The sequence below is a fragment of the Streptomyces sp. NPDC005898 genome (genome assembly GCF_040629635.1).
In the GTDB taxonomy this organism is placed as follows: domain Bacteria; phylum Actinomycetota; class Actinomycetes; order Streptomycetales; family Streptomycetaceae; genus Streptomyces.
The window spans coordinates 1-56,604 of the sequence record NZ_JBEXWC010000019.1; the positions used below are offsets into that span (position 1 = coordinate 1).

51 protein-coding genes and 1 pseudogene (1 of these 52 only partly in view) are annotated in these 56,604 nt (G+C 73.4%); 29 read left to right on the forward strand and 23 right to left on the reverse strand.

Going from position 1 to position 56,604, the window contains the following annotated elements; all coding sequences use genetic code 11:
• On the reverse strand, positions 1-951 hold a 951-nt coding region (locus ABZ385_RS23555; RefSeq protein WP_358913002.1), incomplete at its 3' end, for a serine/threonine-protein kinase.
• A gap of 220 nt (positions 952-1,171) precedes the next feature.
• The gene (locus ABZ385_RS23560) at positions 1,172-1,981 is read right to left on the reverse strand and encodes a VOC family protein (RefSeq protein ID WP_358580341.1); all 810 of its coding nucleotides are present in this window, start codon (positions 1,979-1,981) and stop codon (positions 1,172-1,174) included.
• A 156-nt stretch (positions 1,982-2,137) separates the two neighbouring features.
• Here ABZ385_RS23560 and ABZ385_RS23565 point away from each other — a divergent pair, with 156 nt between their 5' ends.
• From ABZ385_RS23565 to ABZ385_RS23620, 12 genes are all read left to right on the forward strand, one after another.
• Positions 2,138-2,785, forward strand: coding sequence for a TetR family transcriptional regulator (locus ABZ385_RS23565; RefSeq protein ID WP_358580343.1), 648 nt, complete (start codon positions 2,138-2,140; stop codon positions 2,783-2,785).
• Positions 2,786-3,003: 218 nt separating this feature from the next.
• The gene (locus ABZ385_RS23570) at positions 3,004-4,041 is read left to right on the forward strand and encodes a helix-turn-helix transcriptional regulator (RefSeq protein WP_358580346.1); all 1,038 of its coding nucleotides are present in this window, start codon (positions 3,004-3,006) and stop codon (positions 4,039-4,041) included.
• A gap of 136 nt (positions 4,042-4,177) precedes the next feature.
• Positions 4,178-4,507 (forward strand): hypothetical protein, encoded by a 330-nt coding sequence (locus tag ABZ385_RS23575; RefSeq protein ID WP_358580348.1) that lies wholly within the window; start codon positions 4,178-4,180, stop codon positions 4,505-4,507.
• A 383-nt stretch (positions 4,508-4,890) separates the two neighbouring features.
• On the forward strand, positions 4,891-5,928 hold the full coding sequence (locus ABZ385_RS23580; protein ID WP_358580350.1) for an amino acid--tRNA ligase-related protein: 1,038 nt from the start codon (positions 4,891-4,893) through the stop codon (positions 5,926-5,928).
• A gap of 69 nt (positions 5,929-5,997) precedes the next feature.
• Positions 5,998-7,611, forward strand: a complete 1,614-nt coding sequence (locus tag ABZ385_RS23585) for a radical SAM protein (protein ID WP_358580352.1) — start codon at positions 5,998-6,000, stop codon at positions 7,609-7,611.
• 18 nt (positions 7,612-7,629) lie between these two features.
• Entirely contained in the window at positions 7,630-8,970 is a 1,341-nt protein-coding gene (locus ABZ385_RS23590) for an MFS transporter (protein ID WP_358913004.1), read from the forward strand.
• Between the two features lie 67 nt (positions 8,971-9,037).
• Positions 9,038-10,297 carry an ATP-grasp domain-containing protein gene (locus ABZ385_RS23595; protein WP_358580357.1) on the forward strand — a complete coding sequence of 420 codons (1,260 nt, stop codon included), beginning with the start codon at positions 9,038-9,040 and terminating at the stop codon, positions 10,295-10,297.
• 88 nt (positions 10,298-10,385) lie between these two features.
• Positions 10,386-11,231: a class I SAM-dependent methyltransferase gene (locus ABZ385_RS23600; protein ID WP_358913006.1), complete on the forward strand. Its 846-nt coding sequence runs from the start codon at positions 10,386-10,388 to the stop codon at positions 11,229-11,231.
• Positions 11,231-12,457 carry a cytochrome P450 gene (locus tag ABZ385_RS23605; protein ID WP_358699314.1) on the forward strand — a complete coding sequence of 409 codons (1,227 nt, stop codon included), beginning with the start codon at positions 11,231-11,233 and terminating at the stop codon, positions 12,455-12,457. The genes ABZ385_RS23600 and ABZ385_RS23605 overlap by 1 nt, the downstream gene beginning before the upstream one ends.
• A gap of 22 nt (positions 12,458-12,479) precedes the next feature.
• A complete protein-coding gene (locus ABZ385_RS23610; RefSeq protein ID WP_358913008.1) occupies positions 12,480-13,430 on the forward strand; it encodes a phosphotransferase in 951 nt (316 codons plus the stop codon).
• Complete coding sequence (locus tag ABZ385_RS23615) at positions 13,427-15,592, forward strand: S66 peptidase family protein (protein WP_358580366.1); 2,166 nt, start codon at positions 13,427-13,429, stop codon at positions 15,590-15,592. Before ABZ385_RS23610 ends, ABZ385_RS23615 begins: the two co-directional genes overlap by 4 nt.
• Before the next feature lie 17 nt (positions 15,593-15,609).
• A complete protein-coding gene (locus tag ABZ385_RS23620; RefSeq protein WP_358913010.1) occupies positions 15,610-16,962 on the forward strand; it encodes an aminotransferase class I/II-fold pyridoxal phosphate-dependent enzyme in 1,353 nt (450 codons plus the stop codon).
• 206 nt (positions 16,963-17,168) lie between these two features.
• On the opposite strand, the gene ABZ385_RS23625 is transcribed toward ABZ385_RS23620, so the two are convergent.
• Positions 17,169-18,389 carry an acyl-CoA dehydrogenase family protein gene (locus tag ABZ385_RS23625; RefSeq protein WP_358913012.1) on the reverse strand — a complete coding sequence of 407 codons (1,221 nt, stop codon included), beginning with the start codon at positions 18,387-18,389 and terminating at the stop codon, positions 17,169-17,171.
• A gap of 187 nt (positions 18,390-18,576) precedes the next feature.
• Between ABZ385_RS23625 and ABZ385_RS23630 the strand changes: the two genes are divergently transcribed.
• Positions 18,577-19,761: an acetyl-CoA acetyltransferase gene (locus ABZ385_RS23630; protein WP_358700241.1), complete on the forward strand. Its 1,185-nt coding sequence runs from the start codon at positions 18,577-18,579 to the stop codon at positions 19,759-19,761.
• Between the two features lie 75 nt (positions 19,762-19,836).
• Positions 19,837-20,583 (forward strand): pyridoxal 5'-phosphate synthase, encoded by a 747-nt coding sequence (locus ABZ385_RS23635; protein ID WP_358580376.1) that lies wholly within the window; start codon positions 19,837-19,839, stop codon positions 20,581-20,583.
• A 48-nt stretch (positions 20,584-20,631) separates the two neighbouring features.
• Here ABZ385_RS23635 and ABZ385_RS23640 read toward each other — a convergent pair whose 3' ends face one another.
• From ABZ385_RS23640 to ABZ385_RS23650, 3 genes are all read right to left on the reverse strand, one after another.
• On the reverse strand, positions 20,632-21,534 hold the full coding sequence (locus ABZ385_RS23640; protein ID WP_358913013.1) for a GNAT family N-acetyltransferase: 903 nt from the start codon (positions 21,532-21,534) through the stop codon (positions 20,632-20,634).
• A gap of 126 nt (positions 21,535-21,660) precedes the next feature.
• Positions 21,661-22,170 carry a Zn-ribbon domain-containing OB-fold protein gene (locus tag ABZ385_RS23645; RefSeq protein WP_358913015.1) on the reverse strand — a complete coding sequence of 170 codons (510 nt, stop codon included), beginning with the start codon at positions 22,168-22,170 and terminating at the stop codon, positions 21,661-21,663.
• Entirely contained in the window at positions 22,167-22,619 is a 453-nt protein-coding gene (locus tag ABZ385_RS23650; RefSeq protein WP_358580383.1) for a DoxX family protein, read from the reverse strand. The genes ABZ385_RS23645 and ABZ385_RS23650 overlap by 4 nt, the downstream gene beginning before the upstream one ends.
• Before the next feature lie 145 nt (positions 22,620-22,764).
• Between ABZ385_RS23650 and ABZ385_RS23655 the strand changes: the two are divergent.
• Together ABZ385_RS23655 and ABZ385_RS23660 are read left to right on the forward strand one after the other, a co-directional pair.
• Positions 22,765-22,920, forward strand: a pseudogene (locus ABZ385_RS23655) (transcriptional regulator); the annotation flags it as partial.
• Positions 22,917-23,483: a flavoprotein gene (locus ABZ385_RS23660; RefSeq protein ID WP_358913017.1), complete on the forward strand. Its 567-nt coding sequence runs from the start codon at positions 22,917-22,919 to the stop codon at positions 23,481-23,483. The pseudogene ABZ385_RS23655 and the gene ABZ385_RS23660, both read left to right, overlap by 4 nt.
• Positions 23,484-23,553: 70 nt before the next feature.
• Here the strand turns inward: ABZ385_RS23660 and ABZ385_RS23665 are convergent, their stop codons facing one another.
• Positions 23,554-23,838, reverse strand: coding sequence for a hypothetical protein (locus ABZ385_RS23665; RefSeq protein ID WP_358913018.1), 285 nt, complete (start codon positions 23,836-23,838; stop codon positions 23,554-23,556).
• 676 nt (positions 23,839-24,514) lie between these two features.
• On the opposite strand from ABZ385_RS23665, the gene ABZ385_RS23670 reads away from it, so the two are divergent.
• From ABZ385_RS23670 to ABZ385_RS23680, 3 genes are all read left to right on the forward strand, one after another.
• A complete protein-coding gene (locus ABZ385_RS23670) occupies positions 24,515-25,699 on the forward strand; it encodes an NAD(P)/FAD-dependent oxidoreductase (protein ID WP_358913019.1) in 1,185 nt (394 codons plus the stop codon).
• A 286-nt stretch (positions 25,700-25,985) separates the two neighbouring features.
• Positions 25,986-28,214, forward strand: coding sequence for an acetate--CoA ligase family protein (locus tag ABZ385_RS23675; protein ID WP_358913021.1), 2,229 nt, complete (start codon positions 25,986-25,988; stop codon positions 28,212-28,214).
• Positions 28,215-28,386: 172 nt separating this feature from the next.
• Positions 28,387-29,262 carry an enoyl-CoA hydratase-related protein gene (locus tag ABZ385_RS23680; RefSeq protein WP_358580395.1) on the forward strand — a complete coding sequence of 292 codons (876 nt, stop codon included), beginning with the start codon at positions 28,387-28,389 and terminating at the stop codon, positions 29,260-29,262.
• A gap of 335 nt (positions 29,263-29,597) precedes the next feature.
• Here the strand turns inward: ABZ385_RS23680 and ABZ385_RS23685 are convergent, their stop codons facing one another.
• Positions 29,598-30,539: a hypothetical protein gene (locus tag ABZ385_RS23685; RefSeq protein ID WP_358913023.1), complete on the reverse strand. Its 942-nt coding sequence runs from the start codon at positions 30,537-30,539 to the stop codon at positions 29,598-29,600.
• Positions 30,540-30,640: 101 nt separating this feature from the next.
• On the opposite strand from ABZ385_RS23685, the gene ABZ385_RS23690 reads away from it, so the two are divergent.
• Positions 30,641-31,273, forward strand: coding sequence for a flavin reductase family protein (locus tag ABZ385_RS23690; RefSeq protein ID WP_358580434.1), 633 nt, complete (start codon positions 30,641-30,643; stop codon positions 31,271-31,273).
• Here ABZ385_RS23690 and ABZ385_RS23695 read toward each other — a convergent pair.
• On the reverse strand, positions 31,263-32,546 hold the full coding sequence (locus ABZ385_RS23695) for an MFS transporter (RefSeq protein WP_358580436.1): 1,284 nt from the start codon (positions 32,544-32,546) through the stop codon (positions 31,263-31,265). The genes ABZ385_RS23690 and ABZ385_RS23695 overlap by 11 nt on opposite strands.
• Before the next feature lie 257 nt (positions 32,547-32,803).
• On the opposite strand from ABZ385_RS23695, the gene ABZ385_RS23700 reads away from it, so the two are divergent.
• Positions 32,804-33,835 (forward strand): helix-turn-helix domain-containing protein, encoded by a 1,032-nt coding sequence (locus ABZ385_RS23700; RefSeq protein WP_358913025.1) that lies wholly within the window; start codon positions 32,804-32,806, stop codon positions 33,833-33,835.
• Here ABZ385_RS23700 and ABZ385_RS23705 read toward each other — a convergent pair.
• The 4 genes from ABZ385_RS23705 to ABZ385_RS23720 all read right to left on the reverse strand — a co-directional run bounded on the left by ABZ385_RS23705 (position 33,767) and on the right by ABZ385_RS23720 (position 38,280).
• Positions 33,767-35,011, reverse strand: coding sequence for an MFS transporter (locus tag ABZ385_RS23705; protein ID WP_358913027.1), 1,245 nt, complete (start codon positions 35,009-35,011; stop codon positions 33,767-33,769). The two genes, ABZ385_RS23700 and ABZ385_RS23705, sit on opposite strands and share 69 nt — an antisense overlap.
• 74 nt (positions 35,012-35,085) lie before the next feature.
• Positions 35,086-36,135, reverse strand: coding sequence for an alcohol dehydrogenase catalytic domain-containing protein (locus ABZ385_RS23710; RefSeq protein WP_358580402.1), 1,050 nt, complete (start codon positions 36,133-36,135; stop codon positions 35,086-35,088).
• Between the two features lie 10 nt (positions 36,136-36,145).
• Complete coding sequence (locus tag ABZ385_RS23715) at positions 36,146-37,351, reverse strand: acyl-CoA dehydrogenase family protein (RefSeq protein WP_358580404.1); 1,206 nt, start codon at positions 37,349-37,351, stop codon at positions 36,146-36,148.
• A 17-nt stretch (positions 37,352-37,368) separates the two neighbouring features.
• Positions 37,369-38,280 (reverse strand): SDR family oxidoreductase, encoded by a 912-nt coding sequence (locus ABZ385_RS23720; RefSeq protein ID WP_358580406.1) that lies wholly within the window; start codon positions 38,278-38,280, stop codon positions 37,369-37,371.
• An 83-nt stretch (positions 38,281-38,363) separates the two neighbouring features.
• Here ABZ385_RS23720 and ABZ385_RS23725 point away from each other — a divergent pair, with 83 nt between their 5' ends.
• Positions 38,364-39,290 (forward strand): cyclase family protein, encoded by a 927-nt coding sequence (locus ABZ385_RS23725; RefSeq protein WP_358913028.1) that lies wholly within the window; start codon positions 38,364-38,366, stop codon positions 39,288-39,290.
• A gap of 380 nt (positions 39,291-39,670) precedes the next feature.
• On the opposite strand, the gene ABZ385_RS23730 is transcribed toward ABZ385_RS23725, so the two are convergent.
• From ABZ385_RS23730 to ABZ385_RS23745, 4 genes are all read right to left on the reverse strand, one after another.
• Positions 39,671-40,153, reverse strand: coding sequence for an ATP-binding protein (locus ABZ385_RS23730; RefSeq protein ID WP_358580410.1), 483 nt, complete (start codon positions 40,151-40,153; stop codon positions 39,671-39,673).
• A gap of 388 nt (positions 40,154-40,541) precedes the next feature.
• Positions 40,542-41,417: an acyl-CoA dehydrogenase family protein gene (locus ABZ385_RS23735; protein ID WP_358913030.1), complete on the reverse strand. Its 876-nt coding sequence runs from the start codon at positions 41,415-41,417 to the stop codon at positions 40,542-40,544.
• 8 nt (positions 41,418-41,425) lie between these two features.
• Complete coding sequence (locus tag ABZ385_RS23740) at positions 41,426-42,568, reverse strand: acyl-CoA dehydrogenase family protein (protein ID WP_358700186.1); 1,143 nt, start codon at positions 42,566-42,568, stop codon at positions 41,426-41,428.
• Between the two features lie 7 nt (positions 42,569-42,575).
• Positions 42,576-43,769: an amidohydrolase family protein gene (locus ABZ385_RS23745; RefSeq protein WP_358580416.1), complete on the reverse strand. Its 1,194-nt coding sequence runs from the start codon at positions 43,767-43,769 to the stop codon at positions 42,576-42,578.
• A 187-nt stretch (positions 43,770-43,956) separates the two neighbouring features.
• On the opposite strand from ABZ385_RS23745, the gene ABZ385_RS23750 reads away from it, so the two are divergent.
• Complete coding sequence (locus ABZ385_RS23750; RefSeq protein ID WP_358913032.1) at positions 43,957-45,525, forward strand: AMP-binding protein; 1,569 nt, start codon at positions 43,957-43,959, stop codon at positions 45,523-45,525.
• Between the two features lie 56 nt (positions 45,526-45,581).
• Here the strand turns inward: ABZ385_RS23750 and ABZ385_RS23755 are convergent, their stop codons facing one another.
• Entirely contained in the window at positions 45,582-46,094 is a 513-nt protein-coding gene (locus ABZ385_RS23755; protein ID WP_358580420.1) for an EF-hand domain-containing protein, read from the reverse strand.
• A gap of 116 nt (positions 46,095-46,210) precedes the next feature.
• Between ABZ385_RS23755 and ABZ385_RS23760 the strand changes: the two genes are divergently transcribed.
• Positions 46,211-46,672 carry a hypothetical protein gene (locus ABZ385_RS23760; protein ID WP_358580422.1) on the forward strand — a complete coding sequence of 154 codons (462 nt, stop codon included), beginning with the start codon at positions 46,211-46,213 and terminating at the stop codon, positions 46,670-46,672.
• A gap of 10 nt (positions 46,673-46,682) precedes the next feature.
• Here the strand turns inward: ABZ385_RS23760 and ABZ385_RS23765 are convergent, their stop codons facing one another.
• Positions 46,683-47,057, reverse strand: a complete 375-nt coding sequence (locus tag ABZ385_RS23765; protein ID WP_358580424.1) for an STAS domain-containing protein — start codon at positions 47,055-47,057, stop codon at positions 46,683-46,685.
• Positions 47,058-47,332: 275 nt separating this feature from the next.
• On the opposite strand from ABZ385_RS23765, the gene ABZ385_RS23770 reads away from it, so the two are divergent.
• Together ABZ385_RS23770 and ABZ385_RS23775 are read left to right on the forward strand one after the other, a co-directional pair.
• A complete protein-coding gene (locus ABZ385_RS23770) occupies positions 47,333-47,929 on the forward strand; it encodes a sigma-70 family RNA polymerase sigma factor (RefSeq protein WP_358580426.1) in 597 nt (198 codons plus the stop codon).
• Between the two features lie 83 nt (positions 47,930-48,012).
• On the forward strand, positions 48,013-49,266 hold the full coding sequence (locus ABZ385_RS23775; RefSeq protein ID WP_358913096.1) for a zf-HC2 domain-containing protein: 1,254 nt from the start codon (positions 48,013-48,015) through the stop codon (positions 49,264-49,266).
• A gap of 40 nt (positions 49,267-49,306) precedes the next feature.
• Here ABZ385_RS23775 and purU read toward each other — a convergent pair whose 3' ends face one another.
• Together purU and ABZ385_RS23785 are read right to left on the reverse strand one after the other, a co-directional pair.
• Complete coding sequence (purU, locus tag ABZ385_RS23780) at positions 49,307-50,188, reverse strand: formyltetrahydrofolate deformylase (protein WP_358913034.1); 882 nt, start codon at positions 50,186-50,188, stop codon at positions 49,307-49,309.
• A 43-nt stretch (positions 50,189-50,231) separates the two neighbouring features.
• A complete protein-coding gene (locus tag ABZ385_RS23785; RefSeq protein ID WP_358699784.1) occupies positions 50,232-50,732 on the reverse strand; it encodes a hypothetical protein in 501 nt (166 codons plus the stop codon).
• A gap of 118 nt (positions 50,733-50,850) precedes the next feature.
• On the opposite strand from ABZ385_RS23785, the gene ABZ385_RS23790 reads away from it, so the two are divergent.
• Entirely contained in the window at positions 50,851-52,125 is a 1,275-nt protein-coding gene (locus ABZ385_RS23790) for an ABC transporter substrate-binding protein (RefSeq protein WP_358589793.1), read from the forward strand.
• Positions 52,126-52,143: 18 nt separating this feature from the next.
• On the opposite strand, the gene ABZ385_RS23795 is transcribed toward ABZ385_RS23790, so the two are convergent.
• Complete coding sequence (locus tag ABZ385_RS23795; protein ID WP_358913036.1) at positions 52,144-53,838, reverse strand: hypothetical protein; 1,695 nt, start codon at positions 53,836-53,838, stop codon at positions 52,144-52,146.
• Between the two features lie 149 nt (positions 53,839-53,987).
• Positions 53,988-55,376 carry a transcriptional regulator gene (locus ABZ385_RS23800; protein WP_358589797.1) on the reverse strand — a complete coding sequence of 463 codons (1,389 nt, stop codon included), beginning with the start codon at positions 55,374-55,376 and terminating at the stop codon, positions 53,988-53,990.
• Positions 55,377-55,759: 383 nt separating this feature from the next.
• Between ABZ385_RS23800 and ABZ385_RS23805 the strand changes: the two genes are divergently transcribed.
• Both ABZ385_RS23805 and ABZ385_RS23810 read left to right on the forward strand, forming a co-directional pair.
• Entirely contained in the window at positions 55,760-56,419 is a 660-nt protein-coding gene (locus ABZ385_RS23805; protein ID WP_358913038.1) for a bifunctional DNA primase/polymerase, read from the forward strand.
• Positions 56,420-56,513: 94 nt separating this feature from the next.
• Positions 56,514-56,604: the 5' end (the start) of an ABC transporter ATP-binding protein gene (locus tag ABZ385_RS23810; RefSeq protein WP_358590470.1), read on the forward strand. The gene runs 683 nt beyond the window's last position; only the first 91 of its 774 coding nucleotides appear in the window; its start codon is at positions 56,514-56,516; the stop codon falls past the right edge of the window.

Below are 56,604 nucleotides of genomic sequence, written 5' to 3' on the forward strand. Positions count from 1 at the left end.
GCCACCGCCGCTGCGGCCCGCCGTGGCCGGGACGCGGGCCGGGGGCCGGCCGCCGCGGCGCGCCTCGATGAGGGCGACGGCCCGCTCGGGCAGCCAGGCGGAGGCGGTGCCGCTGTCGTCGTTGTCGGCGCTCTCGGAGGCGAACAGGTGCGGGGCGAGCTGGGCCTGGAGATCGGCGGGGCTCGGCCGCAGCGTCGCCTCCATCTGCATGCACGACTCGATCAGCGGACGCAGCTCGTCGGGCAGCCCTTCGAGGTCCGGGCCTTCCCGCAGCAGCATGAAGACGGTCTCGACGGGGTTGGCGCCGTGGAAGGGGGCGTGCCCGGTGGCGGCGAAGACGAGGGTGGAGCCGAGCGAGAACACGTCGCTGGCGCCGGTGACGCTGCGGGAGTCCTTCGCCTGTTCGGGCGACATGTACGCGGGCGTGCCCACGGCGACGTTCGTCATGGTCAGCCGCGTGTTGGAGACGCCGGACGCGATGCCGAAGTCGATGACGCGCGGCCCGTCCTCGACGACGAGGACGTTGGACGGCTTGAGGTCACGGTGGACGAGACCCGCGCCGTGGATGGACTCCAAGGCCTCGGCCACGCCCGCCGCCAGCCAGCGCACGGCCTGGGTGGGCAGCGGACCGTGTTCATTCACTATTTCCTCGAGCGAGGGCGCGGGGACGTACGCGGTGGCCAGCCAGGGCACGGCGGCCCGCGGGTCGGCGTCCACCACCGCGGCGGTGTAGAAGCCGGACACGGCGCGGGCCGCCTCCACCTCGCGCGTGAAGCGGACGCGGAACAGCTGGTCCTCGGCGAGCTCGGTCCGTACCGTCTTGATCGCCACGCGCCGCCCCGACGCGGAACGCGCGAGATAGACCAGGCCCATGCCGCCGGCGCCCAGCCGGCCGAGGACCTCGAACGGCCCGATCCGCCTCGGATCGTGCTGCGTCAGCTGATCCACCACTTGCCCTGCCACCTCCCCGTACGCGGCCGCCGAAGAAGACAGCCCCGTGCAGCGTCTCACCACCCGAGCCGCTACGGCGGCACGCACCCCGATTCTTCCTGTCCGAGGCGGCCCTGGCGAACCCGGGGCGGGATCGGGGTGTCCCGGGGTGTCTCGGGGTTTCTCGGGGTTTCTCGGGGTTTTGCCGGACATGGGCCCACCCGTGCGCATGTCCGGCAGCTCAGTCCTGGAGGACGGCGAAGGTCGCCCCCTGGTTGTCCCGCAGGACCGCGGTCCGCCCATACGGGCTGTCGTGGGGCGGCAGCTGGACGCGTCCGCCGAGCCGGGTCACCGCCCGGGCCGTCGCGTCCGCGTCGGTGACGTCGAAGTAGAGCAGGAAGTGCGGGGGCGTCTCGGGTCTGCTGTATCCGTCGGTGGCCGGGGACATCAGGCTGCGCCCGCCGATCGCGGTGTCGGGGCCGGCCGGGGCCCCGGCGGGCGACCAGGTGCGGAAGTCGGTGCCGCCGAGGTCGAGGTCGTGGCCGCCGTAGCCGAAGACGTGCTCGTAGAAGGGGTCGACGCGCGTCTTGTCCCGCGAGTACACCTCGCACCAGCGGTACGTCCCGGGGCGCCGCCGCCTGCCGAAGCCCTGGTGGGTGCCGGCCTGCCAGAGCCCGAAGACGGCGCCCTCGGGGTCGGCGGCGAGCCCCATCGTCCCGGCGGGCCCGACGGTCATGGGCTCGGTGACCATGGAACCGCCCGCCCCCGTGATCCGCCGGGCCAGGGCGGCCACGTCGGGGGTGGCCAGATACACCGTCCACACGGTGGGCATGCGGCCGTCGGCCTTGGCCGCGAGGGCGGCGACGGGCAGCCCGTCGGCGTACGCCTGCGTGTAGTGGGCGTACCGCGGGCCCGCGCCCTCGTCGAAGGTCCATCCGAAGAGCTCACCGTAGAAGCGCTTGCCGCCCTCGACGTCCGGGAGCATCGCGTCGGCCCAGCAGGGCACGCCCTGCGCGTATCCGCCCCCTGTGTCCTGTTCTGCGTAGTCCATGCCAGTCAAGCTAACCGCCCGCCACGGCGCCCGCAGCGCATGTATTCGAACTGTCGCTCGATTCCAAAAAGGCGCGTCTCCCCCGCCCTCCCGCACCCCAACCCCATTTGCACTCGGCCGAATCGCGCTCCGATCACCCGTCGGTAAGCTGACGGCATGACAGGACAGGTACGTACCGTCGACGGCCGCGTGGCCGGCCGGCGCGGTCAGGCGACGCGTCAAAAGCTGCTCGACTGCCTCGGCGAGATGCTCAGCTCCTCGCCCTACCGGGACGTCAAAGTCATCGACGTCGCCCGCAAGGCCGGGACTTCACCCGCGACCTTCTACCAGTACTTCCCGGACGTCGAGGGCGCCGTCCTGGAGATCGCCGAGCAAATGGCCTCGGAGGGCGCCGAGTTGACCCAGCTGCTCGACGGTCGCTCGTGGGCCGGCAAGGCGGGCTGGCAGACCTCCCAGGATCTCGTCGAGGGCTTCCTGGACTTCTGGCGCAAGAACGACGCGATCCTGCGGGTGGTCGACCTCGGTGCCGCCGAGGGCGACAAGCGCTTCTACAAGCTCCGCATGAAGATCCTCAACTCGGTCAACAACTCCCTCGCGGACACCGTCAAGGAGCTGCAGGCCAAGGGCAAGGTCGACAAGGACATCAGCCCGGCGGCCATGGCGGGCTCCCTGGTCGCGATGCTCGCGGCGGTCGCCTCGCACCAGCGCGGCTTCCAGACGTGGGGCGTCAAGCAGAACGAACTGAAGCCGAATCTGGCCATGTTGGTACATTTGGGCGTCACCGGCAAGAAGCCGACGAAGTGACCGGCACGGCGGCCGGGCGGCTCCGCCCCTACATCGCCCGTTAGGGCACCCATCCCCCCAAGTCCTGTCAACCCGACGGCGGATCACCCCGGTGGTCCGCCGTCGCGGTATGCGCGCCCGCCCGCCGCCCAGAATATTTGCGATCGTCATCGGCTGAAGCCGTCGTTCGTGTGTTACAAACATTCCGGTCGACAAAGCTGCACCTGGGGGGTGGGGGCATGGGGGAACTTGCCGGCACGGAAGAGCCGCACGCCAAGACGCACGGCATCTCGCTCGCGACGCTGATCGGCGCGGACGAACTGTGCGTCGCCGTCTACCGCGCGGTGATCTCCGAACCGCAGTGGTCCGTGGCCCACGTCGCCGAGCGGCTCGGCGCCACGCAGGAGCGGGTACGGGAGTGCCTGGACCGCCTGGCGGAGCTGTCGATGCTCCATCTCCCCGAGGACGACGTGAGTCCCCTCCCCGTCCACCCCGAGGTCGGGTTCTCCGCCCACATACACCGGTGGGAGGCGCAGATCCACACCCAGCAGCTCGAACTGGCGGCGGTGCGGGCGGCCACCGCCGAACTGGCCGCCGCTTACGCGGCCCATCAGGCCAGCCGCAGCAACGCGGGCCTGGAGCGCCTCTACGGGGTCGACGAGGTGCGCGGCCGCCTCGCCGAGATGAGCCAGCTCGCGAAGGAGGAACTGCTGGCGTTCGTGCCGGGCGGTTCGATGAGCCCGGCGGCGCTGGAGGCCAGCCGGCCGCTGGACGAGCGGAGCCTGGCCGCCGGGGTGCGGCTGAAGACGATCTACCTCGACAGTGTGCGCAACGACCGGGGGACCACGGAGTACGCCCGCTGGCTCTTCGAGCGGGGCGGCGAGGTCCGGACGCTCCCCTCGCTTCCGCTGCGCATGCTGGTGGTCGACCGCACCAGCGCGGTGCTGCCCATCGACCCGGAGAACTCCCGCCTGGGCGCCGTAGTCGTGCGCTCGTCGAGCGTGGTCGCCGCCCTGCTGGCCCTGTTCGAGATGTCCTGGGACCGCGCCGTGCCGCTGGGCGGGCAGCAGGTCCCGGAGGAGACCGACGCCCCGAGCCCGCAGGAGGACGCCCTGCTCAAGCTGCTCGCCCAGGGGCACACCGACGAGGTGGCCGCGCGCAAGCTCGGGCTCTCCCTGCGGACCGTGCGGCGGATGATGGCCAATGTGGCCGGCCGGCTCGGTGCCCGCAGCCGCTTCGAGGCCGGGGTCCTCGCCTCCCGCCGCGGATGGCTCTGACCAGGGCCGCGGCGCCCGCCGGCCCCGGCGCGCGGCCCGCGCTCGGCGCCGAGGGCGCCGTCCGCTTCCTGCCACGGCCTCAAGCTGCCCGCGCGTAACGGGCACGGCCCGTGATCGTCTCTGGGATTCTCCTCCTGTGTACGCCATTCACATCGAGGTGTCTCCCCCTGGCCCCGGTCCCGCCCTCTTCGGGCTGGAGCAGCTGACCGCCGAGGCGTCCCGCGTACCCGGCTGCGTGGTGGAGCACTTCTACCAGCCGGCCCAACCCCATCGCGGACGCCTGGGCGTCCTCTTCGTGTCCGCCGCCTCCGCCGAGGTGGCGGGCAGTTGTGTTCTCGCGGCTGCCCGGACATTGCTCCGCGAGCCGCCCCACACGACACGGGCCTCGCTCCGGATTCCGCCGCCCGGAACGCCCTCCCGCATGTGCCACGGTGTCGTTTCCGTGCCCGCCGGGCACCGCGAATAGCCCTGTCCCCTTGCTGCCTCTGCACCTTGGTGCCAGCCAACTCCCTTGAACGGTCGCTTTCCGGCCAGCGAATATGGACACGTCGCCGACACCGCAGTTCGGCCGCGCTGATCCACTCATCGCATTCAAGGGCACCAAGAATTCTCGGAGGCGTATCAATGGGCCGCAGACTTCCCACCCTTATGGCCGCCTGTGCCATAGCACTCTCGGTCTTCGCCCTGGGTGGGTCCGAGCACCCCGCGCCGGCCCGCACCCTCGCCGACAGCACGACCGCGTCGCCGCTCACCTGGGGCTGGGACTGAGCGCGGGCGAGCCCCGGGCCCGACCGGCCAAGACCGTTTGTTCCAGCTGTTCCACCAGTACAGAGCGTCCAAGGAGGACACGTGAGCGCGCAAACGACGGAGAAGGTCTCCCTCTCGGCCCCCGGTACCTGGCGTGACCCGGACTCGCACTTCGAGATCGCGATGACGCACCCGTGGTACCGGATGCTGCTCCAGCTGACCGACGTCATGCAGCGGGCCACGGCGGAATTCTGGGCTCAGCGGAACGTCCGTGCGGCCTATCTCCCCGTGACGACCGGGTCCATATCCAGCCCCATGGGCCTCGGCAGCGACTCGTCGCCGGTGCGCATCGAACTGGAGGGTGTGCCCACCTATCTGGCCGATTCCATGCAGTTCCTCCTGGAGTACGGCTGCAGAATGTGGGAGGAGGGCTGCTATTACGTCATGCCCTCGTTCCGCGGCGAGGCACCCGACTCCACGCACCTGTGCCAGTTCTACCACTCGGAAGCCGAGCTTCCGGGTGATGTGGACGCGGTGATGGAGACCGTGGAGGCGTATGTACGCCACCTCGCCGGCGCCTTTCTGAAGGAAATGGGGCCGACGATCGCCGAAGTGGCGGGAGACACCGCGCACATCGAGCGGATGCTGTCCCTCGGCGCTTTCCCCCGCGTCTCCTTCTCCGACGCCGTCGCACTCCTCGGTGATTCACCGGAATACGTGACGGAATTGGCGGAAGGCGCCAGGGGCCTGACCCGCAAGGCCGAGCGCGCCCTGATGGACAAGTACGGCGAGTTCGTCTGGGTGACCCAGTTCGACCACCTCTCCGTCCCCTTCTACCAGGCCTTCGAGCCGGGCGACCCCTCCCGCGCCCGCAACGGCGACCTGCTGTTCGGCGTGGGCGAGACGGTCGGCTGCGGCGAGCGCCACACCACCGCCGAGGAGGCCCGCGAGGCGCTGGCCATGCACATGGTCCCCGAGGAGGACTACGCCTGGTACCTGCGGATGCGGGAGCTGCGTCCGATGAAGACCTCCGGCTTCGGCCTGGGCGTCGAGCGCTTCTTCCTGTGGCTGCTCAAGCACGACGAGATCCGCGACCTGCAGATGCTGCACCGGGTGAACGGCCGGCAGATCAACCCCTGACGGCGAACCGGCAGTCGCGGGCCACGGCCCGCACTCACCCCAGGAGAGTGCACCATCGACGTCGTCCTCGTGTCCGGCCTCGGGCCGACACTGAAGAATTCCGACTACCTCGCGGGCAGCATGCTCGACCGCCAGCACGGGGCGCAGAACACGGCGAAGTACCTGCGGGGCACCCGACTCGAGCAGTTCGGCCTCGACCGGCTCGGCTTCCGGCACAACGGCGCCGACTACCCCCTGCTGCGCCCCCGTTACTACAACGTCCCCCACCTGACGACCTTCGCCGTCCAGGAGATCCTGGAGCGGGCCGGGCACCGCACCGACACCTACGACACCACCAACCTGTGGGCACAGGGCGCTGTCTCCCCCGCGCCCCAGGGGTCGTACCGGGCGGCTCTCCTGTCGACCAGCTTCATCTGGACCGAGCGCGACCTGCGGCACGCCGTCCGCTGGATCGCCGAGACCTATCCGGGCATCCCCATCATCCTCGGCGGCCAGTACAGCAACCTCAAGTACGGCTCCCTGATGCGGGCGATCCCCGAGATCGACTACATCGTCCGCGGCGACGGGGAGGAGGCGCTGCCCGCCCTGCTGGACATGCTGGAGAACGGCGGATCGCCGGAGGCGGTCCCCAATCTCGTCTACCGGCACTCCCGCGAGCTGCTCGGCCACCGGATGAGCCCCTTCCGCTACCTGGACCTCGACGCGTTCCCCTCCCCCATGCCGAAGGGCAAGTGGCGCGTCATCCCCTACGAGTCCATGCGGGGCTGCCCCTTCAGCTGCAAGTTCTGCTCCTTCCCCGCGGCCAGTCCCAAGTGGCGCTACAAGTCCGCCCAGAAGATCGCGGACGACTGGCGGCGCTACGCGGACGAGAGCGGGGCCTCCTACATCTCCGCCATGGACAGCACGTTCACGGTGCCCCCGACCCGGCTGCGGGAGCTGCTGAAGCTCCTGCCCGACGTCGGCATCGGCTGGGAGGCGTACAGCAGGGCGAACGTGCTCAAGTCCGCCGAGCTGATCGACGCGATCGCGGCGACCCACTGCCAGTTCCTGTCCATCGGCTTCGAGTCGATGAGCGACAGCACGCTGCGCCACATGAACAAGAAGGTCACGCGGAAGGACAACCTGCGCGCCTTCCGCCTCCTCAACGAGGGCGGCCTCGGCTACCGCTGCTCCTTCATGGCCGGCTACCCGGGGGAGACGCCCGCGGACTTCTCCGAGACGCGGGACTTCCTGTCCCAGGAGTACGCGGGGCACTTCATGCTCAGCGTGTTCAGCATCTCCGACGAGACCATGCCTTTGTGGGAGGACAAGGAGGCGCTGCGCATCGAGGTGCACGACCCCGAGGACCCGGACTACTCCTGGTCGCACATCGGCATGGACGTGCACACCGCCCGGTCGCTGAACCACACGACCCTCGACCTGGTCCGCCGCGTCAACGACCGCGCGGTGCTGCGCCTTTGGCAGGCGGACTACCAGCACCTGCTCATGCCGCAGCTGGGCCGCTGGGAGAACATCGCGGTCGAGAAGGCCGTGGAGCGCATCGGCATGGCGCCGCGCGACTACACCGACGCCGGCGCGGCGGTGCCCTACATCCAGCAGCAGCTCGACGTCCTCGCGCGGTACGGCGTCTCGCTCTACCCGGACACCGGCGCCTTCACCGACCAGCCGCTCTTCCACTTCTGAAAAGGTCCTGAGCCTGTCATGAGCAGCATGAAGTCACTGCGCCTGCTGCCCGCCCCGGCACGGCGGCTGATCGCGATCAACGCGGTCAACGCGGCGGGCACCGGCCTCGTCGTGCCCCTCCTGGTCGTGTACCTGCACGAGATGCGGGGCCTGTCGCTGGCGACGGCGACGGGCGCGGTCGCGGCGACCTCGCTGGGGGCGCTGGTCGGCGGGCCGCTCGCCGGGTGGGTCTCGGACCGCTTCGGCCGGGCCCCGGCGGTCTGGGCGGCGCTCGTGTGCGCGGCGCTGGGAGCCGTCGGCTTCGTGGTGTCCGGCACGCCCGAGGCGGCTCTGGCGTCCGGGCTCGTCCAGGGTCTGGGCATCGGGGGCGCGATCACCTGGAACGCGCTGATCGCCGACCAGGTGCCCCGCGAGCACTGGTCGGTGGTCTTCTCGACCGACTTCGCGGTGGTCAACGCGGTGATGGGCCTCGGCGGTCTGGTCGGCGGCCTGGTGGCGGGCCTGACCGACTCCCTCCTGGTCTTCCAGCTGCTGTACGGGCTCGACGCGCTCTCCTTCCTCGCGACCGGCTTCCTGGTCTCCCGGCAGCTGCGGGGCACGGGCCAGGCGCGTGAGGAGGCGGGCGGGGAGCGGACCCCCCAGCCAGCACAGGCGGACCAGACGGAGCAGACGGAGCAAGCGGCCCCCGCAGGCCAACCCGGGCCGGCCTCCTACCGTGCCGTCCTGCGCGACCGCAAGCTGGTCGCCCTGCTGCTCGTCGTCCTGACCCTGTTCACGCTCGGGTACTCGCAGCTGAACTCCGGCATGCCCGCGATCCTGCTGGCCGACAGCACGCTGGGCCCCACCGCGCTCGGCGTGATGTTCGCCGTCAACACCGGTGCCGTGGTGCTCGTCCAGGTCACGCTCATGCACAGGTTCAAGGACCTCACCCCGCGTACGGCGCTGGCGCTGCTCGCCGGGAGCTGGGCGTTCTTCTGGCTCCTGATCCTCGCGGTCACCGGGCTCGGCGGCGGCGCGTACGCCCTGCTCAGCGGGGCGGCGGCGATGGCCGTCTTCGCCGTCGGCGAGTCCCTGCTGGCCGCGACCGGCCCGACGCTGGTCAACAGCTGGGCGGACGACTCCAACCGCGGCCGCTACAACGCCGCCTACGGGTTCGTGTGTTCGCTCGGTTTCACCGTCGGGCCGCTGCTGTCGGGCCGGCTGGTGGAGGACGGGCACGTGGTGCTGATGACCGCGGGGGCGGCGCTGGCCCTGGCCGCGCTGGGGCTCGTCCTGCGCGGGTCGCGCCTCCTGCCGTCCACTCCCCTGTCCGGATTCGAGGACGAGTCCCGGCCGGTCGTGGAGCCGGCCGAGTCCTGACCCACTCCCCCCGCCGTGTCCGCGTACCCCCGTACCCGCACGTTTTTCGAGCACAAGGAGACCGCCGATGAGCACCAAGATCCTCGTCTGCCGCTGGGACCCGTACATCCTCTCCGCCCTGCGTGCGGAGGGCGCGGAAGTGGCGCTGCTCTTCGACACGTTCGAGGCCGCCCACTTCCACGTCGACGAGGAGGTCCTGAAGACCCTGCCGTACGTCTTCCGCATCAACAGCTTCGACGACATGGACGAACTGGGCCAGGTCGCCACGGAGCTGAAGGGCGACGGCTGGATCCCGGACCGGGTGGTGAGCCTGTCCGAGTTCAGCCAGTACGGCGCCGGGTACCTCGCCCAGCTCCTGGGCTGCCCGCAGCCCACCCTGGAGATGGCCCTCAGGACCCGCGACAAGCGGGCGATGAAGCAGGCCGTGCGCGCGGCCGGTGTCGCCGTCACGGACTTCGTCCCGCTGCGCACCTCCGAGGTGGCGCGGGGCGTGCGCCGCACCGCCGACGAGCTGGGCTTCCCCGTCGTCGTCAAGCCCGCCGCCGGACTCGGCACGCTGGGCACGAGCTGGGTGCACTCCGAGGAGGCGCTGAGCACCCTGCTCCAGGAGGCGGGCGGCGACAACACCGAGCACTTCCTGCTGGCCGAGAAGCCGGTGCGGGGCGACGAGTTCCACGTGGACGCCATCTGGGTCGACGGGGTCTGCAAGGCGCTCGGCATCATGCGCTACCTGCGGCCGCGCCTCGCGATCGAGACGGCCGGGGTGGGCAACGGCTCCGTCCTGCTGCCGCGCGAGGAGTGGGCCGAACTCTACGCCGACGTGGAGGACATGCACCGGCGCGTGAACGGCGCGCTCGGCATCCGGGACGGCATCACCCACCTGGAGTTCTTCAAGGAGCCCGGCGAGCGGCGCATCGTCTTCTCGGAGATCGCCAGCCGGTTCGCCGGGGGCGGGATCACCCAGACCTGGCGCGCCCTCGGCGACGACCTGCGCATCGCGTGGATCAAGTCGGTCGTCGACCCGGGCCGGGCGGCCCCGTACGCGGACGGCGAACCCAGCCGCTACGTGGGCTGGATCAACCTCGCCCCGAGCGAGGAGGGGAAGATCGTCGCCGAGCCGTCCCAGGCCGACATCGACGCCTTCGACTACGTCCTGGAGACGGTCCGCCAGCACGGTGTGGGCGACGAGTACGGCGAGCCGCACCCCTCCGCCTGGTGCCTCTTCCTCATCTACGGAGCCGACTCCCTGGAGCAGTTCGAGGAGCGGGGACAGGAGTTGGAGAAGGCCCTGAACGGCGGCTTCCGCACCGAGCGGGCCGCCGCCTGACCACCGTCGCCCGCCCCCGGTGCCCGGCCGTGCCGGGACGGCACCAGCAAACCGCACCCTCTCAAGTCACCTGTGAGCGAGGAACGTCATGACCGAACTTCAGTACGACCAGGCAGTCAAGGGCTACTTCTCCGAGAAGGCGGAGGCCTACGACGACGTCGACCTCCAGCCCTACTGGATGCTCTCCGACCGCCTGCTCGCGACGGCCCTGCGCGAGGACGTGCTGTCCCGGCTGCCCGAGGACTTCGCGTTCCTCGACGCGGGCGGCGGCACCGGCCGCTGGACCTCGTTCTTCGCGGAGGAGGCGCCCAAGAGCACGGGCGTGCTGTTCGACCTCACCCGCGAGATGATCCAGGTCGCCGAGGCCAAGGCCGAGCGCCGGGGCTTCGCCGACCGCGTCGAGTTCCGGCAGGGCGACCTGGCCGAGGTCGGCCAGGCCCTGCAGGGGCGCAGCTTCGACCTGGCGTTCAACTTCCACAACGTCCTGGGCTTCGTCGCCGACCCCGAGCAGACGATCAAGGACGTGGCCGCGCTGCTCAAGCCCGGCGGGCTGCTGGTGTCGTTCCTGCCCAGCGTCTGGCACGCGGCGTTCTTCAACGTGGGCATCGGGCGCCTCGACGAGGCGGAGAAGGCGCTGACCGGCCGGGGCCGCTTCACCGACACCATGCCGGACATGCACCTCTACGACGTCGAGCGCATCGAGAAGATGCACGCCGCCGCCGGCCTGGAGCTGGACGTCCTCAGCGGCTTCCCGAACCTGATCTACCCCGGCTACCAGGAGACCCAGCTGCACGGCTCCACGGACCAGCTCGTGGACATCCTGGCGGGCGAGAACTTCGACCGGATCTTCGCCATGGAGAACAAGGTCCGCTCGGCCCCCGGCATCGCGGGCCGCGGCAACAACCTCTTCACCGTCGCCCGCCGCCCGGCCTGATGACCGCGGCCCAGACCGCGTCCGCGGACCCGTCGGCGTCCGTGGACCTGATGGCGGACTCCTTCGCACGCGACCCGCACCCGCAGTACGCCGTGCTGCGCCGCACCGCCCCCGTGTGGTGGGACGCGGCCACGGCCTGCTGGTACGTCACCGCGTACGAGGACGTCAACACGCTCCTGAGGGACGGCCGGCTGTCCGCGCGGATCGGCGCCGCCTTCCTCGGCGACCACGACCCGGCGACGCTGGAGGAGGTCGCCGACGTCACGCGATTCTTCGACGCCTGGCCGATGTTCACCGACCCGCCGGAGCACACCGCCGTGCGCTCCGCGGTCGGCCCGTCCTACCGCCCGGCCGTCGTACGCCCCTTGCGTACGGCGATCGCCGAGCGGGCGGACGCGCTCCTGAAGCCGCTGGATCCGGCGTCCGCCGATCTCCTCGCGGACTTCGCGCAGCCGCTCGCGGTCGGCGTGACCTGCGATCTGCTGGGCATCGCGGCCGAGCACCGGGACGATCTGCTGGCCTGGTCGGCGGACATCATCGGTTTCATCGGGGTGCCCCGGCTCGACCCGGGCCGGGCCCCCCGGGCGCGGCACGCCATCTCCCGGCTGCGGGAGCACATCACCTCCGTGACGCTGCCCGACGCGCGGGCGGGCCGGGGTCCCGCCCAGCTCGCGGCGTTCCTGCGGATCGACGAGGACCGGGCGGTCGCCCTGTTCGCGCAGATCCTCACCGGCGGCATCGAGCCCGTGGTGGCCTGCCTGGGGTCGGCGCTCACGCACCTGCTCGGCCCGCGGCGGCCGCTGCTCGACCAGGTCCGGCGCGGGGAGCTGGACGTCACCCGGCTCGTGGAGGAGGCGCTGCGGCTCGAAGCGCCCTTCCACTTCGTGCCGAGGACCGCGGTGCGGCCCGTCGAGGTGCGGGGGCGGGTGATCGAGGCGGGGCAGCGGGTGGCGCTGGTCGTCGCGGCCGCCAACCGGGACCCGGAGGTGTTCGCCGAGCCGGACCGCTTCCGCCTGCCCCCGCCGGACCGGGACGAGCGCCCGCAGCTGGCGTTCGGGGCCGGGCACCACTTCTGCCTGGGGGCGGGCCTGGCACGGCTGACCCTGGCGGAGGCGATCCGCGCGGTGGCCGAGTGGGTCGGGTCCGGCGAGGTCGGCGAGGTCGGCGCGGAGCGGGCACCGGCCTTCGGGCACACCGTGTGGCGTCGTATGGGAGTGGGGTACTGATCCGGTGCTGTGGACTCCGCGCATGGAATGGGACGCGCTGCCCGGCGGGTTGCGCCGACGCGTCGAGGAGCGTCTCGGCTCGCCGGTGGTGCGCGTGGACGCGATCACCGGGGGCTTCTCGGCGGGCTTCGCAGGCATCGTCCGCACCGCCGGGCGGTCCCTGTTCGTCAAGGCCACCTCGGAGGCGGTGAACAGCCACGGCCGGGGCCTCTACCGCCAGGAGTGGCTCGCCTGTGAGCACCTGGCGCGGGACGCCCTGGACCCCGGCTTCGCCTGGGCGTTCGACTGGGACGACTGGACGGTGCTCGCCTTCCGGGCCGTCGACGGCCGCATCTGCTCGCCCGAGTGGCCGGCCGGGCAGCTGGCGGAGGTGCTGCGGCACCTGGCCGCGCACAGGACGGCGGCGCCGACCGGGCTGCCGCCGCTGGACGCCTACTTCGGGGACGCGTTCGCCGCCTGGGCCGCCCTCGACGCGGACCCCTCCTTCGACGCCTGGCCCACCGACGACACGGGCGGCGCCCTGCTCCCCGTACCGGAGTGGGTGGCCCTGTCGGAACACGCCCGCGGCGCCTTCGCGGGCGAGGAGCTGCTCCACGCCGATCTGCGCGCCGACAACGTGCTGTGGACCGGCGGCGCCCCGGTGGTCGTCGACTGGGCGTACGCCTGCCGCGGCGCGGCGGTGTTCGACCCGCTGTACCTGCTCCTGGAGGTGGCCTGCCGGTGGGCGGCGCCGCCCGAGGAGGCGCTGGCCGGGGTGCTGAAGGAGTACGGCCGTTCCGCCGAGGACGCCACCGCCCTGCTCGCGGTCTTCGCCGGATGGTTCACCTGGATGTCCCGGATGCCTCCCCCGCCGGGGCTGCCGACGCTGCGGGCGTTCCAGCGCGGCATGGCGGACGCGGCACTCGGCTGGTTCGCCCTCCGGACGGGGCGCACCCATGGATCACGACAGCACGGAAGGACGACACTGACATGACGGAGACCGCCCCGGGGCCGGCGCCCACCCTCGATCCCGGGATACGGGAGCGGCTGTTCGACACCGCGAGTTCCGTGGGGGACAGCCCCGCGACCCGCGCTGTGGTCCTCGGGTTCCTGGAGACGCTCACCGGGCGGGGCTACCGGCTGACGCCGCCGGTCTCCCTCGTCGAGGCCGACGCCACCGTCGCGTTCGTCAACGCCACCGTCACCCCGTACAAGGACACCCTCGCGGCCGGCCGCGGCATCGGCCGGATCTGCCACTACCAGCCGTGTTTCCGCGCCCACGGCGAACACCCCTGGCTGTTCGCCTTCGGCATGACCGGCCTGCTCGCCGACATCGACAGCGACGACGACCTGCGGTGCGTCACGGTGGACAGCCACCTCGCCACCCTCGCCGCGCTCCCCGACCACCGCGCCGACCGCCTCCACATCCTCGTCGACTCCCAGGACGCGGACCTGGCCGCACAGGTGGCGGCGGCCGTCGCCGAGCACGGCGGCCGGCTCCACGTGCTCGACGCCCCGCAGGTGTCCACCCGCTGGGAGTACGGCGAGGGCTACGACCTGCGCGGGCGCGGCATCACCTACTACTACCGGCGCCCCGACGTCGGCTGTGCCACGGAGTGCCGGCCCGACTGCCGGTGCGCACGCTGGCAGCCGCTGTCCAACCTGATCCTCGTCGAGGCCGCCGAGCGCCGCTACGCCGAGGTCGGGTTCGGCGTGGAGATCACCGCCGCGATCCCCTTCGGACCGAACGCCTACTCCCTGCCCGAGATCGCCGGGCGCGTCGAGGCCGCCGAGGAGGCGGGCCTGACCCGGGAGCAGGCGGCCGACGCCGTCAACCTCTACCGGGCGCTCGCCCTGCTGATCGAGCACGGCGCCCGTCCGGCGGGCAAGGGCCCGGGCTCCGTCGTACGCAAGTTCGTGCTGCGGCTCCTGGAGCTGCTCGCGCCCTTGAGCGCCCGGCAGACCGAGGCGCTCCTCGGCCGGTTCGGTGCCTCCGCCGACTTCCGCGCCGCGTTGGACGCCGAGGCGGAGCGCCGGGCCCGCGTCATGGCGCGCAACCTCAAGACCGCGGCGGCCGTACTGGACCGGAACCCGCAGACCCCCGACGCCGACCTCCGCGCCACCTACGGCCTCTCCGAGGCCCAGACGCGCACCCTGCGCGAGGCGCGGCTGCGCCCGCCGCGCCTGCGCGAGGGCGACGCGGTCACCGTGGTGTCGCCGTCGTGGCAGGGAGCGGCGGTCTTCCCCGACCGCGCCGCCCGAGGCCTGAAAGACCTGTCCGCCCGCACGGGCCTGCGGGTGACCCAGGCACCGCCCGTCGCCGGACCCGAGGCCGGGTCGCGGCACGCGCGGGCGCGGGAGTTCAACGCGGCGCTGCGGGACCCGGACGTCAAGGGCGTCCTGTGGATGATCGGCGGCCTCAACGCCACGGAGCTGCTCGACCTGATCGACTACGACGCGTTCGCCGCGCACCCCAAGGTCCTGTGCGGCTACTCCGACGCCACCGTGCTGCACCACGCGCTGTACGCCCGCACCGGAGCGACCACGTTCTACGGGCCGGCCGTCCTGTCGGAGTTCGCCGAGACCGGGGGGACGCCGGAGTTCACGCTGCGCTCGTTCCTCGACGTCACCACGCGTGGCTGGACCGGGTCGTTCCCCCGCTCCCCCGAGGTGCTCGACGAGTTCGTGGACTGGGCGGGCGAGGACCGGGCGCGCGTGGCCGAAGCGGCGCCCGCGCGGACCGTGCTGCGGCCCGGCACGGGCCAGGGACCGCTGCTGGCCGGCTGCGTCCCGAGCCTCCTGCAGCTCCTCGGCACCCCCTGGCTGCCCGATTACGCGGGGCACGTGCTGGCGTTGGAACTCACCACCGATGACGGCTACGGGCCCGCGCACGCCGCCCGTGACCTGTGGCAGATGCGGCACGCGGGGCTGCTCGACCGGGCCGCCGGGCTCGTCCTCGGCAGGCCCCGGCTCTGGAGTGCCGAGCAGCGGGCGCAGCTGGACCGCGCGCTGCTGGAGGTCTGCCACGGGCTCGCCTTCCCGATCGTGACGGAGTTCGAGTTCGGGCACACCGATCCCGTCCTGACCCTGCCGGTCGGTGTCCCCGTCGAACTGGACGGGGACGACCTGCGCCTGCTGGAACCGGCTGTCCGCTGACCGAAGTAGGAGAACTCATGCGTCTGTCGTCCGTCGGCACCAAGCTGGCCGGCCTCTCCGGTCTGCGGAGCATCATGGAGGACGTCGCCTCCAGCACCGCGGGCGCGGCGGAGGGGGAGTGGCTGAACCTGAGCGTGGGCAACCCCGCCGTGATCCCCGAGGCCCGGGAGATGTGGCGGGAGGCTCTGTCGACGGCGCTGGCGCAGGAGTTCGACCAGGTCAGCTGCCGCTACGGCGCTTCCCGTGGGAACGCCGCGCTCGTGGCGGCCATAGCCGACTACTTCCGGGCGGCGTACGGCTGGGATCTCGGCCCGGAGAACATCGTGGTCGGGCCGGGCAGCCAGATGGTGTGCTTCGCGGCGGCGGCGCTGTTCGCGGGCCCGGGCGCGGGCGCGGGTGCGGGCGCCGACTCCGGTGCCGGTGCCGACTCCTCTTCCTCTTCCGGTTCCGGCTCCGGCTCCGGCTCCGAGGTGATGCGCCGCCTGGTGCTGCCCCTGACTCCCGACTACACCGGCTATCAGGGCCTGTGCATGCACGAGGACGGCGTGGTGGGCCTCGCGCCCCGGGTCGGGACGGAGGGGGCCCATCGGTTCCGCTACTCCCTGGATCTCGACGCCCTCGCGCGCCGGCGGGACATCGGGATGCTGCTCATCTCCAGCCCCGGGAACCCCACCGGCAGATCCATCGACCAGGCCGACCTGGACGGCCTGATCGCGGTCGCCGCGGACCGCGACGTACCGCTCTTCGTCGACCACGCCTACGGCGCGCCGTTCCCGAGGATCGCCGACGTACAGGTCGAGCCGGTGTGGCACGAGAACGTCGTCAACTGCTTCTCCGTCTCGAAGGCCGGGCTCCCCGGTGAACGGGTCGGCTTCGCGATCGGCGCACCTCAGTACGTGGGTGCGCTGGCCGCCTTCATGTCCAACTCCGTGCTGCACGCTCCGCAGCTGCCCCAGGCCGCCGTGGCGCACGTGCTGCGCGGCGGGCGGCTGGACGAGGTCACGCGGGAGGCCATCGCCCCGCACTACCGCGAGAAGAAGCGGTTCATGGCCGAACTGCTCGAGGAGCAGCTGCCGAGCGGTCTGAACTGGCGGCTGCACTCCGGGGCCGGCGGGATGTTCGCCTGGGTGTGGATCGACCATCCGTGGTTCGACGACATGGAGCTGTACCGGCGCCTCAAGGAGAAGCGGGTGTTCGTCGTCCCGGGCCGGCACTTCTTCGTGGGCACACCGTCCGACCCCCTCCCGGAGGGCCACGCCACGCGCTGCTTCCGCATGAGCGTGAGCGCCCCCGAGAAGGTGATCGTCGAGGGCGTGCAGCGCCTGGCGGACACGCTGGAGGAGATGCGTGCGGAGGCGGACGACGCCTGATGCCCCGGGCCTCGCGGAACCCTGACGGGGCGGGCATACGGGGTGACGCTCGTGCCCTAGGGGTGCCTCAGTTGCCCTACGGGGCGTGCCGCGCGGGACCGGCCGCGCCCTACGGGACGCCTGCCGTGCCCTACGGGGTGCCCTCCCCGGCCCTACGGGGCGTGCCGTCGCGGGAGCGTCGCCGTGTCCCTACGGGGTGGCCGGACTCACCTCCCCGGGGCACCCACCCCCTCGGCGCCGAACAGGCCCGCCCCGTCGGCCGCGCGTGAGCGCAGGCGGTGCGGGGGCCCGAAGAGCAGCTCGTCCCCGGCCGCGCGCTTGAAGTACAGGTGTGCCTCGTGCTCCCACGTGAAGCCGATGCCGCCGTGCAGCTGCACGGTCTCCGAGGCGGCGAGACGCAGCGCGTCGAGCCCCTGCGCGAGCGCGAGCCCGCCGGCCCGTTCGGCGCCCGGCCCCTCCGTCCCGGCGGCCCGCGCCCCCGCCGCCCACGCCGCGTAGGAGACGGCCGAGCGCGCCGCCTGGACCTGTACGTACACCTCGGCGAGGCGGTGTTTCACCGCCTGGAACGAGCCGATCGGCCGCCCGAACTGTTCCCGGCGGCGCACATGGTCCAGGGTGCGCTCCAGCGCGCGCTCGGCCGCCCCGACGGCCTCGGCGGCCAGGACGGTGGCGGCGGCGTCCCCGACGGCGGCGAGCACACCGGGTACGTCACCGTCGTCGTCTCCCAGCAACTCGGCGCGCACATCCCGCAGTTCGACGCGCGCCTGGGCGCGGGTCTCGTCGAGTGAGGTCCGGCGCGTCCGTGCCATGCCGGGCGCCCCTTCCCGTACGAGGAAGAGGCGCGTCCGGGACCGGGCGAAGCCACCCGCGTGCGCGGCGACGACCAGCAGCCCCGCGCTGTGCCCGTCGAGCACCTGCTCGGCCTGCCCGTACAGCCGCCACCGCCCGTCGCGGATCCGGGCCTGGACACCGCCCGCGCGGCCGCCGCCCGCCCAGTCGCCGCGGTTGTCGCCGACCAGGCCGAGCGCGGTGGCGAGCCCGGCGCCGGGCACGGCGAGGGTCGCGGTCAGCTCGCCCGCCGCGATCCGGGGCAGCAGCGCGGCACGCTGCTCGCCGGTGCCGAGGGCGAGGACGAGCGGGGCGGCGAGGACGGCGGTGGCGAACAGCGGCGACGGGGCCAGGACGCGCCCCAACTCCTCGCCGACGACGGCGAGGTCCGCCACCGCGCAGCCCACGCCTCCGTACGCCTCCGGGAGCGCGAGACCGGGCAGACCGAGCTGTTCGGCGAGGACGGCCCACAGGGCGGTGTCATGACCGGCGGGGGTGCGCACGGCGGCCTTGACCTCGTCGGGGCCGCAGCGTTGGGCGAGGAGGTCGCGAAGGGTGCGGCGGATCTCCTCCTGCTCGGCGCTGAAAGCGGCGTCCATCGGCGGGCTCCTCCCCGGGCCCGGCGGCGGCCGGACCACGACTGACGGACATCTGTCGGGACGTCCGACGTCAAAACTGACGGCGCGTCATATTAGGCCCGCACCGCCGAGTTGCCCAGAGCGACGCCGTGGCGGCCACCAACGACACCCTCCTCCCAAGGGCCTCATCTGATGTACCGTCAGGTTCATGTCCGCCACCCTCCGCCGCTCCACCTCGCGCAAGGTCGCCGTCGTCGGGGTCGCCCTCTCGGACTGCGGCCGGGTCGAGGAGGCCACGCCCTACGCCCTGCACGCCCAGGCGGCCCGCCGCGCCCTGGCCGACTGCGGTCTGGGCCGCGAGGTCATCGACGGCGTCGCCTCGGCGGGCCTCGGCACCCTCGCGCCCGTCGAGGTCGCCGAGTACCTCGGGCTCGCGCCCCGCTGGGTGGACTCCACCTCGGTGGGCGGGGCCACCTGGGAGGTCATGGCGGCGCACGCGGCGGACGCGATAGCGGCGGGGCGGGCGAACGCCGTCCTCCTCGTGTACGGGTCGACGGCCCGCGCGGACATCAGGGCGGGGCGCCGCACGTCGAACCTCTCCTTCGGCGCGCGCGGCCCCTCGCAGTTCGAGGTCCCGTACGGGCACTCCCTGATCGCCAAGTACGCGATGGCCGCGCGCCGCCACCTGCACCAGTACGGGACGACCCTGGAGCAGCTCGCCTCGGTGGCCGTGCAGGCGCGGGCCAACGCGGCGACCAACCCGGACGCGATGTTCCGCGACCCGATCACGGTGGACGACGTCCTGGCCGGCCCGATGATCGCGGACCCGTTCACCAAGCTGCACTGCTGCGTGCGTTCCGACGGCGGCTGCGCGGTGCTGCTGGCCGCACAGGAGTACGTGGCGGACTGCGCGTCCGAGCCGGTGTGGATCCTCGGCACCGGCGAGCACGTGTCCCACACGACGATGTCCGAGTGGGCCGACTTCACGGTCTCCCCGGCGGCGGTCAGCGGTGCGCTCGCCTTCGCACGGGCGGGCGTACGGCCGCGGGACGTGGATGTCGCCCAGATCTACGACGCCTTCACGTACATGACGCTGGTGACGCTGGAGGACCTCGGCTTCTGCGCCAAGGGCGAGGGCGGCGCGTTCGTGGAGAACGGCCGCCTGCTGCGTACCGGCGCCCTGCCGACCAACACCGACGGCGGCGGCCTGTCCGCCCAGCATCCCGGCATGCGGGGCCTGTTCCTCCTGGTCGAGGCGGTACGACAGCTCCGCGGCGACGCGGGCGCCGGCCAGGTCCGACGCCCCGACGGCACCCTCCCGGAGGTGGCGGTGGCCTCGGGAACGGGCGGCTGGTTCTGCTCGTCCGGGACGGTGGTGCTGGGACGGGGGTGAGGGGGCGGGGGCGGGGGTTCCGTCGCCCTTGGCACCCGGCGCCCCGCGCCCGCCGCTCCGCGTCACAATCGGCGTATGAGCACTTCCGGAGCAGGATCGTCGCGGGACTCCGCGCAGGGGGCCGCGCCCCATTCGTCCGACGGCCAGGGGGGCGCGCCCTCCGCGGCCGCGTTCCAGGAGTTGCTGCGGGGCCAGCGCGTCTGGGACGTCGAGTTGCCGGCGTTCGACCCGGGCACGGCGCCCGCCACGCCGCTGCCCCTCTTCCGCGCGTGGTTCGCGGAGGCGGTGGCCGCCGGGCAGCCCGAGCCGCACACCATGGGCCTGGCGACGGTCGCCGAGGACGGCGGCCCCGACGTACGGACCGTGATGCTGCACGGCGCCGACGACCACGGCTGGCACTTCGCCTCGCACGCCGGCAGCGCGAAGGGCCGCCAGCTCGCCGCCCGCCCGGAGGCCGCCCTGCACTTCTACTGGGCCTCACAGGGCCGCCAGATCCGGATCAGGGGCAAGGTCACGACGGCCCCGCACACCGAGAGCCTCGCCGATCTGCACGCCCGCTCGACCGGCGCGCTGGCCGCCGCACTGGTGGGCCGGCAGAGCGAAGTCCTGCGTACGTACGGGGAGTTGGAGCACGCCTCCGACGCCGCCTGGGAGCGCGCGCGGGCCGAGCCGGACGCGGACGCGCCGACGTGGACGCTGTATGCGCTGGCCCCGTTGGAGGCGGAGTTCTTCCAGGGAGACGCACGGCGCCGGCACGTGCGCCTGCGCTACCGCAGGGCGCGGCCCGACGAAGGCTGGACCCGGGAACTGCTCTGGCCGTAGAGCCGTAACCCTGGCTGCAGCCCTCACCGGGGCCGCACCTGCCCCGCCTCAGCGGCCGAAGTCGTACTGGGCGAAGTCCCGCACGGGCCGGTAACCGATCCGTTGATAGAGCCCGTTGCTGGTCGGGTTGGCGAGGTCCGTGAAGAGCAGGACCTCGTCGGCGCCCGCGTCGAGGGCGGCGCGGGTGACGGCGACGGTCGCGGCACCGCCGTATCCCCGGCCGCGCAGGGTGGCCGGGGTGTAGACGGGGGCGACGCGGACCTGCCCGGCGGTGCGACGGGTGACGCCGGCCATCGCGGCGGGCGTGCCGTCGGGGGTCTCCCAGAGGGTGACGCCGCCATAGGCGAGACGGGCGCTCACCCAGGCGCCGGAGTCCATGGCGGGCGGCTCGCCGACGGCCTCGCCGAACTCACGGTGCCACCGCGCCAACAGCTCCCGGTCGCGTTCCTCGGCGACCCGGGCACGGCCGGGCGGCGCGGGCTCGGGCGGGGTGAGGGTGCCGAGCCGGTAGAGCCGCTGGCGGAAGCCGGGCGTCGCGGTGGCGCCCGTGTGCTTCGCCCAGGCCTGGGCGAAGGCCCGCGCGGTGTCCTGGTCGGCACCGACACCGGGCAGGTCACCGGTGACCTCGGCGAGCTGCCGGGCGAGGGCGTCGGCGGCTTCGACGGTGACGGGGCTGACCATCAGCCGGTGCGGCGGCGTACGCAGGAAGGCGCCCTGGACGCGGCCCGCGTCATCGGCGTACGTACCGAAGAGGGGCGCCCCTTCCCCGTACGCCTGGAGTCCCGAGACGCGCAGGGTGTCGGTGACGCTCAGGAGAGCGGTGTGCAGGGCTGGCGCGGAGCGCAGGAACTCTTCGGCGCGCCCGTGAAAGACGCCGAGGTCGTCGGTCAACTGCCAGTGGCCATGGGCATAGGCATGGGCACGGGCACGGGCACGCGCGTCGTGGGACATGCCCCATGATTGCCCGGACGGCCCGGCCCGCACAAAGCTTTTCCCGGGCCCGGGCCCGGGCGGCCTCACCGTGAGCCGCGTGACACCTGGCGGCCGGCAGCCGGTAGCCGACGGCCGATACTCGGCCTACTCGCCCGCCCCGGCGCTCACCCTGAAGACCGGAACCGCGAACCTCCCGCCCCCGTCCGCTCCGCCCCCGTCCGCTCCGACGCCGTCCACCCCGGCCTCGTCCGCCTGCGGCCCGAGGAGCCGGAACGTCACCTCCAGCGCCATGCCGATCCGCAGCCGTTCGGTCACCCCGGGGCCGACGAGTTCCGTCATCATCCGGGGTCCCTCCGCGAGGTCGACGACCGCGGCGACGTAGGGGACACGCGCGCCGAACGGTGGCAGGTCGTTCCGGTGCACCACCGACCAGGTGTAGAGCGTGGCGCGGCCGCTCGCCCGCTCCCAGGCGACGTCCTCGCTCCAGCACCGCGGGCAGAACTCGCGCGGATAGTGGTGCGCCGCGCCGCACGCCCCGCAGCGCCGGATCAAGAGCCGTCCCTCGGCGGCCGCGTCCCAGTAGGGCCGGGTGAACGCATCCGGCTCCGGAAGATCGAACCGCGCCTGCTCCCCGGCCGCGCCACCCCCGCTCACCGGAAGAGGCCGAGCGCGTGGTCGAGGGACCATGTCTGCCAGGACATGGCGAAGAGGGCGACCAGCGAGATGAGCGCCATCATCGCGTTCTGCCCCTGCTCGGCCCAGTCGTGGATCATGAGGACGAGGTAGAGCAGGTTGAGGAGCAGCCCGCCGACCAGGGCGACCGGGGTGAGGAACCCGAGGACCAGCCCCAGTCCGAGGGCGAGTTCGGCATGGACGACGACGTACGCGATCACCTTGGGGCGGGGCGCGACGACGGTGGCGAAGCCGCTGCGGACCACGCTCCACCGATGCCCGGCGGCGACGTCGGCCGCCCACGCGATCCCCGTGCCCCGTTCGAGCCAACCCTTCTTGTCCTTGTGACGCCAGCTCTCCAGCCACCACAGCCCGAGCCCCGCGCGCAACACGGCCACCCACTCGGCCCCGCTGAGCCAGATCGAGTCCACCCCGCCACCCCTCCCTCTGCCAAGCGCGGCGACGCTTCTGACGGTACGTCAGTTCAACCTGCTGACGCCGGAAACACAAGAGGGACGCAGCCCTCACGTACCCCGACCCGCAAGGTCCCGGTCACCGGGTGGTCCGTCCGGGGGCGGCTACCAAGCTCCACGGATCGCCGAGACCTGCGCCGCCCAGGATGTACGTCGTCCCGCCGTCCGCGAGCTGGTCGCCGACATGGCCGCACGGGACCGTCGCCGTACGCTGCCAGAGCTCCATCACTTCAGCCGCCGACTGGGAGTACCCGCGTGACCGAGCCGCAGCGCAAGCCCTTCCTGTACGTCGTCGTGTGCGCGGCCGGGGTCGCCGGAGATGTCGGCAAGCTGATCACCGCAGCGCAGGAGCGGGGGTGGGACGTGGGCGTGATTGCCACCCCGCAGGGACTCGGATTCCTCGACGCGGCGGCTGTCGAGGACCAGACCGGCCACCCGATCCGCTCGGCGTGGCGCTCACCCGGCGAAGCGCGACCGTTCCCGCCCGCCGACGCCATCGCCGTCGCGCCGGCCACCTTCAACACGGTCAACAAGTGGGCGGCCGGCTTCGCGGACAACCTCGCACTCGCCCTCCTGTGCGAGGCCCCCGGTATGGGAGTACCGACCGCGGTCCTGCCGTACGTGAACAGCGCCCTGGCCGCCCACCGGGCATACCGGCGAAGCCTGTCCGAGCTGGCAGAAATGGGCGTCCTGATCGGCAGCTACCAGCCGCATCTTCCGAAGTCCGGTGGAGGCGCCGAGCGCTTCCCCTGGGCGGAGGCAGTCGACCTCCTGACCCCGACAATCGGCGCGGATGCCCTGGCCGCTCCACTCAGCAACTGAACGGAGCGACCGTTCAGTTACTGAAGACGACCGGCATTCAGAGGCAGGACGTCAGAGCACGATGAAGACGTCAGAGCACGAAGACGCTCCCGCTGCCGTTCGGGTGGTGAGTTTCACCGGGATAGATGAGCCAGGTGACCTGTCCCGTGCAGTCCGGCCCGGAGTGCACCTCCGCGATCGCGTCCGTGTGATTGGCCACCACGGGCGGGACGAAGTCGCCAAGCGGGAAGCAACCGCTCGGATCCTGGTGGGCCACGCCGTTGATGACGAGCGATCCGTTGGCGGCGTAGGTGGTGCCCGGAACGGCGAGTGCGAGCGTCGTGGCCGCCACGCAAGTCCCCAGCACCCTCGCCATGCGTCGCATCATGCGCCTACCTCTTTCAGCGTCGCGCGGCCGCACCGACGCGGGCCACTTGGCAGCCGAACGTAGATGACCAGTCAGTCGGCGCCGCGCGCCCGGATGGGGGTGTCCGCCGCTACAGGCCAGCCGTGAGGCCACGGCGAATCGAAGGGGTGCCGACGGCGGCGAGGTTGACTCCCTCACCCGGCCACTCGGCCCGCCCCACACGGCTTAGTCCCTTGTCACATGTCCCGGCCGGGCGGTGTCTTCAGGTCGACAGCCTCGTGGTGGAGGGGAGCAGCGTCACGCGCATCCACGCGGTGGCGAACCCTCGGAAACTCACGCGCCTCGCCGAACCGGCCGGCCTCGCGAAGTGACCGGCAGCATGGCGTACACCCCGGCACGGGGCCCGGAACCGAGGCACCCCCTCGGGGCAGTTGGGTGCGTCGCGGTGCCTGCGGTGCGTCGCGGTGCCTACGGTGCGTCGCGGTGCCTACGGTGCGTCGCAGCGCCGGGTGCTCCAGGTGGGGATGTGCCAGCGCTCCAGCCGCCCCGCGCACTCTGAGCACCGCAAAACATCCCGGGAATGCCCACCACCTCCCCCCACCCCCTCCAGAGCCCGTGATCGATTCGCAACCGATTCCGGACTTGTCCGTCACCCGTCAAGTAAGCGCGCGGTTACTCTCCAGTCATGGCCGACCCGACAGCCCCGCCGACGACCCGCCCGCAGCCCCGCCACCCCGTGTACGTCATCGGTGGCGGGCCCGGTGGCCTGGCCGTCGCGGCGGCGCTGCGCGCGCGAGGCGTCCGCGCGGTCGTCCTGGAGAAGTCCGGGCACGTCGGCGCCTCCTGGCGCGGTCACTACGACCGCCTCCACCTGCACACCACCCGCCGCCTCTCCGCCCTGCCCGGCCTCGCCATGCCCCGGGCGTTCGGCCGCTGGGTGTCACGGGACAACCTGGTCCGCTACCTGGAGAAGTACGCCGCACACCACCGCCTCGACGTCGTCACCGGAGTCGAGGTGACCGGCCTGGAGCGCACCGCCGACGGCACCGGCTGGCTGCTGCGCGCCACCGGCGGCCGGGAGCTGACCGGCAGCGCGGTCGTGGTCGCCACCGGGCACAACCACACGCCCCGCCTCCCCGACTGGCCCGGCCGCGACACCTACCGCGGCGAACTGCTGCACGCCGCCGACTACCGCGCCCCGGCGCCCTTCGCCGGCAAGGACGTCCTGGTCGTCGGCGTCGGCAACACCGGCGCGGAGATAGCCGTCGACCTGGTCGAGGGCGGCGCCGCCCGGGTCCGCCTCGCGGTGCGCACCGCCCCGCACATCGTGCGCCGCTCCACGGCCGGCTGGCCCGCCCAGCTCACCGGCATCCTGTGCCGCAGGCTGCCGGCCGCGCTGGTCGACCGGCTCGCCGTGCCGTTCGCCCGGATCTCCGTCCCCGACCTGTCGGCGCATGGGCTGCCGCGACCGGACACCGGGCTCTACTCCCGGGCCAGGCAGGGCGCGATCCCCGTGCAGGACGTCGGACTGATCGACGCCGTGCGCAAGGGCCGGGTCGAACCCGTCGCCGCCGTGGAGTCCTTCGAGGACGGCAAGGTCGTCCTGGCGGACGGCAGCAGGATCGAGCTGGACGCCGTCATCGCCGCGACCGGCTACCGCCGCGCCCTGGAGGGCCTGGTCGGCGACCTCGGCGTCCTCGACGCACGCGGACGCCCCACCACGCACGGCCGCCGCACCCCGAAGCGGGCCCCCGGCCTGTACTTCACCGGCTTCACCAACCCCATCAGCGGGATGCTCCGCGAACTGTCCCGCGACGCCGAGAAGATCGCGAGAGCGATAGCCCGCCGCAGCCGCAAGTTGACCCCTTAAGGGGCGCGCCCGAAGCCCCCCCACCCCGGCCGATTCCCCCCTTGGCAGCGAGGGGATTCCACGCTTCCGTGGACGGCGGAACGGAACACGAAACCACCCCCGCCCCACGGAGCCACCGCCCCACGGCCCCACCGCCCCGCCGGTCCAACCGTCCAACGATTCAACGGTTCAACGGTCCACCGCCAAGGGCATCAGCCTTTGCCTGCACCACCATTCCTGACGGGGCGTCAGTTCAGTAATCTGACTGTGCGTCAGTAAGTGCTGTCACACAGGAGCGGGTGGACCGATGCTTGGATCGACTCACGGCACCTTCACCACCGACCCCCGCCGCGCCCATGTCGTGGCCTGCGGCGAACTCCCTCCCTCCGCCGTCCACGGCAGGGCCACCACGGCGGGCGACCTGGACGTCAGCGGCCGGCCGCTGCACGCCGACGTGCCCGACCTGGACCGCTTCTTCCGGCCCGAGTCCGTCGCCGTCGTCGGCGCCTCGGACACCGAGGGGCGGCCAGGCGCCGGCATCACCCGCCGGCTCATCGCCTGGGCCGAGCGGACCGGCGCACGCCTGCACCCCGTGCACCCCACCCACCGGTCGGTCTTCGGCATCCCCTGTTCCCCTTCCGTCACCGACCTTCCCGAACCGGTCGACCTCGCCGTCCTGCTCGTCGCCGACCCGCTGCCCGTGATCGAGCAGCTCGCCGAGGAGAAGGTGCGGTTCGCCGTGGCCTTCGCCGCCGGTTTCGCCGAGACCGGTGACCAGGGCGCGGCCGCCCAGGCCCGCCTCGCCGCCGCCGTACGCCGCTCGGGCCTGCGGCTGCTCGGCCCCAACACCAACCTCAACGCCTTCGAGCAGTTCCGCGACGACCTCGAGGGCCCCGCCATCGCGCTGATCACCCAGTCCGGCCACCAGGGCCGCCCCCTCTTCGGCCTGCAGGAGCTCGGCATACGCCTCTCCCACTGGGCGCCCACCGGCAACGAGGCCGACCTGGAGACCTCCGACTTCATCTCCTACTTCGCCGAGCGCCCCGAGGTCGGCGCCATCGCCTGCTACGTCGAAGGGCTCAAGGACGGCCGCGCCTTCCTGCTCGCCGCCGACCGGGCCGCCCGGCGGGGCGTGCCCGTCGTCGCCGTCAAGGTCGGCCGCACCGAGACCGGCGCCCGCACGGCGGCCTCCCACACCGGCAAGCTGACCGGGGCCGACGCGGTGGTGGACGCGGCCATGCGGCAGTTCGGCGTGATCCGCGTGGACGGGCTGGACGAGCTCCAGGACACCGCCACCCTGCTGGCCCGGGCCCGCGCGCCGCTCGCCGACGGCGTCGCCGTCTATTCGATCTCGGGCGGCACGGGCGCGCACTTCGCGGACCTGGCGACCGAGGCGGGGCTGCGCCTGCCCACGCTCCGCGCCGCCAAGCAGGCCGAGCTGCACCAGTGGATACCGCCGTACCTGAACGTCACCAACCCCGTCGACAGCGGCGGCCACCCCGTGGGCGACTGGCGGGGCCGCAAAATCATCGACGCGATCCTCGCCGATCCGCAGGTGGGCGTGCTCGTCTGCCCCATCACCGGCCCCTTCCCGCCGATGAGCGACCAGCTCGCGCGGGACCTGGTGGAGGCGGCCGAGCAGACGGACAAACTGGTGTGCGTGGTGTGGGGGTCGCCGGTCGGCACCGAGGACGCCTACCGCCGTACGCTGCTCGGCTCCTCCCGCGTCGCCACCTTCCGCACCTTCGCCAACTGCATCACGGCGGTGCGCGCCCATCTGGACCACCACCGCTTCACCACCGGCTACCGCTCCCCCTTCGACGAGGCGCCGCGCACCCCCTCGCCGTCCTTCCGCAAGGCGCTGGCCCTGATGCGGCCCGGCGAGCAGCTCAGCGAGCACGCGGCGAAGCAACTGCTGCGGGCGTACGGGATCCGCGTACCGCGCGAGCAGTTGGTGACCAGCGCGGCGGCGGCCGTCCGCGCCGCCGCGCTCGTCGGCTACCCGGTCGTCATGAAGGCCTCCGGCGCCCGGATCGCGCACAAGACCGAGCTGGGCCTGGTGAAGCTCGGGCTGACCTCCGCGAGCCAGGTGCGGGACGCCTATCGGGAGCTGACGGACATCGCCCGCTACGAAGAGGTGGCGCTGGACGGCGTCCTGGTCTGCCAACTGGTCGAGCCGGGCGTCGAGATGGTCGTCGGGGTCACCCACGATCCGCTCTTCGGGCCGACTGTGACGGTGGGGCTCGGCGGTGTGCTCGTCGAGGTCCTGCGGGACACGGCGGTACGGGTGCCGCCCTTCGGCGAGGACCAGGCGACGGCCATGCTGCGCGAGCTGCGCGGGCGCGCCCTGCTGGACGGGGTCCGCGGGGCGCCGCCCGCCGATGTGGACGCGCTCGTGGAAGTGGTGCTGCGGGTCCAGCGGATGGCCCTCGAACTGGGCGGCGAACTGGCGGAGCTGGACATCAATCCGCTGATGGTGCTGCCCCGGGGGCAGGGCGCCGTCGCCCTCGACGCGTTCGCCACCTGCCGCCCCTGACCGTGCCCCCGCCCCTCTCCCGGCGACCTGCCCCCCTGTCCCCCCGGCCCGACTCCGGACCCGGCCATCCGCCACCCGGCCACCCGGCGCACGGCCACCCGGCACCCGGCGCTCCAGGACACGGCGACCCGCGCCCCTGCCGGCCCGGCCCTCGAAACGGAGCCACTCCCCCATGACAGCCGCCTCCCCCTCAGCACGCGACGAAGCTCCCGAACCCCTGCGTCCCTTGATACGGCACACCACTGACAACGGCGTCTCGTGGATCACGTTCAACCGGCCCGAGGTCCTGAACGCCCTCACCTGGGACCAGCGCGAACGCGTCATCACGCTGCTCGACGAGGCCTCCGCCGACCCCGCCGTGCGGGCCGTCGTGATCACCGCCGTCGGCAAGGGCTTCTGCGCGGGCGCCGACCTGCGCGCGGCACCCCCCTCAGCCGAGACGTCCTCACCCGGCGAACGCCAGGCGCCGCCGCCCGCAGCACGCACGGCCGGTGACGTCGCCCGGACCATCAGGCGGGGCGCCCAGCGCCTGATCTCCGCGGTGCTGGACTGCGAGAAGCCGGTGATCGCCGCCGTGAACGGCACCGCGGCCGGCCTCGGCGCTCATCTCGCCCTCGCCTGCGACCTGGTGATCGCCGCCGAACCGGCGCGGTTCATCGAGGTCTTCGCGCGCCGCGGCCTCGTACCCGACGGCGGCGGCGCCTATCTGCTGCCCCGCCTGATCGGCCCGCAGCGGGCCAAGGAACTGATGTTCTTCGGGGACGCCGTGTCCGCCGCCGACGCCGAACGCCTCGGCCTCGTCAACCGCGTCGTACCGGCCGCCGACCTGGAGAAGACGGCGCGGGAGTGGGCCGAGCGCCTGGCGGCCGGGCCGACCCGGGCCCTCGCCCTGACCAAGCGCCTGGTCAACGCCTCCCTGGAGTCGGACCGCGCGACGGCCTTCGCGGCGGAGGCGGACGCCCAGGAGATCAACATGACCACGGCGGACGCGCACGAAGGCGTCACCGCCTTCACGGAACGCCGCGCCCCCACCTACCAAGGCCGCTGACAGCCCCCCGGGCCCCTCAAGGCCACCACCTCAGCCCCTCGTCCTGCTACACACCACCGCCGTACGCACCCTCCCCGCCACCGCCCGCGACGCCCCCACCCCCCCCCCCCGCCTCAACGGCCCACCGCCTCACGCCCCTCGCCCCCCTGCCTCGGGCGCCCCACCACCTCACACACCCCGGCCCCCTGCCTCAGAGGCCCCACTGCCTCACACACCTCGGTCCCCCGCGGCGACGGCCCACCACCTCGCATCCCCAGCCCCCCCACCTCGACGGCCCACCCCCTCACACACCCCGGCCCCCACCTCGACGGCCCCCACCTTGACGGCCCCGCCCCTCACCCCCGGCGCCGCACCAGCACCTCGATGTCCGGGGAGTCCGGGTCACCGAGCGCCACGAACAGCTCGGGGCGCTCCTCCGTTCCGCCGAGAGTCCACCGCTGGTCGCCCCCGCACGCATCGGTCTCCACCGCCACCGCCGGGCGCCGCTCGTAGAGCGCGTCGCCCATCGTCCACGTGCCGGTGGCATGACAGCGGGACAGCCCGCTGCCGTCGTACGCGTCGCCCAGCTCCCGCTCGAAGGGGGTGCCGTCCAGCACGGCCCGCCCGTCGCCCCGCAGCCGCAGGACCACGCTCTCGTCGTCCTCGCCGCGCCAGGTGCCGGCGAGCTGCGCGGCGGAGAGGTGCGGCGGTTCGTACTCCTTGAGGACCCCCGTCAGCGTGGCCAGGACCGCGGCGCCGAAGACCGCCGCGCACAGGCCGAGCGAGGCGAGCCCCGACAGGATCCACACCTTCCGCAGCGGCCGGCCCAGACGCTTCTCGCGCCGCAGGCAGTACGCGATGTTCAGCACGGGCAGCACACCGCTCGCCGCGCACCACAGCACCGGCGCCACGAAGGTCGCGCCCAACACCGCGAACAGGAGGCCCCACACGGCGGCGACCGGCAGCAGGCACAGGAGCGACCAGGCCCACTCGGGGCCCCGGCGAAGGCGCGCGGCGGCCAGGCGGCCGAGGCCGACGGCGGGGAGGGTGAGCACGGCGGCGTGCAGCAGGCCGAGGACCGGCAGCATGAAGGGGCCGAGGAGAAGGGCGCAGGCCAGCCCGAAGGCGGGACCGCCCGCCCCCCGGGCGTCGTCGTCGAGCGTCAGCGTGAACGCCACCACGCCGGCCACCGGCAGCTGCGCCGCGCACGCCGCCGACGCGGCCCGCAGCCGGATGTCGCTCCAGGTCCCGTCAGGGCCCGCTTTCTTGGCGCCCCCACCGGCGTTTCCCCACTTCATGGGCCTGAAGATACGCGTGGGGCGGGAGTGGCCCCGCCCCGCCCTTCCCACCCCTGCCGGGCTTCCCAACTGACGCCCCGTCAGCTTCAATGGACGGCGTGATGGGACACGCAGGAATGGCGGCCGCCGCCGTCCGGTACCTCAGGTCGGTCGGGGCGCCCACCTCGGGCCCCGCGCCGAGGACGCCTTCGGACGAGGACCTGCCGCGCCCCCGGCTGCGGGCGGTCGGCGACGACGAACGGGCCCCGCTGGACCCGGGCGAGTTCCGCCGCGTCCTCGGCAACTTCGCGACGGGCGTCACCGTGATCACCGCTCCCCCCGGCGAAGAGGGCGAAGGCCCGGCGGGCTTCGCCTGCCAGTCGTTCTCCTCGCTCTCCCTCGACCCGCCGCTGGTCTCCTTCATGGTGGCGCGTACGTCGACCACCTGGCCCCGCATCGCCCGCGCCGGCGTCTTCTGCGTGAACATCCTCGGCGCCGACCAGGGCGAGCTGTGCCGGGGCTTCGCGGTGAGCGGCGCCGACAAGTTCGCCGGGGTGGCCTACGACGCGGCGCCCGTGACCGGCTCCCCGCGCCTGGCCGGCGCCCCCGCCTGGATCGACTGCACGGTCCAAGCGGTGCACACCGGTGGCGACCACCTCATCGTGGTGGGCAGGGTGGACGCCCTCGGCACCACCGGCACGGACCCGGCACCGCTGCTCTTCCACCGGGGCGGGTTCGGCCGCTTCACGCCCTGAGGGCCGGGAGGGCCGGCAGGTCCGCCGGGTCGCGCCGCCGCACCACCAGGGCCATCAGCGCCGCCGCCGCGCACAGCGCCCCGGAGGCGTACCAGATCACGTCGTACGACCCGAAGGCGTCCCGCACGACACCGCCGAGGAACGCCACCACGGCGGCGCCCACCTGGTGCGAGGCAAGGACCCAGCCGAAGACGATCGCGCTGTCGTCGCCGTAGTGCTCGCGGCACAGGGCGAGGGTCGGCGGGACGGTCGCGACCCAGTCCAGGCCGTAGAAGACGATGAAGAAGAGCATCGGCGGGTGGACGTTCGGGGCGAGCAGGATCGGCAGGAAGAGCAGCGAGACGCCGCGCAGCGCGTAGTACACGGCGAGCAGGCGCCGCGCGTCGAAGCGGTCGGTGAGCCAGCCCGAGGCGATGGTGCCGACGACGTCGAAGACGCCGATGACGGCGAGCAGCGAGGCGGCGGCCGTGATGGGCATGCCGTGGTCGTGCGCCGCGGGCACGAAGTGGGTCTGGATCAGGCCGTTCGTCGAGGCCCCGCAGATCGCGAAGCTCCCCGCGAGCAGCCAGAACGGTCCGGTGCGGGCCGCCTTCAGGAGCACGCCGACGGTGCGCCGGGCGGCCCCGGCGACGGGCGGCGGCTTCGGGGCGAACTCCGTGGCGCCGTACGCCTTCAGGCCCACGTCCGCCGGGTGGTCGCGCAGCAGCAGCCAGACGAAGGGGACGACCGCCAGCGCGGCGAGCGCGACCGTCACGGCGGCCGGCCGCCACCGGTAGGTGTCGACGATCCAGGAGAGCAGCGGCAGGAAGATCAGCTGGCCGGAGGCGGAGGCGGCCGTGAGGATGCCGGTGACCAGGCCGCGCCGCTCGGTGAACCAGCGGTTGGTGACGGTGGCGGCGAAGGCGAGCGCCATCGAGCCCGAGCCGAGCCCGACGAGCAGCCCCCAGCACAGCAGGAGCTGCCAGGCGGACTCCATCCACACGGTCAGCCCGGAGCCGAGGGCGATGACGATCAGGGCGACCGCGACGACCCTGCGGATGCCGAAGCGGTCCATCAGCGCGGCGGCGAACGGCGCGGTGAGGCCGTACAGCGCGAGGTTGACGGAGACCGCGAGGCCGATGGTCCCGCGCGACCAGCCGAACTCCTGGTGCAGCGGGTCGATGAGCAGACTCGGCAGGGAGCGGAACGCGGCGGCGCCGATGATCGTCACGAACGCGACGGCGGCGACGAACCACGCCCGATGCACACGCCCCCCACGACGCCCCGCCCCAATCGCCCCCTGCGCCTCGCTCGGACCACTCGGCTCACTCGGACCGCTCAGGCCACTGGGACCACTCAACCCACTCAGGTCGCCCGGGCCACTCTGGCCACCGAAGTCACTCGGGCCACTCAGGTCACTCGGGCCATGGGATCCACTCGGCCCGGCGGTCCCCGCGGGCGGCTCCGTTGTCTGGGTCACGTCATCAAGGCTCGGGGACGGGCCGGCCCGAAACGAGTGGCCCGAAGGTCACGGTTCGCTAGGATCGGGCCATGCCCGCCTCCGACGGCACCTCTGGCCCGGCCCACCGGCCCGCCCCCGAAACCGCGCCCCGCCACCGCGTGGTCGTCCTCGCCCTCGACGGGGTGATCCCCTTCGAGCTGGGCATCCCGCAGCGGATCTTCGGCCGGGCGCGGGACGCCGCGGGCCGCCCGCTGTACGAGGTCGTCACCTGCTCCGTGCGGGCGCCGGGCCCGGTCCGGTCGGACGCGGACTTCGCGATCCTGGTCGAGCACGGCCCACGGGCGCTGGCCACGGCGGACACGGTCGTGATCCCGGCCTCGTACGAACTGGGGCCGGTCTACGAAGAGGGCCGCCTCACCGGCGAACTCGCCGCCGCCCTCGCGCACATCAGGCCGGGCACCCGTCTGATCTCGATCTGCACGGGCAGCTACGTCCTGGCCGCCGCCGGCCTCCTCGACGGCCGCCCGGCGACCACGCACTGGGCGAGCGCCGCCCACTTCCAGCAGCTGTTCCCGCAGGTCGAGGTGGACGCGGACGTGCTGTTCATCGACGACGGCGACGTGCTGACGTCGGCGGGCGTGGCCGCGGGGATCGACCTCTGCGTCCATCTCGTACGCCGCGACCACGGCACCGCGGTCGCCAACGACGTGGCCCGCCGCACGGTCGTACCGCCCCACCGCGACGGCGGCCAGGCCCAGTACATCCAGCGCCCCGTCCCCGAGCCGCGGCTGGCGACCACCGCGGCGGCGAGGGCCTGGGCGCTGGACCGCCTGGACCAGCCGCTGCGCCTGCACGACCTGGCCGCGCGGGAGTCCATGTCGGTGCGCACCTTCACCCGCCGCTTCCGCGAGGAGGTCGGCGTCAGCCCCGGCCACTGGCTGACCCGGCAACGCGTCGACCGCGCGCGTCACCTGCTGGAGTCCACCGACCTCTCCGTCGACCAGGTGGCGCGCGCGGCGGGCTTCGGCACGGCCCAGTCGATGCGCCAGCACCTACAGACGGCGCTCGGCGTCACCCCCACCACCTACCGCCGCACATTCCGCACCCTCACCCCCACCTGACACCACCCCGGCCCGTCCCGCCGGCCGCACCTCGCCCAGCACCCCGATCACGGTCAGCACGACGCCGAGCCCGACGCCCGCCAGGATCGCCGTGGACGGCGCGACGACGCTCAGCAGGCCGCCCGCGAGCGACCCGCTCGCCGCGTATCCGGCGCCCACGGCCGCGTACATCACCGAGTAGCCCGCAGCGAGGGCGCTGGGCGGCAGCGTCTCCCGCAGCGAGAGGTTCCGGGTCAGCATGGCGCCGGCCTGCAGGACACCCGCCACGCCCAGGACGGCCGCCAGTGGGCCCACACCCGACGGCAGCACGGCGACGACCGCCAGGCACCCCGATACGGCGAACATCAACACCATGCTCTGGGTGCGCAGGCGTCCCGGCCAGGACCGCAGCCCATAGACGAACGACCCGGTCGCGGAACCCACCGCGAGACAGGCCAGCAGCGGTCCTGCCCAGCCCACCCCGATCCCGCGCTGTTCCAGGAGCGCGGGCAGCACCAGCTCGGCCAGGGCCAGCATCGACAGGCTCGCCGCGCCGGTCACGAAGATCGGCCAGGCCCGCGCCAGGATGCGCACCATGGACTCCCCGCCCCGGTCGTCCGCGTCCGAGTGCCAGCCCACGGGCAGCAGCCACAGTCCGGCCACGGAGGCGGCCATCAGGCCGCCCGCCAGCAGCGGTGGCAGCACCGGCGAGGCGCCGAGCGCGAGGCCGGTCACGGCGGCGGGCGCCACCGCCCAGATGGCGAAGGTCAGCATGGACTCGACGGACAGGGCCTGCGCGACGGCCTTCTCCGGTATGAGGCCGGTCAGCAACGCGCGCAGCCCGCCGGGCGCGGCGGCGGGCGCGGCACCGGCGACGAAGGCGAACGTGCCCAGCACGCCGGGGTGCGCGTGCGGCAGCGCGCCCAGGGCCAGGAACGCGAGCGCCCCCACCGCCAGCCCCACGGCCAGCTGCGGCCGGGCGCGTTCGGGGCGCATCCGCATCCCGAGGAGCGGCGCCCCGACGATCTCCCCCACGACGTACACCGCGGCGAGCACCGCGCCCAGGGCGTAGCCTCCCGGGCGCTCGCGCACCAGGAAGACGAGAGCCAGCGGAGCCGCCGCCACAGGCATACGGGCGGCCACCGCCACGGCTCCCCAACGGACCACGTCCCCTGTCATGACCTCGCGATAGCTCATCCCCCGAACCTAACCGCCCCCACCGACACGCCGCTTCCCCGTTTCCCCTGGGGCCGTCCGCCCCCCACCGCCCCTCAAAACGTCAGTACCGCCCGTGCCACCCGCCCTGCCCCCGCGTCCGCCGCCGCCTTCGCGAAGTCCTCCACCGGGTAGGTCGCCGTCACCAGTTCGTCCAGGAGCAGCCGGCCCTCCCGGTACATCCGCGCGTACAGCGCGAAGTCCCGCTGCGGGTGCGCACTGCCGTACCGGCAGCCGAGTACCGCCTTGTCCAGGAAGAGCGAGGCCACCACGAACGATGCCTCCGCCGTCGGCCCCGGCATGCCGAGCAGGACGGCCTGCCCGTGCCGGTCCAGCAGGTCCACCGCCTCCCGTACGAGCGAGACCCGCCCCACGCACTCGAAGGCGTGGTCGACGCCCTGGGGCAGGACGTCGCGCACCTCGGCGGTCGACGTGAGGAAGTGCGTGGCCCCGAACCGGCGGGCCACCGCCTCCTTGCCGGGGTTCGCGTCGACGGCGACGATCGTCGCGGCGCCCGCGATCCGCGCGCCCTGCAGGACGTTGAGGCCGATGCCGCCCGCGCCGATGACCAGCACGGTGTCGCCGAGGCCGACCTCGGCCCGGTTCAGCACCGCCCCCACGCCCGTCACGACGGCGCACCCGATCAGCGCGGCCGACGTCAGCGGCACGTCGTCGGGGATGCGCACCGCCTGTACGGCCTTGACCAGGGTGTGTTCGGCGAAGGCGGAGGTGGCCGCGAACTGGTACAGCGGCTCACCGGCCCGCGAGAACGGCCGCTCCGGCGCCCCGATGGCCTTGCGGCACATGGTCGGCCGGCCCCGCCCGCACTCGGCGCAGACGCCGCAGCTGGCGATGGTGGACAGCGCCACGTGGTCCCCGGGGGCCACGTGCCCGACGCCGGGCCCCACCGCCGCCACGACGCCCGCCCCCTCGTGCCCGAGGACCACGGGCGGCGGGAAGGGGATGGTCCCGTCGAGCACGGACAGATCGCTGTGGCACAGCCCGGCCGCCGCCACGGCGACCAGCACCTCGCCCGGTCCCGGGTCCCGGACCGCCAGGTCCCGCACCACCTCGGCCCGTTTCCCGTCGAAGACGACACCCCTCACCACGCACCCCTCACCGAGGCCCCCGGGCCTCTCTCGGCAGACCGAGCACCCGCTCGGCGATGATGTCGCGCTGCACCTCGTCCGAGCCGCCGTAGACGGTGTCGGCGCGGCTGAAGAGGAACAGGCGCTGCGCGGCGTCGAGTTCGTACGGCGCCGCCGCCCGCCAGTCCGCGGGGCCGACGGCGCCCGCCGCCCCCCGCACCTGGACGGCCAGCTCACCGAGCCGCTGATGCCACCGCCCCCACAGCAGCTTGGCCACGCTGGGGGCGCCGGGCAGGGCCCGCGCCCCGGAGCCGAGCGTGCGCAGCGCGTGCCACCGCATGACCCGCAGCTCGGCCCAGAGCCGCTCCAGCCGTTCGCGCACCACGGCGTCCCGCACCGCCCCGGAGGCGACCGCCTCCCGGACGACGCCGGCCAACTCCTCGGCGAAGCCGATCTGTTGCGCCAGGGTGGACACCCCGCGCTCGAAGCCGAGCAGGCCCATGGCGACCCGCCAGCCGCCGCCGAGGCCGCCCACCACGTGCTCGCTTCGTGCGCGGGCGCCGTCGAAGAAGACCTCGTTGAACTCGCTGGTGCCGGTCAGCTGCCGGATGGGCCGTACGTCGACGCGGCCGGGCTGGTCCATCGGGACCAGGACGAACGAGAGCCCGCGGTGCCCCCGGGACCCCTCCTCCGTCCGCGCGAGGACGAAGCACCAGTCGGCCTCGCGCGCCAGCGAGGTCCAGATCTTCTGCCCCGTGACGCGCAGCCCCGTACCGTCGCGCACCGCCCGCGTCCGCACCCCCGCCAGGTCCGACCCGGCGCCCGGTTCGCTGTACCCCTGGCACCACAGCGCCTCGCCCCGCGCGATCGGCGGCAGGAACTGGGCCCGCTGCTCCGCGCTGCCGTACGCCAGGAGGGTCGGCGCGAGGAGGTTCTCGCCGATGTGCCCGCAGCGGGCGGGCGCCCGCGCGCGGGCGTACTCCTCGGCCCAGACGACCTGCTGGGTGAGGGTGGCCCGCCGGTTGCCGTACCCGTCGGCGTCCCAGCCGAGCCCGATCCAGCCGCCGCGCCCCAGTTCCCGCTCCCAGGCCCGGCGTTCGGCGCCACCCTCGTGCTCGCTGCCGGGCCCGCCACGCCCGCGTACGCGCACGTGCTCCCCGGTGAGGTGCCCGGCGAGCCAGCCGCGCGCCTCGGCGCGAAAGGCCTCGTCCTCGGGTCCGAAACCGAAATCCACCGCCCGCCCCTCTCCGCCTACGCGTTCGGGCGCGCCCCGTCGGCCGCCGCCCTGGCCATGTCCTGCACCCGCGCCAGCAGCGGCATGGGGTCGGTGCCGACCGTCCCGGGCAGGAAGTCGGCGATCCGCTCCGGCGTCCAGGACCCCTCGGCGTACGCGGCGCGCAGCTCGCGCGGCTGCGCCCACACGGCGATCTTGGGGCCGGCGATCGTGTAGACCTGCCCGGTGATCCGCTCCTGCCGGGCCCGGTCGCTCAGCAGGTAGACGACGAGGGCCGCCACGTCCTCCGGTTCGCCGATCTCCGTCAGCTCCATCGGTACGTTCGCCGACATCCGCGTCCGCGCGACGGGCGCCACCGCGTTCGCCGTCACCCCGTACTTGTGCAGGCCGAGGGCCGCGCTGCGCACCAGCGAGATGATCCCGCCCTTGGCCGCGCTGTAGTTGGCCTGGGAGACCGAGCCCTGATGGTTGCCGCTGGTGAAGCCGATCAGGGTGCCGGAGCCCTGCCTGCGCAGCACCGCCGACGCGGCGCGGAAGACGGTGAACGTGCCCTTCAGGTGCGTGGCGAGCACCGCGTCCCACTCCTGCTCGGACATGTTGAACAGCATCCGCTCGCGCAGGATCCCGGCCACGCACACCGCCGAGTCGAGGCGTCCGTACGCGGCGAGGGCGACGTCCACGAGCCGCTGGCCGCCCGCCATGGTCGCGATGTCGTCCGCGACGGCGACGGCCTCGCCGCCCGCCGCCCGGATCTCCTCGACGACCGCGTCGGCCACCTCGCTGGCCGGCGCGGCGCCCGCCACGGAGACGCCGTGGTCGTTGACGACGACCTTCGCCCCGTGCTCCGCCGCGGCGAGCGCGACGGCCCTGCCGATGCCGCGCCCGGCACCGGTGACGGCCACCACCTCGCCTGCCAAGAAGTTCCCCACGCCGGCCCCTTCCCGCGGTTTCTGACGGACCGTTAGATTTTATGGCCCCCCGGACACCGGAAGACAAGCCCCGCGGAGGATCCATGTCGCTGCCGCCCGAGTTCCACGACATCGCCGAACGCGTGAACAACTGGGGGCGCTGGGGCTCCGCCGACGAGATCGGCACGCTCAACCTCATCACCGACGGCGTCGTGCGGGCGGCCGCCGCCGAGGTCCGCTCCGGGCGCCGCGTCCCGCTCGCGCTGCCCCTGAGGGAGGACGGCGTCCAGACGGGCCTGATCCCGGGCCGGGTGAACCCGCTGCACGCCATGGTGCAGATCAACCAGGAGCTCTTCGGCCCCGGCACGGTCGCCACCAGCGACGACGCCGTGACGATGGGCCTGCAGACCGCCACCCACTGGGACGCCCTCACCCACGCCTCGCACTCCGGGAAGATCTACAACGGCCGCCGGGCGGACACCATCACGGCCCACACCGGCGCGCGGTTCAGCGGCATCGACAAGGCGCCGCCCGTCGTCTCGCGCGGCGTACTGCTCGACGTGGCGCGCGCCAAGGGCGTCGACCGGCTGCCGGGCGGCCACGCGGTGACGCCCGAAGACCTGGACGAGGCCGCGGAGTTCGGGCGCGTCGCCGTCCGCGCCGGCGACATCGTCCTGGTGCGCACGGGACAGCTCCAGGTGTATCTGACGGGCGACAGACACGCGTACGGGCATCCGTCGCCCGGCCTGTCGCTGCGCACCCCCGAGTGGTTCCACGCGCGGGACGTGGCCGCCGTCGCCAACGACACCCTGACGTTCGAGATCTTCCCGCCGGAGATCGCGGACCTGTGGCTGCCCGTGCACGCGCTCGACCTGGTGGAGATGGGCATGCTCCAGGGCCAGAACTGGAACCTGGAGAAGTTGTCCACAGCCTGTGCGGAAGTTTCCCGCTACACCTTCCTGCTGTCCGCGATGCCGGAGCCGTTCGTCGGCGGCACGGGGACGCCCGTGGCGCCGGTCGCGGTGCTGTGAGCGGACGTGGCGTCGCGCATCCGTCACCCCTCCCGCCCCGGGCCCCTTTCCTCCCGGACGGCGGCGCGTCGGGTCTCGCCCCGAGCGCGCCGCCGCGCGCCGCCATCCGGCTCGGCGCTCGACACTGCCCCCGCCCCCGGGGGGAGTCCCTCACGGCAGGTGAGGGGACCGACGCCGACCTCGCGACCCACATCTCGTCGAGGATCTCCGTCACCGAGCACCCTCGACGTCCCCTCGCGGCGAATCGCTGCACACAAGCGTGATCAATCGGACACGCCACGTCAACACCGTGCCGGGGATTCATGGACTATGCCCGAATTATCCCGCCCGCGCACAGGAGCGCGCACCGTGGCACACCACGGCGCACACGGCGCACGGGCTCAGACGGCCTCGTAGGCCACGTCGGCGTCGGTGTCCCCGTAGGACACACCGTCGAACGCCACGGCCGCGACGCCCGGTTCGCACCGGTCCACCTCGCACCAGATGCTCTTGCCGCCGCCCTCGGGCTGCCAGCCCCAGCGGTCGGCGAGACCGTCGACCAGCTCCAGGCCGCGGCCGCCCGTCTCGTCGCCCTGGGCGTGCCGCTGCCGGGGCGGGCGGGTGCTGCGGTCGGCCACCTCGACCCGGACCGTCCCCGGCGCCTGGGCGGGCACACCGGGCAGCAGCATACGCAGCACGGCCGGACAGCCGGTGTGCACCACCGCGTTGGTGACCAGTTCCGAGATCAGCAGGATCAGCGTCTCGGCCACCGGCTCGTCGACCTCTATCCCCGAGCCCGCCAGCCGTGAACGGGCCCATCGCCTGGCCCGTCCCACCTCCGCGGGATCGGCCCCGACCTCCAGCTGAACTTGAAGCACCTGCACCGCTCACACCATCCGAACCGGCGGACACATCGCCTCGCGACTCCACGGGGTCACGGAACGTGATCCCCTTAGGAGACAGCATGATTGACGTTCAGTCACCCCAACAAGCGCTTCGGGCATATTCCAGCGCGAAGGAGTACGCGTGCTGCATACTGTGCGACGCGTACCGCGGGGGGTCGAACAGGCGGGCACGGGGCCCCGTCCTGCGTCGCGAGCGGCGCGCATCGCCGGGTACGGCGCCGCCGCGGGGGCGCCACCGGGATGGCTCAGCCTCAGAACCACTCGCATCTGACACAAGGTACCCGAGCCGGACACCGACTCCGGGCCGTGACGAGTCACGCGTAGGACACAACCCGGTATCAACGCTCCGTAGTGTCACTGTCCGCATTCACAGCGCATCGGCAAGCGCTTCCGCCGCCGCGTCCGCCGACTGCCCCAGCTCCGCGCGCACCCAGGCCCGCTTGAGGTGCAGATGCACCTCGGCCTCCCAGGTGAAGCCCATGCCGCCGTGCACCTGGAGGCAGTCGCGCGCGTTGCGCACCGCCGCGTCGTCGGCCAGCAGCTTCGCGCCGCAGACCTCCAGCGGGTCGCCGGTCACGGCGGCGGCGTACACGGCGGCACGGGCGACCTCGGTGCGCACGAACATCTGCGCGCAGAGGTGCTGCACGGCCTGGAAGGCGCCGACGGGCCGCCCGAACTGTGTACGTACTCGGGCATATCGGACGGCCATCTCACCGGTGCGGGCGGCGCTGCCCAGCTGTTCGGCGGCGTGCAGGAGCGTTCCCCGGCCGGGCGCGGGCGGTCCCGGTATGCGGTGCAGCGGCGTCAGCGGGTCGAGCGAGCGCAGCGCCACCGCGCCGGCCGCGTCCCCCTGGACGACGTCCGCCTCCGCCAGCCAGGGCACCAGCGTCCCGTCGACGGCCGTCACGACGGTGTCCCCCGAAGCGGCGCCCGCCACCTCGCCCGCCGCCAGGAACGTCGCCACGGCGGGCCCCGGCAGCAGCGCCCGCCCCGCCTCCTCGAAGGCCAGTACGGCCTCCGGCCGCCCGAGCCCGACGCCGCCCCGCGCCTCGGGCAGCGTCAGCGCGAAGAAACCGGCCTTGCCCAGCTCCCGCCACAACCCCCGGTCGAGCCGGCCCGCGCCCTCGGGCGAGGGCTCCCCCTCGCCCCACCGCACGGCGTCCCGAGCGGAGAACCGCCCCTCCAGGAACTCCCGCACACCCGCCCGCAACGCCCGCTGGTCCTCCGTCGGTTGGAAATCCATACGGAGCCTCACCGCCCCTTCGGGAGGCCGAGGATCCGCTCGGCCACGATGTTCTGCTGGATCTGCGAGGTGCCCGCGGCGATCGTGTACGACAGCGACGACAGCCGCTCCAGGGCCCACGGCCGTTCGAGGTCCAGCGCCCCGGCCCCGAGCACCTGCGCGGCGGCGTCGTACAGCTCCTGGCGGGCGTGCGAGTACCGCAGCTTGAAGACCGAACCGCCCACGCCGGGCACGCCCCCCGAGCGCTGCGCCTCGCTCACGTTCCCCTGTGTGAGGCGCCACAGCGCCGAGAACTCCGCGGCGAGCCGTCCGAGCCTGCGGCGCAGCGCCACGTCGTCCCAGCGGCCGTTCGCGCGGGCCTCGCGCGCGATCTCGCCGAGGACGCGGCGGCAGGCCACCACCTCCCCCACGAAGGCGGTGCCGCGCTCGTAGGAGAGGGTCACCATGGTCACGCGCCAGCCGTCGTCCTGCTCCCCGACGCGGTTCGCCACCGGCACCCGCACGTCGTCCAGGAACACCTCGGCGAACTCGGTGGAGCCGGCCAGGGTGCGCAGCGGACGCACGGTGACCCCCGGGGCGTCCATCGGCAGGGCCAGCCAGGTGATGCCGCGGTGCTTGGGCACGGCCTCGCTCACCGGTGTCGTACGCACCAGGAGTTCGCACCAGTCGGCGACCTCCGCGTGCGACGTCCAGATCTTGGACCCGCGTACCACGTAGTGGTCGCCGTCCCGCCACGCGCGCGTGCGCAGCGATGCGAGGTCGGAGCCCGCGTCCGGTTCGCTGAACCCCTGGCACCAGACCTCCTCGCCGCGCAGCACGGGCGGCAGCCACCGCTCGCGCTGTTCGGGGGTGCCTTCACCGGCGATGGTGGGCCCGGCGTGCAGCAGGCCCACGAAGTTGGCGCCCACATAGGGGGCGCCCGCCTTCTCCGTCTCCTCCAGGAAGATCAGCCGCTGCGTGGGGGAGGCGTCCCAGTGCACCTGGCCGTAGCCGGCGTCGAAGAGCATGCGCTGCCAGCCGGTGTCGTACGCGCGCCGCGCCGGCCAGTTCCGCGGCGAGGGCGCCGGGGGCAGCTTCGGCAGTGCCGTGGCGAGCCACTCGCGCAGCCCGGCCCGGAAGGCTTCCTCCTGCTCGGTGTACGTGAGGTCCACGCGCGGCCTACTTGTCCAGGTCCAGGCCGAGCATGCGGATGGCGTTGCCGCGCATCAGCTTGTGGATCGTCTCGTCGTCGAGCCCCCGGACGTGGTCGAGGGCGACTTCCTTGGTGTGCGGGAAGGTCGAGTCCACGTGCGGGTAGTCGGTCTCGAAGGTGGCGTTGTCCCGGCCGACGACGTCCAACGAGGCCACGCCGTGCTTGTCGCGGAAGAAGCAGCAGAACATCTGCCGGTAGTAGTACGTGGAGGGTGGCTCGGGGATCAGGTCCTTCACCCCGCCCCACGCCCGGTGTTCCTCCCACACGTCGTCGGCGCGCTCCAGCGCGTACGGGATCCAGCCCATCTGCCCCTCGGAGTACGCCAGTTTGAGCGTCGGGAACTTCACAAGGACGCCGCTGAAGAGGAAGTCCATCATCGAGGCCATGGCGTTGTTGAAGGAGAGCGCCGCCTGTACGGCGGGCGGGGCGTCTGGCGAGGCGGCCGGCATCTGGGAGGACGAGCCGATGTGCATGTTGACCACAGTGCCGGTCTCCTGGCAGACCGCGAAGAAGGGGTCCCAGTGGCCGCAGTGGATCGAGGGCAGCCCGAGGTGGGTGGGGATCTCGGAGAAGGTGACGGCCCGCACGCCCCGCGCGGCGTTCCGCTCGACCTCGGCGACCGCGAGGCCGATGTCCCACAGCGGGATGATGCACAGCGGGATGAGCCGGCCGCCGCTGTCGCCGCACCACTCCTCGACCATCCAGTCGTTGTAGGCGCGGACGCAGGCGAGGGCGACCTCCTTGTCGTGGGCCTCCGCGAAGGTCTGCCCGCAAAAGCGCGGGAAGGTGGGGAAGCACAGGGACGCCTCGACGTGGTTGAGGTCCATGTCCTCCAGCCGGGCGACGGGGTCCCAGCAGCCGCGCCGCATCTCGGCGCGCGTGATGCCCTCCAGGGTCATGTCGTCGCGGTCGAAGCCGACGGCGGCGATGTTGCGCTTGTACGGGAACTTCAGGTCCTCGTAGATCCACCAGTCGGCGGGCGGCCCGTCGGGGTCCATGGTGATCCGGTACTTGCCGCCCACGTAGGCGAGTTCGCCGATGCCGGCCGTCAGGGGCCGCGGGCCGCGGTCGCGGTACTTGGCGGGCAGCCAGGTCTCGAAGAGGTGTGCGGGCTCGATCACGTGGTCGTCGACGCTGACGATCCGGGGAAGCTCGGTCATGGTCCCTCCTCCGGTCATCCCTCCGGCCCTTCCGGGTGATCTGATGACCCGTCAGATAGCAGGCTAGCCCCGCGCCTATGGACCGACAAGGCGCCGAGGCCTACGCTCTGCGCACGATCTGACGGCCCATCAGTCCAAGCGGTCCAAGCGGCCGCGCGTCCGTTCCTGGCCGACCCGGGGGGATCACTTGAGGACCACACGGCACGAGACCGCGCGCGAACTGGCCGCCTCGCGCACGCTCTGGGAACTGGTCGAGCGCCGCGCCGCCCGCACCCCCGACCGGCCCGTCCTCATCCAGGCCGCCGCCGACCCCGCCGACGACCGCACGCTCACCTTCGGCGCCCTGCGCGAGCGCGCCGAACGCGTCGCCGCCGGGCTGTACGGCATGGGGGTGCGCCCCGGCACGGTCGTCGCCTGGCAGCTGCCCACCCGCCTGGAGACCGCCCTCCTGTCCTGCGCGCTGGCCCGCGTCGGCGCCGTGCAGTCCCCCGTCATCCCCTTCTACCGCGACCGGGAAGTCGGCTTCGCGCTGCGGGAGTCCAAGGCGGAGTTCTTCGCGACACCCGGCGTGTGGCGGGGCTTCGACCACCGCGAGATGGCCCGGCGGCTCGGCGCCAGAGGCGTCTTCGAGGCGTACGACGCGCTGCCCGACGCCGACCCGGCCGTGCTGCCCCCGCCGCCCGCCGAGGGCACCTCGGTGCGCTGGATCTACTGGACCTCGGGCACCACGTCCGACCCCAAGGGCGTGCGGCACACCGACCGCTCGCTGCTCGCCGGCGGCTCCTGCCTGGCCCACGCGCTGCGCCCCACGGAGTCGGACGTCGGGTCGATGGCGTTCCCCTACGCGCACATCGCGGGCCCCGACTACACGATCATGCTGCTCCTGTACGGCTTCCCGGCGGTCCTGTTCGAGCACTTCACACTGCCCGACGCGCTCGACGGCTACCGGCGGCACGGCGTGACCGTGGCGGGCGGGTCGACGGCCTTCTACTCCCTGTTCCTCGCCGAGCAGCGCAAGCTGCCGCCGGGCGAGAGGCTCATCCCGACGCTGCGGCTGCTGGCGGGCGGCGGCGCGCCCAAGCCCCCGGAGCTGTACCACGCCGTCGTACGGGAGATGGGCTGCCGGCTCACCCACGGGTACGGCATGACCGAGGTCCCGATGATCACCATGGGCGACCCGGACGACACGGCCGAACACCTGGCGAAGACGGAGGGCAGGCCCCCGGACGGCATGGAGATCCGCGTCACCGGGCCCGCCGGCGAGCTGCTGCCCCCGGGGACGGACGGCGAGATCCGGCTGCGCGGGGAGGCCGTCTGCCGGGGGTACGTGGACCCGGCGCAGGACGCGGCCGCCTTCGACGCCGACGGCTTCCTGCTCACCGGGGACCTCGGCCACCTCACCGCGAGTGGCCATCTGGTCCTCACCGGGCGGGCCAAGGACATCATCATCCGCAAGGGCGAGAACATCTCCGCCAAGGAGATCGAGGACCTGCTGCACCGGCATCCGGCCGTCGCGGAGGCGGCGGTCGTCGGGCTGCCCGACCCCGAGCGCGGGGAACGGGTCTGCGCGGTCGTGGAGCGGCGGCCGGGCGCCGCCGAGCCGACCCTGGAGGAGGTCACCTCGTATCTGCGCGGGGAAGGCCTCTCCCCCCACAAGCTGCCGGAGCAGCTGGAGGTCGTCGAGGCGCTTCCCCGCAACGAGACGCTGCGCAAGGTCCTCAAGTACCGCCTGCGGGAGCGCTTCGCCCCGTCCTGACACCGGTGCGAACCACCCCCGGTCCCAGCTCCGTCCCCGCCCCCGGGGCCGGCGGTCTACTCGGAGACCGTGAAGTACTCCGCGACGGCCGTCACGATCTCCTGCTCGGCGACCTTGCCGTCGCCGTCGGTGTCGAGCGCGCGGGCCGCCGCGTCGGCGATGTCCTCGGGCACCTCCAGCGCCTCCAGCGCGCGTTCGATCTCGGCGGGGGCGAGCGATCCGTCGCCGTCCGCGTCGGCGACGGCGAGGGCCGCGTGCAGGAAGGGCCGGGCGATCTCCGCGAACCGCTCGGGGTTGTCCCGCAGCCGCTTCACCGCCCCGCCGATGAACTCGCCCCTGGTGATCCGCTGGTCGCCGTCGCGGTCCGCGATCCCGGCCATGCCCTGCCAGAACGCCTCGGCGCCGATATAGAGGGCCTGCCCCTTGTCGGACCGCGCCGTCGCGCCGAACTCCTTGCACAGGGCGGCCGCCGCCGTGCTGAAGTCCTCCCGGGAGATGTAGCCGTTGCCATCCTGGTCGAAGGTGGCGAACCGGGCCGCGATCCTACGCTCGTACTCGGCACTGTCCATGGTCTTCGGGCTGCCTCACTTCCGCGGTCGGGTGCTCTTGAGGGGATGGGTACCCACCGCGAGCGAGCGTACGTCCTTTGAGCCGCACCGATGGGTGATGTGCTGCACTGTCACCCGTGGAAGCTGTCGCGGCGAGTGTCATAGCGGTGCTGGGAACCCTCCTGGGCGCGGGTGTCACCCATGTCTTCCAGCGCGGGGCGATCGCGCGGACGGAGGACTTCACGCGCCGCGAGAAGCTCCGCCAGGAGCGCGTCGACGCCTACAGCGCGTACGCGGGCGCCCTCGTCAACTACCGGCGGGTGCTGCTCGACCGGTGGTTCAGCAGGCACGAGAACCGGCCCGAGGACGGCGTCGAGTCCCGCTTCCGCTCCTACGAGCTGCGCTCCGCGGCGCAGGAGGCGCTGTTCAGGGTGGAGTTGCTCACGGAGGACGACGAACTGGCCGGCCTGGCCCGGCGGGCACTCGACGCGGTCACCGATCTGCACAAGGCCCGCGACCGCGACGAACTGACCGAACGGCGCGTCGTCTCGCTGGGCGCGGTCGACGCCTTCGTGTCGGCGGCCAAACGCCACGTCTGACGCGCGGGGGCTACGCGGAGAGCGGGGTGGCCTCCTCGTCCAGGGCCGCGCCGACGTCCGGGAAGACCTCGAAGAGCCTGCGGACGCCGAGGGCCGCGAGGACCCGGTTGACGTGGCTGCCGTCGACGGCGCCCTGCGCGGGCAGGATCAGCCGCAACCGGCCCCGGCAGGAGCGGATCAGACGGCGCGTGGCGATCAGCACGCCGACCCCGCTGGAGTCGCAGAACAGCACGTCGGACAGGTCCAGGACGACGCTGCGGCGGCCGTCCGCCACCGCGTCGTGCACCCGCTGGCGCAGCACGGGCGAGGTCAGCAGGTCCATTTCGCCGCGGACGCGCAGCACGGCCCAGCCGGACTCCTCGTCCACCGTCACCTTGAGCGTCACGCGTCACGCCTCTCGCTCGCCCTGCCCGTCCCGCCTCCCGGAGTGATCCGGAAGCGGTCCCTACGCTTCGTCCTGCTCGGCTGCCCCACCGCTTCGTCCATGAAACACCAGCGGACCCCCGTCGATATCATCCGGGATCCGGCCCGGCGCACGCTTTGCCGTAAACAGGAGTGCGCTGTCAGTGCCGCCGACTACATTCGAGGGGTAGTCGGAAAAACGGGCGACGACAGCACGGACCACAGCACGGACGGGCAGGGCGAGCGCGAGGGGGCCGCATGCCGAAGGACGCGCCGCGGCGCCGGGACCGCCGGATGCAGCAGCGGCTGGCGCACGGCGAGGCCGCCGCGCTGGGCGAGCTGTACGACCGCTTCGCCCCGCTCGTGCACAGCCTCGCCCACCGCGTCCTCGGCGACGAGGCCGGCGCCGACCGCATCACCCGCGAGGTCTTCGCCCACATCTGGGAGAACCCCGACGCGTACGACCCCCGCCAGGGCCCCCTGCGCTCCTGGCTCGCCGGACTCGCCCACCAGCGGGCCGTCCACCGGCTGCGGCAGACCGGGTCCGCCGCCCTCGCCCTCGGCGGCGCGGGCACCGCGCAGGACCTGGAGCGCAAGGTGCGGCGCGCCTCGGCCGCCGCCCGCGCGGACTACATCGTCACGGCCATGCCGGCCCCGCTGCGAGCCGCTCTCGAACTGGCCTACTTCCAGCGGCGCGACTACCGCCAGACGGCCGCCGACCTCGGCGTGACGGAGGACGAGGCCCGGCGCAGGCTCCGCCTCGGCCTCCAGCTCCTGTCCACGGCCCACGACAGCGCCGGTCCCTCGGCGGGCCCGTCCACCGGCTCCCCGCCCGGCCCCGGGACGACGCCGTGACCGGCGCCGACCGCCCCGAGCCGTACGAGGACCCCGAGAGCCGCGAGCCGCCCGGGGAACCGGGGCCGGCGGACGCCACCGGGGTGCGGGGCGGCCCGCGCATACCGCTGCCGCGCTCCTCCGTGGAGGACACCGGGCTGCCCGTGCCCGACGCGCCGGCCGCCGGGCAGGCGCCCCCTGCCGGCCCCGGGCCGCTCGTCCTGGACCACCGCGTCCTGCGGTCCCTGCTGGGTGCCTGGGCGCTGTCCGCGTGCTCCGCGGCGGAGGCCCTCGCCGTCGAGGAGCACCTGGGCGAGTGCGGGCCGTGCGCGCAGGAGGCGCTGCGGCTGCGGGACGCCGTCACCCTGCTGCACGCCGAGGAGAGCCTCGATCTCGACCCGGGCCTGCGCACCCGCGTCCTGGCGAGCTGCCTCGGCCGGCGCCCGCCCCGCATCCCGGTGCCCGAGTGGGCCCTGCCCTACGACGCGGAGAGCGCCCGCCTCGACGCCCTGCTGCGGGACATCGGCGGCCCGGAGTGGCACGCCCCGGTGCGGCTGCGCTGGTTCGAGCAGGACTCCCCGGTGAGCAGGAAGACCACCGTCGCCGGGATCATCGCGCACCTCCTCGCCGTCGACGGCCTGGTCGCGATCGCCCTCGGCCTCGACGACCCGCTGGGCCCCGAGGAGGCGGGCCCGCGCCACCCGACCCGCCGCACGGAGGCGTACTGGCGCGCCTCGCGCCTGCCGCCCACCCGCGCGGTGCGGGGCCCGTGGCGGGACCAGACGCACGAGATCGTCCGCACGGTGTCGTTCGCGGGCGACGGCTCCGGGCGGCTGCCGGTGCCGTACGGGACGGAGCAGACGCCGCCCGGCGAGGGGGCGGGGCAGAAGATCGAACTGCCGCTGCGGGACGCGATGGTGGACCGCGCCTTCGAGTGCTGGATCCACGCGGGTGACATCGCCCGCGCCGTCGACTACCCCTACGACCCGCCGGCGCCCCGGCACCTCCACCGCATGATCGACCTCGCCGCCCGGATGCTCCCCGCCACCCTGGCCGACCGCCGCCGCTCCGGGCTCGCCGCGCCCTCGCGGGATCTGGTCGCCGCGGGCGCGCCGGGCCGCAGCCTGCGCCTGGAGATCGAGGGGGAGGGCGGCGGCGAGTGGTTCATCGCGCTCGACTCGCCGGGCGCGCGGGCGTCCGCCGAGCGCGAGGTGGCCCATGTGGCGCTGGACGGCGTGGAGTTCTGCCGCCTGGCCGCGGGCCACGTCTCACCGGCGGAAGCGGCGGCGGGCCGGGGCGGCGACCGCGAGGCCGTCCGCGACGTCCTGTTCGCGGCGGCGTCCCTGAGCAGGCTGTGAGCCCACCGGCAGCCGTCGCCCCCCGGGCCCGCGCGCGGAGTTACGCGAAGACGACCGTCCGCCGCCCGTTGAGCAGGATCCGCCGCTCGGCGTGCCACTTCACGGCGCGCGCCAGTGCCTGGCACTCCACGTCGCGGCCGATCGCCACCAGCTGGTCGGGCGTCACGCCGTGGCCGACCCGCTCGACCTCCTGCTCGATGATCGGCCCCTCGTCGAGGTCGGCCGTCACATAGTGCGCGGTGGCCCCGATCAGCTTCACGCCGCGCGCGTGCGCCTGGTGGTAGGGCTTGGCGCCCTTGAAGCTCGGCAGGAACGAGTGGTGGATGTTGATGATCCGCCCGCTCAGCTCCTTGCACAGGTCGTCGGAGAGCACCTGCATGTAGCGCGCGAGGACGACCAGCTCGACCTCCTGCGACCGCACGATCTCCAGCAGCCGCGCCTCGGCCTGCGGCTTGGTGTCGCGGGTCACCGGGATGTGGTGGAAGGGCACGTCGTAGGAGGCGACCAGCTCGGCGAAGTCGGTGTGGTTGGAGACGACGGCGGCGATCTCCACCGGCAGCGCGCCGATCCGCGAGCGGAACAGCAGGTCGTTCAGGCAGTGCCCGAACTTGGACACCAGCAGGACGACCCGCATCCTGTCCTCGGCGCGGTGGAGCTGCCAGTCCATGTGGAAGGAGTCGCCGATCGCGGCGAAGCTCGCCCGCAGCTTCTCGACGGTCACCGGGGCCTCGGCGGAGAAGTGGACGCGCATGAAGAACAGTCCGGTGTCGTGGTCGCCGAACTGCTGGCTGTCCTCGATGTTGCAGCCGGTCATGAAGAGATAACTCGACACGGCGTGCACGATGCCCTGCTTGTCGGGGCAGGAGAGGGTCAGGACGTACTGCTCAGCGGGCGGGGCGGGGGCGACGGACTGCTCGTTCATGCGGCCAAGGTTCCCATACGCGCGGGGCCGGCGCGGCAGGCGTTCAGGCGGTTCGTGTCAGGATGCGCAGCACTTCGAGGGTCCGCGGCGGCTCGTCGGGGTCCTCGCCGTCCCCCACGGCCATGCGTACGTGCGCGTCCCGCGCCGCCCGTACCGCGTCGGGCCAGCCCGGGTGCTCCAGGTAGACGGAGACCATCGCGTCGGGCCCGACCTCGTGCATGATCCGCAGGACGCGCAGCACGGCCGTGTCGACGAGGGCCGCCTCCTGCGGGTCCCGGAAGATCGTCCCGACGTACTTCTCCGCGGACCAGTTGTCCAGCCAGGTGTCCTCGACCAGCCGGTACACGGCGTCGGTCACATCCCCGTACTCCTCGCGGCCCCCGAGCCAGCATTCACGCTGGAACGCGGGGTCGGAGAGCATGTGCAGCGCCGAGCGCACGTTGCTGCGCCAGCGCCACCACGGCATGTCATTGGTCGGCATGCCGCCCATGGTGCTGGAGCGACGGCCGCGACGGGAAGACTTCTCCGAACCTTGCACGGTCATCGATCGTACGTTCCCACCTCATGCACGCCAACCGGCCCCCGCCCGTTCACCTTCATGTCACTGTCCGTTGAAGGCGAGTCACTCCACGGTTGGTCCTCCGACGGCATTGTGCGGGGACATGACCGGCAGGCGACGCACCTTCCTTCCCCGCCCCCTTCGAACCGCGGTCCTCTCCGCGGCCGCCGCGGCGGCGAGTACGTCGCTGGTGACCGGCTGCGGGGTCATCCCCGGCGCCACGGGGGGCTCCGGGGATGGCCCCATCACCGTCATGACGTGGGCGCCCGAGAAGACCAGGGCCACCAACAAGCCCGGCGTCCCGGCCATGGCCCAGGCCTACGCGCGCTGGGTCAACGCGCACGGCGGCCTCGACGGCCGCGAGCTGCGGGTGCTGACCTGCAACGACCACAACGACCCGGTCGGCGCCGCGGACTGCGCGCGCGAGGCGGTCGACCAGGACGTGGCGGCGGTCGTCGGCGCCTACAGCCAGCACGGCGGCGCCGCCCTCGCCCCGCTGGAGGTCGCCGGCATCCCCTACATCGGCGGCTACGGCGTCACCGACGACGAGTTCAGCAGCCCCCTGTCCTACCCCGTCAACGGCGGCGAACCGGCGCTCCTCGCGGGCAACGGCCGCCAGCTCGCCGCGCGCTGCGACCGCGTCTCCCTGGTCCGCCCCGACACCCTCGCCGGCGACGAGCTGCCCAAGCTGCTCAACTCCGGTCTGCGCGACGGCCACCACAAGCCGGTCGCCGACATCCGGGCCCCCGAGGACGGCACCGACCTCACCCCGCAGGCCGAGCAGGCCCTCCAGCACGCGGGCACCAAGGACGGCTGTGTGACGGCGGCGCTCGGGGCCCGCACCGACACCTTCTACGACTCGTTCCGGCGCACCAGCGGCGACTATCCGCCGGTGCGGATCTCCTCCGTGCTCGGCAGCGTCGACCAGTCGCTCGTGGACCGCACCGGCGGCGCGAGCGGCCCCTACGAGGGGGCGTACGTCACCGGCTGGTACCCCGCGTCAGGCGATGCGCGGTGGGCGCGGATGCGCGAGGTCATCCGGGAGCAGGCCTTCGGCGACAACCGGGTAGACCCGGCCGACGCGGGCGTCCAGACGACCTGGATCGCGTACACCGTCCTGAAGCGGGCCGTCGAGTCGCTGCACGGCAAGGAGGTCACCGCCCGCACGCTGCGGCGCGCCCTAGACGGCGGGCTGCGGGTCGAGACGGGCGGCCTCACCCCGACGCTGAGCTGGCGCTTCGAGGACCTCATCGCGGCCGGCGAATATCCGCGCCTGATCAACTCCGGTGTCACGTTCCAGGTCGTGCGCGACGGGCGGCTCGTCCCCGCGCGCAAGGGGTTCGTGAACGTGGAGCAGACACTGGAGCAGTCGGCGTAGCCCTCGCCGGGGCGGGGACTACAGCTGGGACTTCTCGCGCGTGGTCAGCCCGTACTTGCGGGCGATCGCGTTCCAGTGGTCGGCCGCCTGCGCCTTGGCGGCGGTCGCCTCGCCGCTCGCGCGGTTGCCCGCGCCCTGCTGCGGGGTGCTGCGGGCCTGGCCCTTCCTGCACCCCTTCTTGTCGGCCACCTGGTCGGCCCAGGCCGCGTAGTGGTTGTCGGCGGACGCGGAGGCCTTCCACGCCTTGTTGAGGGAGGTCGTCAGCAGGTCGTTGGCCGGGAGCTTGTCGACCTCCAGGGCGGCGAGCCGTCGCACGAGGCCGTTGCGCTGGCGGGCGGCGGCGCGCAGGTCCTTCGCCGACTCGTCCAGGTTCTGGCACCGGCCGACGTTGCGTACGGCGGCGATGACCATGTCACGGCTGTTGTTGCTGTCGGCCAGCAGCTTGTCCAGGGCGACCGCCTGCTTCTTCGCCGGGTCGGCGGTGGGCGAGGGCCGGTCGTCGGCGGGGGCGGACGCGGAGACGGGCTCGCCCGTGGCCGCCTTGTCGTCCTCGTCGCCGCCGGAGCTGAGGAGCGCGCCCGCGCCGACGCCGAGCACGGCGATACCGACGCCGACGGCCACGATGAGCGGCACCTTCGAGCCGGTGCGGGTGCGGCGGCCGCCGTGGCCCCCCTCGCGTGCCGGGGCCGGGGCCGGGGCGGGCGCGGGGGCGGCGGCCGGGCTCTCGAAGCGGGGCATCTGCTGGGTGGAGGCGGGGCCCTGCTCGGCCTCCGGCTCGGTGCGGAAGAGGCTGTCGAACTCGGCGGGCGGCTGCCGGTCGCCGGGGGCGCCGGGGCGGATGCCGTAGGGCGCGGCGGGCGGCTCGGGCGGCACGGTGTTCCCGCCGGGGACGGGGGCGAGGAACTGGGTGGGCTCGCTGTCGGACGCCGGGCCGGGCGCGGGCGCCTGGGGGCGGCCCGGGTACCGCGAGGCGTCGGGGGCGGGCGCCTCGGGCGGCAGGGCGCCGGGTACCACCGGGGGTATGTACTGCGTGGCGCCCTCGTCGCCCCCGGCGGCGGGCACGGGCGGGATGTACTGGGTGGCGCCCTCGTCGCCCCCGGCGGCGGGCACGGGCGGGATGTACCGCGTGGCGTCGGCGTCGCCCCCGGCGGCGGGCGGCAACGGCATGCGCCGGGCGTCGTGGCCGCCCTGTGCGTCGTACCCCTGCTGCCGCGGGTCGTGGCTCTGCTGGGCGCCGTAGCCCTGGTTCTCGTGGGAGCCGCCGTACGCACCCTGCGGGCTCTGCGAGCCGTAGGCGCCCTGGGAGCCGTACGAGGCGTCCGCGCCGTACCCGGGGTCCGACCCGTACGAGGCGTGCGCGCCGTACGCGGGGTCCGATCCGTACGAGGCGTCCGCGCCGTACGCGGGACCCGAGCCGTACGAGGGGTCCGCGCCGCCGTACGGGGCCTGGGCGCCCTCCGGCGGCAGCGGCATCGCCTGGGGCGTCCCACCGTCCCAGGACGGGCCCTGACCGCCCGGCGGCGGGCCCGCCGTGTCGGGTCCCCAGGGCTGACCCCAGGGCGTGCCGCCCGCCGGGGTGGCCTGGCGGCCCGCGGTGCCGGGCAGCAGCGGCTCGCTGCCGTCCGCGGGCAGCACGACGCCTTCGTGGGCGGGCCGGTCCGCGGGCTGCCGCGGATCGGAGGAAGCAGCGCCCTGACCGCTCTGCTGCGTCACCGGGACTCCTACACATGGGGGACCTACGGAACCGTCGGCTCACGCTACCGGGTCCCCGCAAGCCTCTGCCACGCAGCTCAAAGTTACGGCTCCTGCCCAGCGCCGCGAGTAACAAAACCTCCCGCCCGGACGCTGATAGCATCCGCGCCTCACGCCGCCTGGACGTCGAGGCGCGCTCCGAACTCCCGTACCACCGGCTCCTCCCGGAAGGGTTCGAGGCGCTGCTGGAAGTCCTCCAGGTACTCCGCGCCGCGGTTGGAGCGCAGGGTGCCGAGCAGTTCCACGGCCCTCAGGCCCGTGTGGCAGGCCTGTTCGACCTCGCGCCGCTGCACCTGGGCCGTGGCGAGCAGGACCAGGCCGATCGCGCGGCGGCGGGCGCGTGTCTCCGGGTGCCCGTCCAGGGACTCCTGGGCGCTGCGCGCCGCGGCGTCGGCCTGGCCGAGGTCCCGGTGACAATGCGCCATTTCATCGGCCAGATACGCGTGGTCGAAGTGCCGGATCCACACCGGGTCGTCGCCGGACTCCCCCTCGCCGGCCGCCCGGTCCATCGCCTCCACCGCGCGTCCCGCCACCGCCTGCGTGGCCCGCGCGTCCCCGAGCAGGGCGTGCCCGCGCGCCTCGGCCGCGTAGAACATCGCCTCCGCGCGAGGCGTGACGTGTCCGCGCGCGCCCTCCTGCGCGGCCCGCGCCAGCTGTGCGATCTCGCGCGGGTTGCCGAGCTGGGCGGCGAGGTGGCTCATCGAGGCGGCCAGCACATACCCGCCGTAGCCCCGGTCGCCGGCCGCCTGTGCCAGCCGCAGCGCCTGGATGTAGTACCGCTGGGCGAGGCCGGGCTGGCCCGTGTCCACGGCCATGTAGCCCGCCAGCTCCGTCAACCGCGCGACGGCGGCGAACAGTTCGCGTCCGACCGCCTCCCGGTAGGAGCCGGCGAGCAGCCCGGAGACCACGGAGTTGAGGTAGTGCACGACGACGGGACGCACATGGCCGCTGCCGTACTGGTGGTCGAGGCGGGTCAGCGCCTCCGTCATCGCCTTGACCGCGGCCACGTCCGCCATGCCGACGCGCGGCCCGGCCGTCCGCCCGACCTGGGCGTCCGGCGAGGAGATCAGCCAGTCGCGGCTGGGCTCCACGAGCGCGGAGGCGGCGACGGTCGAGCCGGACAGGAAGTCCCGGCGGCCCACGTCGCTGCGCCACAGCTCGCAGACCTGCTCGATGGCGCCGAGGACGGTCGGCGAGAACTGCAGGCCCACGCCCGAGGCGAGGTTCTTGCCGTTCGCCATGCCGATCTCGTCGATGGTGACGGTGCGGCCGAGCTTGCGGCCGAGCGCCTCCGCGATGATGCCGGGCGCCCGGCCACGCGGCTGCTGCCCGCGCAGCCAGCGGGCCACCGACGTCTTGTCGTAGCGCAGATCGAGACCGTGCTCCGCGCCGCACATGTTGACCCTGCGGGCGAGGCCGGCGTTGGAGCAGCCGGCTTCCTGGATGAGCGCTTGCAGCCGTTCGTTGGGCTGCCGCGCGACGAGAGGCCTGGCGGCCATGGCGTACCCCCTGAGTGCACCGTCGACCATCGGGAACGGGGCGGCCTTCGAGACCGCCTCACGACGATCAATGCCCGTGCGGCAAGGCGAAGATGCGCCACGAAAGAGGCATAAGAAGCCATGAAGAACCACAAGTACGACAATGTGCCGACCGGCGGTGCGTCGGGCTTCCTCCGGGACCGTCCACCGGTGGTGACCGGCTTCCCGAAGGCCTCCTCCGAGGCGTCTTCCGAGCGCCCTTGGCCTGGCTACCCGCACATGGATGCCATTTCCCCCGCGCGCCCCCGGCCGTGCACCCATGCGCCCCGCGCGCAGGATCGATGCTCCTCCTCCGCCCTCGCGTGCGCCCGTAACCCGTGGTGGTGACGGGAGTTGAGGTCTGCGTGGAAGAGACCATCGAAGTCACCTCGGCCGCGCGGATCCCGACGCAGCACGCGGAAGCCTTGCCGGACACGGCCGTGCGCTACGCGGAGGAGCGTCACTGGGACGTCTTCCCCGGGACCTGGCTGGAGTGCGCCGAGGGCACCGAGCGGTGCTCGTGCGGCGACCCGGCGTGCGCGGCACCCGGCGCGCACCCGGCGCGCGAGGACTGGGCGGCCCAGGCCACCGGCAGCGCGACCGTCGCCCGGCGGCTGTGGCAGAAGCAGCCCAAGGCGTCGATCCTGCTGCCCACGGGGCGTACGTTCGACGCGATCGACGTGCCCGAGACCGCCGGGTTCCTCGCGCTCGCCCGCATGGAGCGCATGGAGCTGACCCTCGGCCCGGTGACCCGCACCCCGGGCCGGCGCACGCAGTTCTTCGTGCTCCCCGGCGCCGCCGCCAAGGTACCCGACCTGGTGCGCGGGCTCGGCTGGCCGCCGGCCGCCCTCGACCTCGTCGCGCTCGGCGAGGGCGCCCACGTCGCGGCTCCCCCGACCCGCGTCGGCGCCTCGGGCGCGGTCCAGTGGGCGTGCCGCCCGACCGCCGCCAACCGCTGGCTGCCGGACGTGGAGGAGATCATCTCGCCCCTGGCGTACGCGTGCGGCCGGGAAGCCCGGCGCTGACCGCCCCGCACGGCGCCGCCCCGTACCGCACGCCCAGCAGGCGACGCCCCCGTATCGTGCGGCCACGGGACAGTGGGCGACGGAGGGCAGCACGGTGACCGAGGCGGCGGTACGGGTCCAGGGGCTCTGGAAGCGGTTCGGCGAGCAGGTCGCGGTGGCCGGGATCGATCTGACGCTGCCCGCGG

What these genes read in the sequence shown, in the direction of transcription:
- ABZ385_RS23745 (WP_358580416.1), bottom strand. Translation starts at nt 43,769, where the DNA reads ATGACCGAGCTTCCCCGGATCGTCAGCGTCGACGACCACGTGATCGAG.
- ABZ385_RS23620 (WP_358913010.1), top strand. Translation starts at nt 15,610, where the DNA reads ATGCGTCTGTCGTCCGTCGGCACCAAGCTGGCCGGCCTCTCCGGTCTG.
- ABZ385_RS23600 (WP_358913006.1), top strand. Translation starts at nt 10,386, where the DNA reads ATGACCGAACTTCAGTACGACCAGGCAGTCAAGGGCTACTTCTCCGAG.
- ABZ385_RS23635 (WP_358580376.1), top strand. Translation starts at nt 19,837, where the DNA reads ATGAGCACTTCCGGAGCAGGATCGTCGCGGGACTCCGCGCAGGGGGCC.
- ABZ385_RS23755 (WP_358580420.1), bottom strand. Translation starts at nt 46,094, where the DNA reads ATGGACAGTGCCGAGTACGAGCGTAGGATCGCGGCCCGGTTCGCCACC.
- ABZ385_RS23590 (WP_358913004.1), top strand. Translation starts at nt 7,630, where the DNA reads ATGAGCAGCATGAAGTCACTGCGCCTGCTGCCCGCCCCGGCACGGCGG.
- ABZ385_RS23675 (WP_358913021.1), top strand. Translation starts at nt 25,986, where the DNA reads ATGCTTGGATCGACTCACGGCACCTTCACCACCGACCCCCGCCGCGCC.
- ABZ385_RS23630 (WP_358700241.1), top strand. Translation starts at nt 18,577, where the DNA reads ATGTCCGCCACCCTCCGCCGCTCCACCTCGCGCAAGGTCGCCGTCGTC.
- ABZ385_RS23705 (WP_358913027.1), bottom strand. Translation starts at nt 35,011, where the DNA reads ATGAGCTATCGCGAGGTCATGACAGGGGACGTGGTCCGTTGGGGAGCC.
- ABZ385_RS23680 (WP_358580395.1), top strand. Translation starts at nt 28,387, where the DNA reads ATGACAGCCGCCTCCCCCTCAGCACGCGACGAAGCTCCCGAACCCCTG.
- ABZ385_RS23735 (WP_358913030.1), bottom strand. Translation starts at nt 41,417, where the DNA reads ATGGATTTCCAACCGACGGAGGACCAGCGGGCGTTGCGGGCGGGTGTG.
- ABZ385_RS23670 (WP_358913019.1), top strand. Translation starts at nt 24,515, where the DNA reads ATGGCCGACCCGACAGCCCCGCCGACGACCCGCCCGCAGCCCCGCCAC.
- ABZ385_RS23785 (WP_358699784.1), bottom strand. Translation starts at nt 50,732, where the DNA reads ATGACCGTGCAAGGTTCGGAGAAGTCTTCCCGTCGCGGCCGTCGCTCC.
- ABZ385_RS23560 (WP_358580341.1), bottom strand. Translation starts at nt 1,981, where the DNA reads ATGGACTACGCAGAACAGGACACAGGGGGCGGATACGCGCAGGGCGTG.
- ABZ385_RS23570 (WP_358580346.1), top strand. Translation starts at nt 3,004, where the DNA reads ATGGGGGAACTTGCCGGCACGGAAGAGCCGCACGCCAAGACGCACGGC.
- ABZ385_RS23685 (WP_358913023.1), bottom strand. Translation starts at nt 30,539, where the DNA reads ATGAAGTGGGGAAACGCCGGTGGGGGCGCCAAGAAAGCGGGCCCTGAC.
- ABZ385_RS23790 (WP_358589793.1), top strand. Translation starts at nt 50,851, where the DNA reads ATGACCGGCAGGCGACGCACCTTCCTTCCCCGCCCCCTTCGAACCGCG.
- ABZ385_RS23615 (WP_358580366.1), top strand. Translation starts at nt 13,427, where the DNA reads ATGACGGAGACCGCCCCGGGGCCGGCGCCCACCCTCGATCCCGGGATA.
- ABZ385_RS23800 (WP_358589797.1), bottom strand. Translation starts at nt 55,376, where the DNA reads ATGGCCGCCAGGCCTCTCGTCGCGCGGCAGCCCAACGAACGGCTGCAA.
- ABZ385_RS23565 (WP_358580343.1), top strand. Translation starts at nt 2,138, where the DNA reads ATGACAGGACAGGTACGTACCGTCGACGGCCGCGTGGCCGGCCGGCGC.
- ABZ385_RS23605 (WP_358699314.1), top strand. Translation starts at nt 11,231, where the DNA reads ATGACCGCGGCCCAGACCGCGTCCGCGGACCCGTCGGCGTCCGTGGAC.
- ABZ385_RS23700 (WP_358913025.1), top strand. Translation starts at nt 32,804, where the DNA reads ATGCCCGCCTCCGACGGCACCTCTGGCCCGGCCCACCGGCCCGCCCCC.
- ABZ385_RS23640 (WP_358913013.1), bottom strand. Translation starts at nt 21,534, where the DNA reads ATGTCCCACGACGCGCGTGCCCGTGCCCGTGCCCATGCCTATGCCCAT.
- ABZ385_RS23665 (WP_358913018.1), bottom strand. Translation starts at nt 23,838, where the DNA reads ATGGCGAGGGTGCTGGGGACTTGCGTGGCGGCCACGACGCTCGCACTC.
- ABZ385_RS23595 (WP_358580357.1), top strand. Translation starts at nt 9,038, where the DNA reads ATGAGCACCAAGATCCTCGTCTGCCGCTGGGACCCGTACATCCTCTCC.
- ABZ385_RS23610 (WP_358913008.1), top strand. Translation starts at nt 12,480, where the DNA reads ATGGAATGGGACGCGCTGCCCGGCGGGTTGCGCCGACGCGTCGAGGAG.
- ABZ385_RS23725 (WP_358913028.1), top strand. Translation starts at nt 38,364, where the DNA reads ATGTCGCTGCCGCCCGAGTTCCACGACATCGCCGAACGCGTGAACAAC.
- ABZ385_RS23770 (WP_358580426.1), top strand. Translation starts at nt 47,333, where the DNA reads ATGCCGAAGGACGCGCCGCGGCGCCGGGACCGCCGGATGCAGCAGCGG.
- purU (WP_358913034.1), bottom strand. Translation starts at nt 50,188, where the DNA reads ATGAACGAGCAGTCCGTCGCCCCCGCCCCGCCCGCTGAGCAGTACGTC.
- ABZ385_RS23625 (WP_358913012.1), bottom strand. Translation starts at nt 18,389, where the DNA reads ATGGACGCCGCTTTCAGCGCCGAGCAGGAGGAGATCCGCCGCACCCTT.
- ABZ385_RS23690 (WP_358580434.1), top strand. Translation starts at nt 30,641, where the DNA reads ATGGGACACGCAGGAATGGCGGCCGCCGCCGTCCGGTACCTCAGGTCG.